The following is a 50,465-nucleotide window of genomic DNA, read 5'->3' as shown; positions in this document are numbered from 1 at the left end:
GTTCGACGGCTTCTTCCAGCAATGGCGCGGTGTGCCCTATCGCATGGGCGGCAGCAGCCGGGCCGGCCTCGACTGCTCCGCCTTCACCCAGCTCGCCTACAGCCAGGTACTGGGCTTTGACCTGCCCCGCACCACGCAATCCCAGGCCAGTCTGGGCACCTCGGTGGCGCGCAGCGAGCTGCGCCACGGGGATCTGGTGTTCTTCAAGACCGGCTGGCAGCAGTACCACGTCGGGGTCTACACCGGGGCTGGGGAGTTCATCCACGCCTCCACCAGCAAGGGGGTGATCCGCTCGCGGCTCGACAACGTCTACTGGAACAGCCGCTACTGGCAGGCCCGCAGGCTGATCCAGTAGCAGAACCCGTCACATCAAAACGAAAAGGCCCCGCGGGGCCTTTTCGTCATCCACACCTCAGTGCTTGCGGTGCCAGCGGGGGGAGGTGGCGCGCTCCCCCCAGGGGGTCACGCAGGGCAGCAAGGCCCCTTCGATGACGCCGTCATGGCTCGCCAGCGCCAGGGCTATCTTCTCGTGGAGCAGGCGCAGCAGGTTCTGCTCCTGGCCCGCCAGGGAGTGGCCCGCGGCGAAATACTCCCGCTGATGCTGCAGTGCCAGCTTCTGGGCAAACTCATAGGTGGTGAAGCTGTCCGGCATGCGTGCGATGACGTCATCCAGCCGGGCCAGCAGGCTGTGCAATTCCCTGGTCATATGCGGTTCTCCCTCCGAGTCGATGGGTCACAATTACCCCTTATTGGATACAAAACCAATCCGGATGCCCCAGAAATGGGAGCCCGAGCACAGTTCCAGGCAACACCTCTCCCCTCAAGCCTCCCTGAGCCAGCGCCTTGTTTACAAGCTGATAACGAGTCGCTAGATTTGGACCGACTAATCAGTCGGTTGTTTTTTGTGCGGAGCCCATCATGGATACCACCTTCCCCCCAGCGGACAAGTTCTCCCTGCCCGATCAGCTGATCCGCCTCAGGCAGGCTTGCCAGGCACACCCCATGCCAAGCCTGGCACAGCGCCGCAGCGGCCTCACCCAACTCAAGGGCGCCCTGCTCGGCCACAAGCAGGCCCTGTGCGATGCCCTGGCCCGGGACTATGGCCAGCGCAGCGACTACGACAGCCTGATTGCCGATATACTGCCCTGCGTCATGCAGATCAACTACACCCTGAAGCGGCTCAAGGGCTGGATGAAACCGGAGCGCCGTCATCCCGGCCTGCTGCTGGCCCCCGCCAGGGTCGAGGTGCACTACCAGCCCCTCGGCGTGGTCGGCATCATGGTGCCCTGGAACTTCCCGGTGATGCTGAGCCTCGGCCCCCTCATCGGCGCCCTCGCCGCCGGCAATCGCGCCATGATCAAGCTCTCCGAGTTCACCCCCCACACCAACGCCGTGCTGCGCACCCTGCTCGATGAGGCCCTCGGCGGTGACGAGGTGGTGGTCGTTGAGGGGGACGCCGAGCTCGCGGCCGCCTTCAGCGCCCTTCCCTTCGATCACCTGGTGTTCACCGGCTCCACCGCTGTGGGTCGGCTGGTGATGGCCGCCGCCGCCCCCCAGCTCACGCCGCTGACCCTGGAGCTCGGCGGCAAGAGCCCCTGTCTCATCGCCCCCGACATGCCCCTGGCCCTGGCGGTGGAGCGGATGATCTTCGCCAAGAGCCTCAACGCCGGCCAGATCTGCGTGGCCCCCGACTATGTGCTGCTGCCGAAGGGGCAGGAGCAGGCCTTTATCGAGGCCTATCAGGCCCATTTTCGCCGCCTCTACCCCAAAGGGCTCGAGAGCCCGGATTATGGCGCCATCATCAACGCCCCCCAGTACCAACGGCTCACCGCCTGGCTCGACGAGGCCAGAGAGGCCGGCGCCCAGATCCACCCCTGCGGCACGCCCGCCCGAAATGACGCCACCCGCAAGCTGGTGCCCCACCTGCTGACCGAGGTGCCCGGCCACTGCCAGCTGATGCAGCAGGAGATCTTCGGCCCCCTGCTGCCCCTGGTGCCCTATGACGACATAGAAGAAGCCCTGGCCTATGTGGCGGCCCGGCCGCGCCCTCTGGCGTTCTATCTGATGAGCCTGGATGAGCCCCTGCAGCGCCGCCTCATCCGGGAGACCCACGCCGGGGGCATGGCCATCAACGAGAGCCTGTTCCAGGTGGCGGCGGACGATGCCCCCTTCGGCGGCATCGGTCCCTCCGGCATGGGCCACTATCACGGCCGCGAGGGCTTTCTCGCCTTCTCCAAGGCGAAAACCGTGCTGCGCCGCGGGCGCTTCAGCACAGGCGCCCTCATTCACCCCCCCTATCGACGCTGGTACCAGCGGCTGATGATGGCCCTGTTTCTGCGCTAGGAGGCGAGATGCGAGAGACCATGACCGACAAACGCCGCCAGATCCTGGATGCCGCCCTGGCCCTGTGCGCCGAGGATGGCCTGCAAGGCGCCGCCACCGCCCGCATCGCCAAGGCGGCCGGGGTGGCCAATGGCACCCTGTTTCACCACTTTCCCAGCAAGGAGCTGCTGATCCAGAGCCTCTATCAGGAGATCAAGGCGCGCCTGGGGGCCGCCATCAGCGAGGCGGACCCCGCGATCCCCCTTGAGGTGCAGGCCCGCCACTACTGGCACCAGGCGATGGGCTGGATGCAGGCCCACCCCCGGGAGCTCAGGTTCGTGCTGGGCTTTTTCCACTCCCCCCTGCTGGCCCGCCCCCTGCGCAGCCAGATCCTGGCGGAGACCTTGCCTTTTCTGCCAAGCCTGCTCGCCCGGGGCCAAGCCAGCGGCGAGCTGATGTCGGCCCCGCCGGCCCTGATGCTGGAGGTGTGCCAGGGCCAGTTCCTGGCCTGCGCCTCCCTCTTTGTCGATCAGCCCGATCTTGGGGAAGACCCCCACTGGCAGGAGAGCGCCTTCGCCCTGTTCTGGTCCGCCATCAGCGGAGGTCCCCATGCGCCCTGACCCCCTGCTTGCCACCGGCAGGCGCCTCTGGATTGGCAGCCTGCTCTGGATCATCGGCCGCACCCTGTGCCGCGCCGCCCGGGTCGACGAGGCGGTGCGCCGCGAGCTGGCCCCCCTGCCGGACGGCCTCACCATCAGGCTGGCGGTGAATGGCCTGGCGGGCGGGCTGACGCTGCACAAGACGGCTGGACGCTGGCGCACTGGCGCGGCCCCCGAGCCGCACCCGGGGGATGCCGCTTCCCATTCGCTGCGGGTGCGCTTCAAGCACCCCGCCGTCGCCTTTCGCGCCCTCAGTTTTCGCCTCGGCATCAACCAGGCCTTTTGCGAAAACCGGCTGCTGGTGGAGGGGGATCTCGACGCGGCCATGCACCTGGTGCGGGCGCTGGAGCAGCTGCAAGCGCTGATCCTGCCCGCCTTCATCGCGCGGCCCCTGCTTCGCCACTACCCCGACCCGCATCGCAAGCTCGCGCGGGCCTGCCACATCTATCTGGGTCTGCTGACCGGTTGAACACGAGGAGAACGCGATGAGCCGTTATTACGATTTTTTCTGCCCGGTCAAGCTGATGGCGGGGGAGCAGGCACTGGAGCAGTTGCCGGATGCCTTGAGGGGATTGGGGGCTAGCCGCCCGCTGCTGCTCACCGACAAGGGGGTCAGCGGCAGCGGGCTCGCCACCCTGCTGGCCGATGTGATGGCCGAGGGGGCCTTGCCGGTCGCCGCCATCTGGGACGAGATCCCGGCCGACTCCTCCACCGCCGTGGTGGAGCGGATCGCCCGCCACTACCGGGCGCTGGGCTGTGACAGCCTGCTGGCCCTTGGCGGCGGCTCCGTCATCGACACCGCCAAGGCGGTGAACATACTGGCGACCCTGGGGGGCGAGCGGCTGCTCGACTATGCCGGGGCGGATTGCCTGACCCGTCCCCTCAACCCCCTGGCGGTGGTGCCCACCACGGCGGGGACCGGCTCCGAAGTGACCCTGGTGGCGGTGATCAAGGACGAAGGGAGCGGGCGCAAGGTGCCCTTCACCTCCCCCTTCCTGCTGCCCCGGCTGGCGGTGCTGGATCCCCGCCTCACCCTGGGGCTGCCGCTGCCCATCACCGCCGCCACCGCCATGGATGCCATGACCCACGCCATCGAGGCCTTCATCGGCAACGGCAAGAACCCGGTCAGCGACGCCCTGGCCCTGATGGCGGTGGAGAAGATCGCCGATGCCCTGCCCAGGGTGCTGCTGGCCCCCGAGGACAAGCGCCTGCGGCTGCAACTGGCGGAGGGCTCCACCCTGGCGGGCATGGCGTTTTCCAACTCCATGGTGGGGCTGGTGCACGCCCTGGGCCACAGCCTGGGGGCCCGCAGCCACCTGCCCCACGGCCTGTGTATGAACCTCTTCCTGCCCGCAGTGCTCGACTACAACCGGCCCGGCATCGACCCCGAGCTGGCCCGTCTGCTGCTGCCCCTGGTGGGGCCGGAGCGCTTTGCCGCGACCCCGGCCGAGGGGCGACCCCAGGCCGCCATCGAGGCGTTGCAGGCACTGCGCGATACCCTGTGGCAGACGGTCAAGCTGCCCCGCACCCTGCGGGAGGCGGGCCTCAGCGACAAGGCGCTGCTGCCCGGGATCCGGGATCTCGCCATCAACGACGGCGCCCTGCTCTACAACCGCAAGGATGCAGACAGGGCGCAGCTGTTGGCACTGCTGGAGCGGGTGTGGGAATAGCAGGCCGCAGGACCCGCCCGGGCGTCAGGAAGCCGGGTCGAAGACCCCGGTGGAGAGGTAGCGATCCCCGCGATCGCAGATGATGGCCACCACCACTCCCCGCTCCAGCTCGGCCGCTATACGCAAGGCACCGGCCACCGCGCCCCCCGAGCTCACGCCGCAGCAGATCCCCTCCTCCCGGGCCAGACGGCGCATGGTGCTGAGCGCCTCCTCCTGGGTCACATCCAGCACCCGATCGACCCGCGCGGGTTCGAAGATGGCGGGCAGGTAGGCGGCGGGCCAGCGGCGAATGCCGGGGATCTGGCTCCCCTCGGCCGGTTGCAGGCCAATCACCTGCACCGCCGGGTTCTGCTCCTTGAGGTAGCGGGAGACCCCCATGATGGTGCCCGTGGTGCCCATGGCCGAGACGAAGTGAGTGACCGCCCCCTCGCTCTGGCGCCAGATCTCGGGGCCCGTGCTCTGATAGTGGGCATCCGGGTTGGCGGGATTGTTGAACTGATCCAGCACCAGCCCCTCCCCCCGCGCCTGCATGGCCAGGGCAAGGTCTCGGGCCCCCTCCATGCCATCGTCGACCAGTACCAGCTCGGCCCCATAGGCCTGCATGGCGACGCGTCGCTCCTGGCTCATGTTGCTCGGCATGATGAGGCGCATCCGGTATCCCCGGCTGGCCGCCACCATGGCCAGCGCGATGCCGGTATTGCCCGAGGTGGCCTCGATGAGACGGGCCCCGGGAGCGAGGTGACCGCTCGCCTCTGCATGCCTGATGAGGTTCAGGGCCGGTCTGTCTTTGACCGAACCTGCCGGGTTGTTGCCCTCCAGCTTGACCAGCAGGGTCACGGCGGGGTTGGGATTGAGGCGCTTGAGGCGTACCAGCGGGGTGTTGCCTATCAGATCGTCTAGGGTGGCAAAGGCCATCTTGGCTTCCTGTGCAAATGCGCGGATGAGTTGGCGCGGCTAACGTGGCATCATGGCGGGAGGCCAAGGCACGGCCCTCGGCCCTGTCCCGTCACGGGATGGCCAGTGTAAGCGAGCCATGACCACAGGCAAAGGGACACAGGACCCGACGGCCCATTTTGCGAACAGGAGTTGCCATGACAGACATCATTCATGATCCCCAGCAGCAGGCTTTCCTCTGTGTGGTGGACGGCCACGAGGCGCGCCTGCGCTACCGGGTACTCGATCAGCATCAGGTCGATGCCTACAGCACCTTCGTCCCCGGAGAGCTGCGCGGCCAGGGGCTGGCGGACAAGCTGGCCCGGGCCTTCTTCGACTGGACCCAGGCCCGGGGTCTGACAATCATCCCGAGTTGCAGCTACATAGAGACCTGGTTGCGCCGCCATGCCGGTTGACCCCGCACGCGAGGCCAGATTGGCGCACGGGCCGCGGCTGCGCATCCCAGACTCGGCCATCCAGCCCTGCCACATCCTCGGAAAAACGATAAAAAGCCGCTATGGCACAATAACTTAACTAAAGTGACTGATATAAAGTGGCTTTCATAATACGAGTTTCATGATGCGCGACTTCTTCTCCCTCGAGCGCTGGCTGCCCGGTTTGGCGGCCCTGTTGCACTATCAGCGAGCCTGGCTGATGCCCGATGTGCGGGCCGGGCTGTCGGTGGCCGCGGTCGCCCTGCCGGTCGCCATCGCCTACGCCGAGCTGACCGGGGTCGGCGCCATCGTCGGTCTCTACTCCTGCATACTGCCCATGATGGTCTATGCCCTGTTTGGCACCTCGCGCCAGCTCATCGTCGGCCCGGACGCCGCCACCTGCGCCGTCATCGCCGCCGTGGTGACGCCGCTCGCCGCGGGGGATGCCACGCGCCACTGGCAGCTGGTGATGACCATGACCGCCATGACCGGTTTCTGGTGCCTCATTGCCAGCCGCTTCAAGCTGGGGGTGTTTGCCGATTTCCTCTCCCGCCCCATCCTGATGGGGCTGCTCAACGGGGTGGCCATCACCATCATGGTGGGTCAGCTCTCCAAGATCCTCGGCTTCACCTTCGACGAGCGTTACCTCATCGAGCGGGTGCTCAGCGGCAGCAACTACCTGGCCCAGACCCATCTGCCCACCCTGGCCATGAGCCTGTTCACCCTGCTGGTCCTGCTGCTGAGCCGACGCTACCGGCCGGGTTGGCCCTCCTCCATGGTGGCCATGGTGCTCACCGCCGCCCTGGTCTGGATCTTTGGCCTGGACCGGTTCGAGATAGCAACCCTGGGAGCCATCGGCTCCGGCCTGCCCGCCTTCCAGGTGCCGGAATTTCCCCCCGGGCTGCTGCGCGAACTGGTGCTGCCCGCTTTGAACCTGGCCATGGTGAGCTTCGTCTCCATGATGCTCACCGCCCGCAGCTTCGCCGCCAAGAATGGCTACGAGATCGATGCCGACAACGAGTTCCGGGCTCTGGGCATGGCCAACCTGGCCTCGGCCGTCTCCCAGGGGTTCGCCATCAGCGGCGCCGATTCGCGCACCGCGGTCAACGATGCCAATGGCGGCAAGAGCCAGCTGGTCTCCATCATCGCCGCCGTCATCATCGGCTTCATCGCCTTCTACCTGACGGCGCCGCTGCAGTTCATCCCCACCGCCGCCCTCGGGGTGGTGCTGGTGATGGCCTCCTTCTCCCTGCTCGACCTCAAGGGACTGTGGGGGTTGAAAGACTCGGATCGCGCCGCCTTCTGGCTCGCCCTCGTCACCTTCATCAGCGTGCTGGCCATGGGGGTGATCCCCGGCATCACCCTCGCCGTCTTGCTGGGCCTGTTCCAGTTCCTGCGCAACGTGATGCGCCCCACCGATCAATTGCTCGGCATGGACGGGGACGGGGTGGTGCGCACCCTGGGGGACAACGAGCAGGCCAAGGCGATCCCGGGGATCCTGGTCTATCGCTTCAACTCGCCGCTCACCTACTTCAACGCGCCCTATTTCAAGCGGCGGGTATTGGCGCTGCTGGTGCAAGATCCCCACAGTCCCAAGTGCCTGGTGGTGGACGCGGTCGCCTGCTTCACCCATCAGGACATCAGCGTGATGAGCATGGTGGGCGAGCTGCACCGGGAGCTGCGCCGACGAGGCATCCACATGGTGATGGCGGGTCGCCACGGCCAGCTCAGCCACTGGTTCCGCCAGGCGGGGATCCGGGTGGGCGACGAGGGCATCATCCTCTGCCCCGACATGTACCAGGCCCTGCGCATGACCCGCTGCTACCGGGAGCCCCTGTTCAAGGACGAGGCGCCCGAGCCGCAAGCCATGGCGCCAGGCGAGAGCGAACAGGAGGCCAGCGGCGCAATTGCGTGAAGGGGGCGCTTGGTGTTAAATGCCACTCCTGCGGCGACCCCAGGGCCGCCTCCCTCTGTCGTTGCTGGACATGTCACTCATGCACACTCAAGCCCAAGCGGGGCCAGGTTCCCTCTTCTCCCTGACCTGGCCGCTGTTTATCGATCTGGCCCTGCACTTTCTGACCGGGGCCCTCAACACCTTTATGGTGGGACACGTCTCCTATCAGGGGGTGGCGGCGCTGGCGGTGGGCAATCAGGTGTTCGATCTGGCCATCACCTTGTTCAGCTTCGTCAGCATAGGCACCAGCGTGGTGATCACCCAGTACCTGGGGGCTGGCGATAGGGAGAAGGCCCGCGTGGTCATTCACACCGCCATCGGCTTCAACCTGCTGGTGGGGCTGGTGGCCGCCGTCGGGGTCATGGCCGGGGCCGGCACCATGCTGGCGCTGATGAACCTGCCCGACCACCTGATGGGGGACGCCAGGCTCTACCTGCAGATCATCGGGCTCTGCCTGCTGCCGGAGGCGGCGGCCCTCTGCCTGGCCGCCACCCTGCGCGCCCACGGCCACACCCGTCAGGCCATGTACGTGACCCTCATCGTCAACCTCATCACCTTCGCCGGCAACCTGCTGCTGCTCTACGGCTGGTTCGGCCTGCCCCAGCTCGGGGTGGCCGGGGTCGCCATCAGCACGGTGGCGGGCCGGGTCGTCGGCGTGGTGCTGCTGGTGGGGCTGGTGGCGCGCAAGACCGGCATCCGGCTGCGCCTGCCCGAGATAGTCCGTCCCAGCAAGCCGATGCTGGGCAAGGTGCTGCACATCGGCCTGCCGGCGGCGGGGGAGAACCTCTCCTGGATGCTGCAATTCATGGTGGTGACGGCGTTTGTCGGTCTGCTCGGCGACAAGGCGCTGGCGACCCAGAGCTACTTCTTCCAGATCTGCCTGTTCATCCTGCTGTTCGGCCTCTCCATCGGCCTTGGCAACGAGATCATCATCGGCCACCTGGCCGGGGCGCGCCGTTTCGATCAGGCCTATGCCCAGCTGCTGCGCAGCCTGAAACTCGGCCTCATCGTCACCGCCCTGATCGCGGTGGCCGTGGCCATCAACGGCCGGTCGATCATCAGCCTGTTCACCACGGATGGCGACATCATCGACATGGTGGCCCAGCTGTTTCTCATCAGCCTGATCCTCGAGCCCGGCCGCACCTTCAATCTGGTGGTCATCAACGCCCTGCGCGCCACCGGGGATGCCCGTTTCCCGCTCTACATGGCGCTTCTGTCCATGTGGGGCATCGCCGTTCCCCTTTCCTATTACCTTGGTATCATGCAAGGCTATGGACTGGTCGGCATCTGGCTGGCGCTGGCCTGCGACGAGTGGGTCCGCGGCCTGGCCATGTTCTGGCGCTGGCGCAGTCGTCGCTGGCAACACAAAATTCTTGTCGAAACATAAGCGGAATCACAATGAAGAAAATCGGACTCTTGCTGGCGGCCATCCTGCTCAGCCCCCTGGCACAGGCACAAACCGCCCCGGCGGCCCCCAAGGCACAAGCCCCCCAGACCTGGTATGTGGCCCCCATCGTCATCGACGAGACCAGCGAGGCGCAGAAGGCCCTGACCAAGCAATTCATGGCCCAGATGATCAAGACCATCAAGATCAACGAGTACCAGACCGGCAAGGCCCTGGGCAAGACCCAGGATCCCAAGTGGCTGATCCGCACCAGGCTGATGCCCGCAAGCACCGAGCCCCTGGTCGGCAAGAAGCACCCCCAGGGGCTGACCTACGGCAAGGGGATCCCCACCCAGGAGATCGTCGGCGAGCTCATCATGGATGGCACGCTTGTGGCTCATGTGGGTCAGGGTTGGCGTGAGCCCATCGTCCCGGGTACTCCGGTAGCCGAGAAGCTCTCCATCACCAACTACCGCTATGCCATCGGCAACGAGGCCAAGGCGGGGGATCTGGAGGAGCTGGCTGCCCAGATTGGCTTCGAGGTGGGCAAGGTGATCGCCAGAGGCGGCAAGCCTCTGCCCGAGAAGGTCACGAAGAAGAAGTGAGCCGGGCGGCACGCCTGCCATGGGAAGGGGCCTTCGGGCCCCTTCTGCTTTTCGCTCCCCCGCCCCCGATTTGTGACGCCAGTCGCATTTAGCACCAAACGCCCCGCGCCACGAAATAAAGAGCACGCCAATTCAGCCACTTATGACGGCTTCATGACGACGTGGCGAGCGGGGGCGATAAGTGGGATCCCGATCACATCTCTCCCGCGTCCCAGGGTGTAGCTTGAGAGGTGTCGGCACACCCAAGCGCAACAAGGAGGCGACATTACATGTTCCCAGAGTACAGAGACCTCATCTCGCAACTGAAGAGCAGTGATGACCATTTCCACGAGAAGTTTGCCTTACACAACGAGCTGGACGGGACCATCAGAAAACTGGAAAAGCATCATGCCAGCGACTTCAGTCCTGAGTTGAGAGATCTGAAAAAACAGAAACTTAAACTCAAAGAGGAGATATACGACATCCTCAAACAACATCAGCCTCATTGATTGCCCAGAACATTGACTGCGTTAACGCACGGATAAGCAATTTATCCCCCAGCCCGGCTCAAAGCCGGGCTTTTCATTACCTGCTCATGACGGCGCGGCGCAGGCCACTCCCGGCCTGCGCCGAAACTCGCTCGGCGTCTGGCCGGTATGGCGACGAAAGGCGGTATTGAAGGTGGACTTGCTGTTGAATCCCGCCTGATAGCAAACGCTGGCCACCGTCTCGTCGCTCTCTTGCAGCAGGCGCTTGGCCTCCTCCACCCGATGGCGATTGAGCCAGTCATAGAAATTTCCCCCCGAACACCCATTGATGGCACTGGAGGCCTGATGGGTACTGAGGCCGCACAGCTGTGCCAGCTTGCCAAGGGAGAGGGCGGGATCCCGGAAGGCGCCCTGCGCCAGGGCGCGCTCCAGCTCGTCGAACAGCGGTTGCAGCGAATCATCCCGCATCGGCTCTACTCCCCTGTCGGCGGCTTGCCCAGACGCCTCCCCCCTGCGCCCCTGCTGCGGCAACCGGGCGTGAGCCAGCACCAGCAGCAACAGATAGGCGGTGACGGGGGCCTGCAGATAGACGGCGGAGAGGGACCAGCCAAACCCGCTCAGGGCGATACGCCCCAGCAGCAGCAGGGCAACCAGCAGTTGCAGGCCCTGCAACCGGGTGACCCAGGTTCGCAGCGCCGGTTTGCGGCTTTCAAGGCCGGTTCTGTGTTGTTGCCACCAGTAGACCAGCCCAAGCAGGGCGATACAGGCGAGATAGCGGTTGCCATAGAGGGTCACGCCGGGCCAGAGCGCCTCCCCCTGCTTGCCAAGCAGGATCCAGCGCACCTTCTCATCCCCCGGCAACAGCCAGTAAGGCATGGCCAGGGCGGCCACCAGCAGCAGGGGCAAGCCGTGCACCAGGGCCGCGCGCCAGCTGCCGAGCACCTTCTCCCCCTGCAATGCCCGGATGTAGCCGTAGAGACAAAAGGGCAGCATCACCACCAGGGGATCCGCCAGCTTGAGCAAGTGGGGCCAGGCCAGAAACCACTGCTGCTGATGATAGAGATACTCCAGCGCCTGCAAGCCGCTCAGGGCGAGCAGGGCCAGCAGATAACCGGCTGCCCCGTCCTGGCGCGAGCGTCGCAGCCAGCCGATGGTCGCCAACACCAGCATGCCGGCCAGGCCCAGGCTGAGCACGGCGGCCACATCTTCCCACTGCATACCACTTCCTCCTGCGGGTACGGCTCCATCGAGACACACCTTTTCATCCTTGTTTTTATTGCACTTTTAGTTCCATGACCGACTCCATCCAGTCGGGCGACCCCAGATGTTCGCTGGGATTGAATATCGTCTGCACCGGCCAGACGGCAACAAAACCATAACAAATCACCCTCACAGAAGGAACCAAGATGCGAACACCTCTTCCCCTTTACCTTGCCCTGTTCGGCAGCCTGGCGCTGGCGGGATGTCAGGAAAATGACAGCGAGCCGGATCCCGCCAGCCACTACGACGTCACCCTCACCTACACGGAGCAGGGGGTTCCCCACATCAAGGCGGCCGACTACGTCAGCCTGGGCTTCGGGGTAGGTTATGCCCACGGCGAGGAGAACCTCTGCACCCTGAGCGAGCAGATCATGAAGCTGCAAGGCGACAAATCCCGTTGGCTGGGTGCGGGTGAACAGCAGCGCAACCTGCTCTCCGATCTGGGATATCGTTCCCTGGATCTGCCCGGCCAGGCCGCCAGCCTCTATGACAAGCTGACGCCGGAGGCTCGCGATCTCATCGAAGGCTATGTGGCGGGCTTCAACCACTCCCTCGCCGGGCGGACCAGCCCGGCGGACTACCCCTCCCCCTGCCGCGAAGCCGAGTGGGTCGAACCCATCACCCCGGTCCAGCTGTTGGCCTATCACCTGGATCTTGCCCAGCTTGCCAGCGGCCGCAGCTTCATCAGCGCCATGGCCAGTGCCCAGCCCCCCACAGACGGGACGCTGGCCCGCGCCGCCCTGCCCGCCCCCGAGCTGGATCCCGTCTCGCTGCTCACCTCGGAGGGGATCGGCAGCAACGGCTGGGCGCTGGGGACGGATCGCAGCAGCAACGCCAACAGCCTGCTGCTCGGCAACCCCCACTTCCCCTGGGATGGGGAGCTCAGGTTTTTTGAACAGCATCTGCAGATCCCGGGCGAGCTCAACGTGACCGGCGCCACCATGATGGGCTTTCCCGCCATCCTGATCGGCTTCAACGAGCGGCTGGGCTGGACCCATACCGTCTCCCAGTCCAAGCGCTTCACCCTCTATCAGCTCACGCTGGATCCTGACAACCCCTTGCGTTACCGCTACGGCGACCAGTGGCGGGAGATGAGCCAGAAGCAGATTACCGTGCAGGTACGCCAGGCCGACGGCAGCCTGCAGCCCCATGTCCAGACCCTCTATGGCAGCCACTTCGGCCCCCTGGTCAACCTCGCCTCCCTCTCGCCGACCCTGGGCTGGACCCGCAACAGCGCCATCAGCCTGCGCGATGCCAACGCCGGCAACTACCGGATGCTGGAGCAGTGGCTGGCCATGGCCAAGGCCCAGAGCACCCCGGCCTTCTTCGATGCCCTGGCCGCACATCAGGGGGTGCCCTGGGTCAATACCCTGCTCGTCGACAAGAGTGGCCAGGCCAGCTACGTGGATGCCACCCAGGTGCCCCGCCTCGGCGCCAGGGCCGAGGCCTGGTGGCGGGCCGCCTCCCAGACCCCGCAGCTGGCCCCCATCTGGCAAGATGGCGAGGGCAGCGTGCTGCTGCCGGGCAATGACCCCGATTTCGAGTGGATGGACAGCGGCGAGACCCGCACCCCGGGCCTGGTCCCCCTGAGCCAGGCCCCCCGCCAGACCCGCAGCGACTATGTCTACAACGCCAACAGCAGCCACTGGCTCACCAACCTGGCCTCGCCGCTGGAGGGCTACTCCATCCTCTACGGCCCGGAGCAGACGGTGCGCAGCCCCCGTACCCGCTACAACGCCCAGCTCATCAGCACCCCCGATGCCATGGGGCTGACCGGGGCCGATCGCCGCTTCACCCTGCAGACATTGCAGCAGGTACTGACCCACAACGGCTCCCTGTTTGCCCGCGAGCTCAGAGAGCCCCTGCTGGCACGCTGCGAGGCCCATCCGCTGATCCAGCTGACCGGCGGCCCGCTGGACTTGACCCCGAGCTGCAACGCGCTCGCCAACTGGGATGGCGAGTATCAACTGGAGAGCCGGGGGGCCCACCTGATGCGCGAGTGGCTAACGGCGTTTCGCACAAGCGGCCACAGAGACATCAAGGATGAACTGTTCGCCATCCCCTTCAACCCGGCTCATGGCGCCACTACCCCGAACGGGCTGGCGCCCTGGCGCGGCGCACCGGATCAAGACCCGGCCCTGCTGGCACTGGCCCAGGCCCAGCAGCGCTTGCAGGCGGCCGGTATCGCGCCGGATGCCGAACTCGGCACGCTGCAGTTCGTGCAAAAGGCGGCCGGGCTGACCCCCATTTCGCTGCCGGGGGGCAACTCGTTCGAGGGGCTGTTCAACATGGTGCAGACCAACCTGCCCTCGCGCAGCACCTCGGATCTCGCCAATATCGTGACCGGCAGGGCCGTGCCAGGTACCATGCTGCGCAGCCTGGATGATGACGGGGATGGCAAGCCCGACCTGCGCTATCGCGCCAACTACGGCTCCAGCTTCGTGCTGGCCCTGCAGTTCGATGCCAACGGCCCCAGGGCGGAGCGCTTCCTGAGCTATGGCCAGTCCCACGACACAGAGAGTCCCCACTTCACCGATCAGACCGAGCTGTTCGCCCGCCAGCAGTGGCAGCCGATGCGTTTCACCGACGAGGAGATAGCGGCCCATCGGGAGCGTACCCTGCACCTCAAGGTGCCGCGCGTGGCCCGGCCCTGACCCCGGCGGCAGGGATTGGCATCATGAAGACGCGGGCCGAGAGGCCCGCGTTGTCATCTGGTCGCTGGGTGCCTTTGTGACGGGATCGGCGCTGTCCCCACCACGGCTTCGGGCTGACCCTTTCTGTTCCCCCCATCGTGAAGAGGGCAGGCATTCCCCCCATCATGGGGGGCAGGCAGACATTGCCGCCCGCGGCAGGAATCGTTATCTTCCCCTCTTCACAGGAAACGCCACAGCACAAGGACCCGGACATGCCGACCCTCGCCAGCATACATCTCTATCCCATCAAATCGACGGCGGGCATGGCGCCAACCCGCGCCAGGGTGACCCAGGAGGGGCTCGCCGGGGATCGCCGCTACATGGTGGTCAAACCCGACGGCACCTTCATCACAGCCCGCACTCACCCCCAGTTGCAGCAGGTGGTGGCCACCCCGGTGGAGGGCGGCCTGCAACTGCGTTACCCGGGCCAGGAGATGCTCACCCTGCAGCCGCAGGATTTCAGCCTGATCCCCCAGAGCACGGGCGTCTGGGGTGACAGCTTCCATGCCCTGCGCACCCATGAGCAGGCGGATCTGTGGCTGAGCCGGGTGGCGGGGGAGCCGGTTCGCCTGCTCTGGCTGGGGGAGGAGTCCAACCGCTTTCGGGAAAAGACGGGCACCCGGGTCAGCTTTGCCGACGGCTATCCTCTGCTGCTCATCAGCCAGGCCTCCCTTGCGGATCTCAACCTGAGATCCGACGCCCTGCATCAGATGAGCCAGTTTCGCACCAACCTGGTGGCAAGCGGCACCCGCCCCTTCGAGGAGGACGGCTGGAAGCGCATTCGCATCGGCGAGGTGGAATTTCTGGTGGCCAAGCCGTGCAGCCGCTGCATCATGACCACGGTGGAGCCCGGTACCAGCCGCTTCAATGCCCTCAAGGAGCCGCTCGCCACCCTGGCTCGCTACCGGCGCGGCGAGGACGGCGATGTCTACTTTGGCCAGAATCTGGTGGCCCTGAACGAAGGCTGGATCGAGGCGGGCAGCGAGATTGAGGTGCTGGAGCGGGTGCGCCCCCTCGTCTATGGCAATGGCGCCCCGAAGAAGCGGGCGCTGGTGTGCGTGGCCCGGGGATCCCTGGCCCGGGATCTGGAGACCTTCTGGTTCGAGGCCGAAGATGGCGAGCCCCTGCCCGACTATCAGCCGGGCCAGCACCTGCCCCTCTTCGTGGACATCAAGGGCGAGCGGGTACAGCGCCGCTACACCCTCTGCTCCAGCCCGGATGAAGCGGGGCGCTACGCCATCTCGGTCAAGCGTCAGGCCGATGGCCGTCTATCTTCTTGGCTGCACCGCCACCTCAAGGTGGGGGATCGGGTGCTGGCGGCCGACCCCGCCGGCGAGTTCCAGCTTGGTCGCGAGCGCCGCCTGCTACTGCTCTCGGCGGGATCCGGCGTCACCCCCATGCTCGCCATCGCCCGCACCCTGGCCCTGCGCGGCGAGCTTGGCGAGGTTCACTTCATGCACCAGTGCCGCAGCCAGGCCGACATCCCCGCCCCCGAGGAACTCCACGCCCTGACCCGGCAAGGCATGCAGCTGACCCTTATCCTGAGCCAGGCCGACGAGAGCTGGCAGGGGCTGCGCGGCCGACTCGGCAAGGATCACCTCGACCGTGTCAGCGGCCTTGGCGAGCGGGAAGTCTTCCTCTGCGGCCCCCAGGGGTTCATGGCCTCGGCCATCGCCCTGCTCGGCGCGGCCGGGGTGAGCCGGATCCGCCAGGAGAGTTTTGGCGGCGCCCCCCTCATCACCGACCGGCCCCATCAGGCCCTGGCCCTGAGCATCGCGGGCAAGCGCTTCGCCGGCAACAATCAGGGCACCATCCTCGATCAGGCCAGCAAACAGGGGATTGAGCTGCCCTGGAGCTGCCGCGCCGGGATCTGCGGCAGCTGCAAGCAGACCCTGAGCGCGGGGGAAGTGGACCAACCCGATGCCCCCGCCCTCAGCGAGGCCGAGCGGGCCCAGGGCAAGATCCTCACCTGCTGCGCCGTGCCCCTGACCGACATAGAGATAGCCTGAGCCGGGACACCCCGGGTTGACCACGAACAGAGATAAAAAAAACGGCTGCCGAGGCAGCCGTTTTCAATGGTCTCTCATCAGCCCTGACGCAGGGCCTGGATGCGCTGTTCGATGGGCGGGTGGCTCATGAACAGCTCGCTCACCGAGCGCTTGCCGTTGATGCCAAAGGCCATCATGGCCCCTTCCATCTGCGGCTCGGCACCGCGGGAGAGGCGCTGCAGCGCCGCTATCATCTTGTCGCGGCCAGCCAGCTTGGCGGCGCCCGCATCGGCGCGGAACTCGCGCTGGCGGCTGAACCACATCACGATGATGGAGGCCAGCACTCCGAAGATCATCTCCAGCACGAACACTGTGATCATGTAGGCGAAACCACCCGAGCTGCTGCTCTCCTCGTCGCTGTTTGAGCTGAAGACATTGCTGATGACCCCGGCCACGATGCGGGCGAAGAACATCACGAAGGTGTTCACCACACCCTGGATCAGGGTCAGGGTCACCATGTCGCCGTTGGCCACATGGCTCACCTCGTGGGCCAGCACGGCTTCCGCCTCGTCCCGGCTCATGCTGTAGAGCAGGCCGGACGACACGGCGACGAGGGAGTCGTCGCGACGGGCACCGGTGGCGAAGGCGTTCATATCGGAAGACTCATAGATGCCCACTTCCGGCATCTTGATCCCGGCCTCGCGGGCCTGACGGGCCACGGTACTGACCAGCCAGTGCTCGGTCTCGTTGCGGGGTTGCTCGATGACCTGGACACCATAGCTGCGCTTGGCCATCCATTTGGACATCAGCAAGGAGATAAAGGAGCCCCCAAAACCGAACACGGCGCAGAAGATCAGCAAGCCAGAGATACTGGACTTGTTGATGCCAAGCACCGAGAACAGGATATTGAGTACCACCCCCAGCACCAGCATGACGGCCAGGTTGGTCACCAGGAATAGCATGATTCGCTTCATATAGACTCCTTGTGAGAATGAAAGGGGCCCGTGCCGGTCAACCGACCCACGCCCACCTGCCACACATAGTAGCGGTTATCTATGAATGCTCCCTGAATACCTGGCCCGGCGCAACAGTGAAATATTGAGATATTCCCGTAAGTTAGCGCTGTCTGGGTCGCTCAGGGTCGGAATTTCACCCAGCAGGGGAGCGGGCAGACGCTGGCGCAGGGTCGCCAGATTCTCCTCGTAGCAACTCATGCCACAGGGCAGCCGGTTCATCACCCAGCCCGCCAGGGACAGACCCGCCTGCTCGATGGCGGCCAGGGTGAGCAGGGCATGGTTGAGACACCCCAGCTTGGCCCCCACCACCAGTACCACAGGCAGGCGCTGCTGCGCCACCCAGTCCGAAAGCAGCCTGTGCTCGTTGAGAGGCAGGTGCCAGCCCCCCGCCCCTTCCACCAGCACCCAGTCGGCACCGCTGCCCTCGATACGGCGCAGACCGGCCGTGATCCCCGCCTCATCGATGGGCTGCCCCGCCTGGGTCGCCGCTATGTGGGGCGCAATGGGGGGGGCATAGGCGAAGGGGTTGACCCACTCATAGGGCAGCGCGACGCTGGCCGCCTGTTGCAACAGCAGGGCATCCCTGTTGCACAGCCCGTCTGGGGTCGGTTCACAGCCCGCCGACACCGGCTTGTAGCCGGCGCACGCCAGCCCCTCGGCGCTCAGCCCCTGCAACAGGGCGCGGGTGACCAGCGTCTTGCCCACATCCGTGTCCGTGCCCGTAATAAAAAAAGTCGCCATCTCAGCTCCTCGTCGGATGATTGTTCGCCCTGTCAGCGCCGGGCTCAGGCCCGCTGCAGCTGCACCAGGGCCACGCGGTAGCTCGCCTCGAGCAGGCCATCGCCACGGCGAAAGCGCTCATAGGCCTGGGTGAGGCGCACCAGCCGGGCCCGGCCCCCCAGGCCCCCCTGTCCCCCTTCGTTGACCTGGCTCGCCCCTATCCCCTTGAGATCGCGCAGCAGTTCGGCCAGCTGCCCATACCCCAGGTGCCAGGGGCGCACCTCGATAATTGGGGTCTCAAAGCCTGACTTTTCAAGGGCCTCCCTGAGCCGGGTTTGTCCGAGGAAGCGATTGACGTGGGGTTTGCCATCCACCGCCTGCCAGGCCTGGGTCAGTTGCCAGAGCGAGCCATCCAGCAGGGTGGAGAAGAGGGCCCGCCCCCCCGGTCTCAGCACCCGGTGCAATTCGGCAAAGGCCTGCTGCGGGCATTCGCACCACTGCAGGGCCAGGCTGGAGAAGACCAGATCCAGGCTGGCATCGGCCAGGGGCAGGGCCTCGGCATCGCCACACAGCAGGCGGGCGCCGCTGCCCCGCCTCGCCGCCTGGGCCAGCATGCCGGGGGCGAGATCCAGCCCGTGCAGGCGCTGGCAGCGCGAGGCCAGCGCCGGCAAAAAGAAGCCTGTGCCGCACCCCAGATCCAGGGCGTCTTCCCACTGCCCCTGGGGCAGCTGGGCCAACAGCGCCTGTCCCACCTCCTGCTGGAAACGGGCGTGGGCGTCGTAGTGGCGGGCGGCGGCCCCGAAGCGGCGGGCAAGCTGCGCCTTGTCCACCGACTGGAAACGCTCATGGAGCATGGGCGCCTCCTCTCTCGTCAGTGGATGGGCGAGGCCCCAGGGCCTCGAGCAGGCGATCCACGTCAGCTTCGCCGTGGGCGGCGCACAGGGTGATGCGAAGGCGCGCCGTGCCGACCGGCACAGTGGGCGGGCGGATGGCGCTCACCCAGACGCCGCATTCGCGCAGCCGCTCGGCCAGTTGCAAGGCGGCACTGCTCTCCCCCACCAGCAGGGGCTGGATCGGGGTGTCGCTCTCCCCCAGGCACCAGCCGAGTTGGCGGGCCCCCTGGCGAAAACGGGCGACGAGCTCGGCAAGATGGGCACGGGCCTCGTCGGCGGCGCGCACCAGCTCGATACTCTTGCTCACCGCGCACGCCTGGGCGGCGGGCATATGGGTGCTGTAGACATAGGGGCGGGCGAAGTTGACCAGATACTCCACCAGCTCGCGGCTGCCCCCCACAAACGCGCCAGCCACCCCGAGCGCCTTGCCAAAGGTGCCCATCTGGATGTGTACGCTGGCAGGAGCAACCCCTTGCGCCGCTAGGGTGCCGCGCCCTTGTGGCCCCAGCACGCCGAGGCCGTGGGCATCGTCGATCATCAGCCAGTTGCCGCTCTGGGCAGCCAGTTGGCTAAGCTCGCGCCAGGGACCCTGATCCCCGTCCATGCTGAACACCCCTTCCGAGACGATCAGGCCCCGATCTGGCTCAAGCAGCCGTTCAAGGGCCGCCATGTCGTTGTGGCCGAAGCGCTTCATCCTGCAGGGGAGCTGGCTGCCCATCTCCTGCAGGGAGGCGTGGTTGAGCCTGTCCTGCCACAGCAGATGCTCCTTGCCAAGCAGGGCCTTGAGCACAGCCTGATTGGCCGAAAAACCGCAGTTGAACAGCAGCACAGCCTCCACGCCGAGCCACTCGGCAAGCGTCTCTTCCAGCTGCTGGTGAGCGCGGCTGTAGCCGGTCACCAGGGGGGAGGCGCCGGCGCCCGCGCCATGGCGGTCGATCCCCTCCTTGAAGGCGGCCTTGATGGCGGGATGCTCGGCGAGCCCCAGGTAGTCGTTGCCGGAGAGGTTGAGGTAGTCGCGTCCCCCGACCCGGATCCGCCCGCCGCTCGCCACATCCACAGGGGTGCGTCGGCGCAGCAGGGCGGCCTGCTCACGTTCGGCCAGGGCCTCCCCCAGGGCGAAGGGGGGGGTCATCGTCCGGCCTTGGGCTGGCTGGCATCATAGAAGAGATCGCCCCCCACCGGCTGGCTGGCCACCCGGGCCAAGAGCTCCTCTTCCTGCACCTGATCCGGCTTCTGGGCCCGCTGGGCGGGGCGGATGCCGAGGCGCTTGAACAGCTGCATGTCACTGTTCTCGTCCGGGTTCGGGGTGGTCAGCAGCTTGCAGCCGTAAAAAATCGAGTTGGCCCCCGCCATGAAGCACATGGCCTGCATCTGCTCGTTCATCTTCTCCCGCCCGGCGGAGAGGCGCACGTGGGAAGCCGGCATCATGATGCGCGCCACCGCTATGGTGCGGATAAACTCGAACGGGTCCAGATTCTCCTGGTTTTCCATGGGCGTCCCCTTCACCTTGACCAGCATGTTGATGGGCACGCTCTCCGGGTGGCGGGGCAGGTTGGCGAGCGCCATCAGGAGGCCCGCCCTGTCTTTTGCCTGCTCCCCCATGCCGACGATGCCGCCGGAACAGACCTTCATGCCGGCACCGCGCACGTGCTCCAGGGTATCAAGGCGGTCCTGATAGGTGCGGGTGGTGATGATGTCGCCATAGAACTCCGGCGAGGTGTCGAGGTTGTGGTTGTAGTAATCGAGCCCGGCGGCACCCAGACGCGCCGCCTGATCCGCGGTCAGCATCCCTAGCGTCATACAGGTCTCCATGCCGAGCCCGCGCACCTCCTCGACCATGCGCAGGATATAGGGCATGTCCCTCTCTTTCGGGTTGCGCCAGGCGGCCCCCATGCAGAAGCGGGACGAGCCGTTGGCCTTGGCCTCACGGGCCCGCTCCAGCACCTTTTCCACCTCCATCAGCCGCTCGGTCTCGAGCCCGGTGTGGTAACGGGCGCTCTGGGGGCAGTATTTGCAATCCTCCGGGCAGGCGCCGGTCTTGATGGAGAGCAAGGTGCTCACCTGCACCTCGTTCGGGTCGAAATGGGCGCGGTGTACCGTCTGGGCCTGGAACAGCAGATCGTTGAATGGCAGGGCAAAGAGAGCCTGAACCTCGGCGAGGGTCCAGTCGTGGCGAAGGGCGTGAGCGCCCGCGGTGAGAGCATTCATACATGGCTTCCGGTTGTGATAGGTGGGATCCTGCGCCTCGCTCATCGAGAGATGGCGGCAAGACCCGCCAGCTGGACCCTGCGACGCCAGGGCGTACGCGAAGCCAAGTGGCTGAAATGGTTGGCTAGTGTAGAGAGCGCGCGTAGACTGTCAACACCGACAAGATCAAATCAATTGACAACAGAACACAAAATGACCAACCAAGAATTCGACCTGCACCACGTCTGGCACCCCTATACCTCCCTCACCCATCCTCTGCCCTGCTATGAAGTGGCCAGCGCTAAGGGGGTGACCCTCACCCTCAGCGACGGCCGTGAACTGGTGGATGGCATGAGCTCCTGGTGGGCCTGCGTCCACGGTTATCAGGTGCCGGAGCTGGACGCGGCCGCCACCGCCCAGCTCGGCAAGATGTCCCACGTGATGTTTGGCGGCCTGACCCATGCTCCTGCGGTGGCGCTGTGCCGCAAGCTGGTGGAGATCACCCCGAAGGGGCTGGATCGGGTGTTTCTGGCGGATTCCGGCTCGGTGGCGGTGGAGGTGGCCCTCAAGATGGCCCAGCAGTACTGGCACGCCAAGGGTACGCCGCGGGCCAAATTCGTCTCCCTTAGGGGCGGCTATCACGGGGACACCTTCGGCGCCATGAGCGTGTGCGATCCCGATGGCGGCATGCACGAGCTCTACCAGGGCTTCCTGCCGGAACACCATTTCGTCACCGCCCCCAGCTGCCGCTTCCACGCCCAGTGGGACGAGAGCTGCGTGGTGGAGCTGGCGACCCTGGTGGCGGATCATCACGAGGAAATCGCCGCCATCGTGCTCGAACCCATCGTCCAGGGGGCGGGGGGAATGCGCTTCTACCACCCCCGCTACCTGCAGTGGGTGCGCGCCCTGTGCGACGAGTTCGGTCTGCTGCTGATTGCCGACGAGATCGCCACCGGCTTTGGCCGCACCGGCCAGCTGTTTGCCTGCGACTGGGCGGGGATCAGCCCCGACATCATGTGTCTGGGCAAGGCGCTCACCGGGGGCTACCTGACGCTGTCGGCCACCCTGACTACCGAGCAGGTCGCTCGCACCATCTGTGACGGCAAGGCCGGGGTCTTTATGCATGGCCCCACCTTCATGGGCAACCCGCTCGCCTGCGCCGTGGCCAACGCCTCCATCGAACTGCTGCTGGCCTCACCCTGGCAGGAACGGGTGCAGGCCATCGAGCATCAGCTGCGCACCGAACTGGTAGAGCTGACCCTGCACCCGGCGGTTGCCGACGTGCGGGTGCTCGGCGCCATCGGGGTGGTGGAGATGAAGGAGCGGGTGGACGTGGCGCGCATCCAGCGCAAGTTCGTGGAGCTGGGGGCCTGGATCCGCCCGTTTGGCAAGCTCATCTACCTGATGCCCCCCTTCGTCATCACGCCCGAAGAACTGCGGGTATTGACCGGCGCCATCCACGAGGCCATCACCAGCGGCGAATTCTGAGTCTCGATGAATAGGCCCTGCATGAGAACGCAGGGCCTTTTGGCGCTTTTTCGCCAGAATGTGAGCAAGGCACCAAAACCCGTCCGACGAGGAGAGTAGACTGCGCGGGTTTTACCCAACAGATGTACCTTTCCCATGCGCCTCTCCATTGCCGCCAAATTCAACTTCTTCCTGCTGTTCATCTTCTCCATGGTGTTGGTGTTCTCGGCGTCCTATCAGGCGGTGCGCGAGCGCGACCTCATCCTGACCCTCATCAAGGAGCAGAGCCGCGAACAGACCGAGGCCTATTTCGACGGTCTCAACATGCTGATGCTGACCAACAAGATGGCGGCCCGCGACACCCTGAGAAACAAGTTTCTCGACCACGCCCATGTGGAGGATGCCCGCATCGTGCGCGGCGAGGCGGTGAACAGCCAGTTCGGCCCAGGCTATGACAACGAGCAGCCCAGGGACGAGTTCGACAGGCTGGCGCTGGCGGGCAAGGGCAGCATGGAGGTGGTACACGACGGTCAGCACAGCCGACTGGTGGTGACCCGTCCCCTGCTGGCCCAGCGCAACTTTCGCGGCACAGACTGCACCAGCTGTCACCTGGTGCCGGAGAACAGCGTGCTGGGGGCGGTGCGCTTTGACTACTCCCTCGACTCCCTCTTTACCCGGGTCGAGCAGAACATCCTCACCTCGGCCCTGAGCCTCACCCTCATCTTCGGCCTGGGACTCCTGCTCACCCTCTGGGTCATCCGCACCTGGATTGTCAGTCCCCTCAACCGGCTGACCCGCGCCATGGAGGAGGCCACCGACCGACGCGACTTCGGCCATCGGCTGGAGGGGGATGAAGGGGACGAGATAGGCCGGGTGGCGCTGGCCTACAACCAGATGCTCGACAGCGTGGAGCGCCAGCTCGGCAAGCGCAGGGGCAAAGAGCCTGAGTCGCGTCAGCCGAAATAGCGGAGCCAGGGCTGGCTCGCAGCGGCCGACGCAGCACGGCAGCAACCCTCAGAGGCCGGACAGCCGACATAGCACAACACAAGGCTGATTCGGCGCGACAGGCACTTCAGGGGCCGGATCAGCCGAAGTAGAACAGCAGCAGGCTGGCGGTCAGGATCAGCAGCAGCAGGATCAGGGAGGCGCCATAACCATCTTCTTCCCGGCGACTGCGCCGGTATTGCAGTGCCAGTACCAGCAGGGTGAAGGCGGCGCAGCCCCACAGGCTCTGCTCCAGCCAGGGGGTGAGCGCCGGATCCCAGTGCTCGCGCACCTCGATGCCGCCGTAACGCAGGAAGCCGTAGGCTATCTCGGGCCTGGCGTAGTGATAGAGGGTGAGCAGCACCAGGACGCAGGCCCAGCAGAGGAGAGCCAGCCAGTGCAGCAGCACTATCCATCCATCCGGTCCGCGTCGTCGCTCCATCCCGCTTCGCCCCTCATGTCGATTGGCCCTTGCTCCCCCAGCGTCTGACATTTTTGCTTGTTTATCAAACCTGCGCGGGTAAGATTGACGGCTTAGTCTGCCATGGTGGGCCATCTGTGCCCGGGTCAGACCCCTAGTGTTGCAAATAGCGCTGCAAGAACAAGCTGGAGACAATATTTCGATGACGCACGCATCCGTAGTTGATGTGCTGGCCGGTAAGTATTCGGTTGGCACCACCCAGACAGTGAAAGGGTGGATCCGGACCCGCCGCGATTCCAAGGCGGGGATCTCATTTTTGGCCATATCCGATGGCTCCTGTTTCCATCCGGTGCAGGCCGTCGTTCCCAATACCCTGGCCAATTACGAGAATGAAGTGCTGCGTCTGACCACCGCCTGCTCCGTGGAGGTGACCGGTGTGGTCGCCGCCTCCCAGGGCAGCGGCCAGGCGTTCGAGCTGCAGGCCACCGAGGTCAAGGTCGTCGGCTGGGTCGAAGATCCGGACACCTACCCCATGGCCGCCAAGCGCCACAGCATCGAATACCTGCGTGAACAGGCCCACCTGCGCCCGCGCACCAACATCGTCGGCGCCGTGACCCGGGTGCGCAACTGCCTGGCCCAGGCCATCCACCGCTTCTTCCATGAAGAGGGCTATCTGTGGATTGCCGCCCCCCTCATCACCGCCTCCGACACCGAAGGGGCCGGCGAGATGTTCCGCGTCTCCACCCTGGATCTGGAAAACCTGCCGCGTACCGACGCCGGCAAGGTGGACTACGACAAGGACTTCTTCGGCAAGGAGACCTTCCTGACCGTCTCCGGCCAGCTCAACGTCGAGACCTATGCCTGCGCCCTGTCCAAGGTCTACACCTTCGGGCCCACCTTCCGCGCCGAAAACTCCAACACCAGCCGCCATCTGGCGGAGTTCTGGATGGTGGAGCCGGAAATCGCCTTCGCCAATCTGGAAGACAACGCCGCCCTGGCCGAAGCCATGCTGAAGTACGTATTCAACGCCGTGCTGGCGGAGCGCCGCGACGATCTGGAGTTCTTCGCCCAGCACGTGGACAAGGATGCCATCGGCCGTCTGGAGCGCTTCGTTGCCTCCGACTTCGCCCAGATTGACTACACGGACGCCATCGAGATCCTGAAGAACTGCGGCAAGAAGTTCGAGTTCCCTGTCTCCTGGGGTATCGACCTCTCCTCCGAGCACGAGCGTTATCTGGCCGAGGAGCACTTCAAGTCTCCCGTGGTGGTGAAGAACTACCCCAAAGACATCAAGGCCTTCTACATGCGCCTCAACGACGACGGCAAGACAGTCGCCGCCATGGACGTGCTGGCCCCGGGGATCGGCGAGATCATCGGCGGTGCCCAGCGTGAGGAGCGCCTCGAGGTGCTGGATCAGCGCATGGCCGAGATGGGGCTGAACAAGGAAGATTACTGGTGGTACCGCGACCTGCGTCGCTACGGCACAGTGCCCCACGCAGGCTTCGGCCTGGGCTTCGAGCGCCTGGTGGTCTATGTGACCGGCATGGGCAACGTGCGCGACGTCATCCCCTTCCCGCGCACCCCCCGCACCGCCGAGTTCTAAGGCGACAGCCTGCTCGCACCGTGTAAAAGCCGACCCTTGGGTCGGCTTTTTCGTTTGCCGCCTCTGCTGCGCACACTCCTCGGCCACTCCCTCGCCCGCCTCCCCCTGCCGCCCTGTCCAGAGGCACAGCCGTAGTTTTTATGCACTTAAATCGGAAAAGAGCCCGTTATTGAACCACCTCAATTTTTTACCCCTTTAGGGGTGCAAGAATACCCACTGACCCGTTAGGGGCAAATAACCACAACAGATGCTCCCGGGCCCCAGGGCCAGTGCGGACATGGATTCAATCACACGAGGTAATGGAATGATCTTGATGGAATTTTTGGTGGTGCTCGGCTGCTTGCTGCTGGGGACCCGATTTGGAGGCATGGGGCTTGGCCTCATCAGTGGCATAGGTCTGTTCCTGCTGACCTTCGTGTTCGGGCTGACCCCGGGCGAGCCCCCGGTGCAGGTGATGCTGACCATACTGGCGGTGATAGGGTGTGCCTCCGTGCTCCAGACCGCCGGCGGCCTCAACCTGATGATGCAGATAGCCGAGCGCCTGCTGCGCCGCCATCCCCAGTACATCACCATACTGGCCCCCCTCACCACCTGGACCCTCACCTTCCTGTGCGGCACCGGCCACGTGGTCTACACCATGTTCCCCATCATCAGTGACATAGCGCTGCAGAAGAACATACGTCCGGAGCGGCCCATGGCGGTGGCCTCCGTCGCCTCCCAGATGGCGATCTGCTCCTCCCCCGTCTCGGTGGCCGTGGTCTCCCTGGTCTCCATCCTGGCGGCCGGTCACGGCATAGGCGAGGCCTACGGCCTGCTCGACATCCTGATGATCTCCATCCCGGCCTCCCTGTGCGGCGTGCTGGTGGCGGCCCTGTGGAGCCTGCGCCGCGGCAAGGATCTGGACAAGGACGAGGAGTTCCAGGCCAGATTGCAGGATCCGGAGCAGCGCGCCTTCATCTATGGCGGCAACCAGACCCTGCTCGATCACGCGTTCCCGAAAGAAGCCTACTGGTCCACCTGGATCTTCTTCGCCGCCATCGCCGCCGTGGTGGTGCTGGGGGCCAACGAGGGACTGCGACCCGTGTTCGAGATCAAGGGCAAGACGGGTCCCCTCTCCATGAACCTGGTGATCCAGATGATGATGCTGATCGCCGGCGCCATCATACTGATGCGCTGCAAGGTCAAGCCGAGCGAGATCTCGAACGGCCCCGTGTTCAAGGCGGGCATGGTCGCCATCTTCTCGGTGTTCGGGGTGGCCTGGATGAGCGACACCTTCTTCATCAGCCACATGGATGCCCTCAAGGAGAGCCTCTCCCACGTGGTGCAGTCCCAGCCCTGGACCTATGCCCTGGTGCTGTTCCTCATCTCCAAGCTGGTGAACAGCCAGGCGGCGGCGCTCACCGCCATCGCCCCCATGGGACTGGCCCTGGGAGTGGAGCCCAAGCTGCTGATCGCCTTCCTGCCGGCGAGCTACGGCTACTTCGTGCTGCCGACCTACCCGAGCGATCTGGCCTGCATCGGTTTCGACCGCTCAGGCACCACCCGGATTGGCAAGTTCATCATCAACCACAGCTTCATCCTGCCCGGGCTCATCGGGGTGGGTACCGCCTGTACCCTGGGCTACCTGCTGACCAGCCTGCTGCTCTGAGACGGGCAAGCCAGACCACAAAAAAAGCGGGAGGCCATCGGCCTCCCGTGCCATCTGCCCGGGCCGCATCCGGGGTGAACCTTTCCCGCAGCCGCATCATGGGCGCGGCCATCCGGCCCGCGGTGCCAGAGGCTCATACGCCACCAAGCCTGCCTCATTGCCTGCAAACATCATGAAATCATCAAAAACCAACAGTAATCACTGAAAATTAAATAAAATTAAGTTTTTTAAACTACCGTCGACGTTCTAGAATTTCCGCCGATAGACAGGGGGAGATTAATGACCCGCTTTTTGCGTTGGATCAAGACTCGCCACGACCAAGCTGCCAAGATCGGCACCGATACCCAGCGACCATTTCGCACCGGAGAGAGCTATGACAAACCAGGCCACCGCAAGCATGACAACCTGCGACTACAAGCTGTGGGATATTCTCGTCGCGTCGGCAAAGGAACGCTCAACCATTCGTTACTCCAAGCTGGCCAAGATGGCCGGGCTGGAGACTTGCCAGGATGAGCTGCGCACCCTGCTGCAACGCATCCGCATGTACTGCACCGAGCACCAGCTGCCCGTGCTCTCCACCATAGTGGTGGACGATGTGGGCAAGTACGCCGGGCTCAGCTCCGGCCTGCCGGAAGCCCCCTGGGAGCGGGCACGGGTCTTCGATTATCAATGGCCCGTCGCTCCCTGACTCCCTTCCCGCAAGATAAAACGCGCCTCGATGGCGCGTTTCGTCTATCTGGCCCGTGACCTTGCCAAAAAAAACCCGCCATGATGGCGGGCAGACAAGCAAGCAACACTCTGGTTGGCAGAGTCAAAACGTGCTCGCGTCGTCGCCGCCCCTGGCACCACGCGAAGAGGGCGGCGGATGGCACTGGCCATGACCGGCACCGACATGGACGCGAGACGGCCAGCAGACTAGAGCAAAGACTCTTTCCAAGGAAATGTTTTGTTGCCATTGCATGATGGCCCATGATGCATGCCCTGCATTGGGGCTCTTCCCTTCAGCCACCACGGGCTCGGCCTGCCTGGCGCCAGCAAGAGATGGCCCAGGTCGTTGCCTTGCAACGGCCACAATGCCAGAATCTGGCCTTCGTTGAATTCAGGGCCCAGGCCCGCAGACAAGAGACAAGGACCCCCCATGGCCGTCACCCTCTATGGCATCAAGAACTGCGACACCATCAAGAAGGCGCGCAAGTGGCTCGCCGACGCCGGCGTCGATTACCGCTTCCACGACCACAGGGCCGATGGCCTGGATCCGGCCCAACTGGATGGCTGGCTGGCACAACTGGGCTGGGAGGCGCTGCTCAACAGCCGCGGCACCAGCTTCCGCGCCCTGCCGGAGGAGGCCAAACAAGGGCTCGACACCGCCAAAGCCCGCGCCCTGCTGCTGGAGCACCCCGCCATGATCAAGCGCCCCCTGCTGGATCTGGACGGCGAGCTGCACTTGGGTTTCAAAGCAGACCAGTATCAATCCCTCTTCCCCCGTTAACCTCTTCTTTTAAGGAATGCCGATGTCGGATGTCATCGCACTGGCCAAGGATCTGATCCGCCGCCCCTCCGTTACGCCGCAAGATGAAGGGTGCCAGACCCTGATGGCGGAGCGCCTCGCGCGCCTGGGCTTCGTCATCGAGCCCATGGTGTTTGAAGACACCACCAACCTCTGGGCGCGCCGCGGCAGCGAGGGCCCCCTGTTCTGCTTCGCCGGTCACACCGACGTGGTGCCCGCCGGGCCGCTGGACAAATGGCACACCCCGCCGTTCGAGCCGACCATCCAGGATGGCATCCTCTATGGCCGCGGCGCCGCCGACATGAAGGGGTCGCTGGCCGCCATGGTGGTGGCCACCGAACGCTTCGTGGCCGCCCACCCGGATCACTCCGGCTCCATCGCCTTCCTCATCACCTCGGACGAAGAGGGCCCCTTCATCAACGGCACCACCCGGGTGATCGACACCCTGGAGGCGCGCAACGAGAAGATCCGCTGGTGCATCGTCGGCGAGCCCTCCTCCACCACCGAAGTGGGAGACGTGGTGAAGAACGGCCGCCGCGGCTCCATCACCGGCGATCTGCTGGTGCGCGGAGTGCAGGGCCACGTGGCCTACCCCCATCTGGCGGACAACCCCATTCACAAGGCGGCGCCGGCCCTGAGCGAGCTGGCCGCAACCGTGTGGGATCAGGGCAACGCCTTCTTCCCCCCCACCAGCTTCCAGATAGCCAATATCCAGGGGGGCACTGGCGCCTCCAACGTCATCCCCGGCGAATTGCACGTCCAGTTCAACTTCCGCTTCAGCACCGAGCTCACCGATCTGGCCATCCGCGAGCGGGTCGAGGCGCTGCTGGACAGGCACTGTCTGGACTACGAGCTCAAGTGGACCCTCTCCGGCCAGCCCTTCCTGACCGATACCGGCGCCCTGCTGGAGGCCACCGTCGCCGCCGTGGCCGAGGTCAACGGCCAGCGGCCTGCCCTGCTCACCACGGGGGGCACCTCGGACGGCCGTTTCATCGCCCCCACCGGGGCCGAGGTGATCGAGCTCGGGCCCGTCAACGCCACCATCCACAAGGTGAACGAGTGCGTGAAAGCCGGCGATCTGGATCTGCTGGCGGACATGTATCAGGGTGTGCTGACCCGTTTGCTGCCATGAAGCCTGCTGCGGGAGGAGACACAGTGCTGACCCAGACACAACTGCTTGGCCAGGATGAGGGGCATCTCAGGGTGCTCGGGACCGGGCCTCACCGCCTCACCCCGGCCGCCGCCAACGCCTTTCACGCCATGCAGCTGGCCGCCGCCGCCGCGGGCCACAATCTGCAGCCCGCCTCCAGCTGGCGCAGCTTCGAGCGTCAGCTGGCCATCTGGAATGGCAAGTGGCGCGGCGAGCGGCCGCTGCAAGATGGCGACGGTCAGCCCTTGGATGCCTTGTTGCTCAGCGAGGTCGATCGGCTCCATGCCATCCTGCGCTGGAGCGCCCTGCCGGGCACCAGCCGCCACCACTGGGGCACGGATCTGGACATCTATGATCCGGACTGCCTACCCGCCGGTACCCGGCTGGCCCTGGAGCCCTGGGAGTATGCCGCGGGAGGCTGGTTTGCCGAGCTGGCGGGCTGGCTCGACGCCCATATGGGCGACTTCGGGTTTTTCCTGCCCTATGACCGGCATGATGGCCAGACCCTGGGCAGTGAGGTCGCCTTCGAACCCTGGCACCTGAGCTTTGCCCCCCAGGCACAACATCAGCGGCTCGATGCCGGGGCGCTGGCGCTTTGCCTGCAACAGGCGGATATTGAAGGTAAGCAGACGATCCTGACCCACCTCGACGAGATACTGGCCCGCTACGTCTTACCCCAGCGCACAGACCATGACAGCGTCCATGACATCAATAGGAGCACCCCATGAGTCTCTGGTTGTTAATCGGTTTGCCACTCCTGTTTCTGCTTGGTGTATTTCTCAATGCGATCAAGGACATGAAACGGATCGAGAAAGAGCTGCCCAAGTACAAGGACAAGATCCGCGAAGTCAAGGATGACGAGGACGACTACTGACAAAAAAAGCCCCGAAAGGGGCTTTTTTTCATCCGACGCCGCCGGTTTCTTTCCCCTCCTCCCCCCTGGCCATGACCCGCTGGCAGCGATGGCCGCCCGTGACGCAAGATGTCGTAAATTGCAAAATAATGCACAAATAGCCCACACAAGCAGGGGGTAAATGCATATAATGTGCCTGATTTGCGTTTTGACAGAAGGAGTTCGCCATTGGATGCAGTGACCATCAACAGTTTCTTTCTTATCGGTGCCCTGTTGGTGGGAGCCAGTGTCCTGTTAAGCGCACTCTCGTCCCGGCTCGGGATCCCCATTCTGGTGATCTTCCTCGCGGTCGGCATGCTGGCGGGGGAAGATGGCCCCGGCGGCATTCACTTCGCCGATTACTCGGTCGCCTACCTGGTGGGCAACCTGGCGCTGGCCATCATATTGCTCGATGGTGGCATGCGCACCCGGGTCTCCTCGTTTCGGGTCGCACTCTGGCCCGCCCTCTCCCTGGCCACGCTGGGGGTAGCCATCACCACGGGCCTGACCGGGTTGATGGCGGCCTGGTTGTTTGACCTCAACCTGATGCAGGGCATGTTGATCGGCGCCATCGTCGGCTCCACCGATGCCGCGGCAGTCTTCTCCCTGCTCGGCGGGCGCAGCCTCAACGAGCGGGTCGGCGCCACCCTGGAGATAGAATCGGGCAGCAATGATCCCATGGCGGTCTTCCTCACCATCACCCTGATCGAGGTGCTGGCCACCGGCCAGCAGGGGCTGGACTGGTCCTTCCTGCTCCAGCTGCTGCAACAGTTCGGCCTGGGGGCGGGCCTTGGGCTGGGGGCCGGCTGGTTGCTGTGGAAGCTCATCAACACGGCCCGTCTGGCGCCCGGACTCTACCCCCTGCTCACCGTCAGCGGCGGCCTGCTCATCTTCGCCCTCACCACGGCCCTGGGGGGCAGCGGCATCCTCGCCATCTACCTGACCGGCCTCTTGCTGGGCAACCGGGTGATCCGCAGCCGCAGCACCACCCTCTCCGTGCTGGACGGCCTCACCTGGCTGAGCCAGATAGGCATGTTCCTGGTGCTGGGCCTGCTCGCCACCCCGAGCAACCTCATGCCCATCGCCTTGCCGGGCCTGGCCCTGGCCATGTGGATGATACTGATAGCCCGCCCGCTGTCGGTCTGGATCGGGCTGCTGCCCTTCAAGAACTTCGCCCCCCGCGAGCGCTGGTTCATCTCCTGGGTGGGCTTGCGCGGCGCCGTGCCCATCATACTGGCGGTCTTCCCCATGATGGCCGGGCTGCCCAATGCCCAGCTCTATTTCAATGTCGCCTTCTTCGTGGTGCTGGTCTCCCTGATCCTGCAGGGCAGCTCGCTGCCGCTGGCCTCACGCCTGGCGCGGGTGGAGGTGCCGGCCCCCCCCTCCCCCATCAACCGCGCCGGGCTGGAGATCGATCTCGACAGCCAGTGGGAGACCTTCGTCTATCGGCTCGGCTCGGAGAAGTGGTGCATCGGCTCCCCGCTGCGGGATCTCAAGATGCCGGCGGGCACCCGGGTCTGCGCCCTGTTTCGCGGCCAGGAGCTGCTCCACCCCTCCGGCAGTACCTGCCTGCAGGCCGATGACATTCTCTGCGTCATCGGCCACGAACACGACCTCACCGCCCTCGGCCAGCTGTTCAGCCAGGCCCCGGAGCAGGATCTGGGCCCCCGCTTCTTCGGGGACTTCCTGCTCGATGCCTCGGCCCGCCTGATCGATCTCGCCCCCCTCTATGGCTTGGATCTTGGCGAGCTGGACGAGCCGGAGCAGAGCCTGGGCGACTTCCTTGCGGGGCGCTTGGGCGATAATCTGGTAGTGGGTGACCAGTACCCATGGCAGGGCATGATCTGGACCGTGGCCGAGATGGATGAAGACGAGGCGAGCAAGATAGGCGTGCGCTTCCTCGACGAAGACCCGGTCTGATCGCCCCTTGACGGAGCAATACATTATGTCTGAGCACAGCCTGATGGCGGGCATCGGCGCCCCCAACCCCCACCTCGGTCTCATCGAGGGCTTCTTTGGCAAGGGCTGGAGCTGGGACGCCCGCGCTCGCTACGCCCAGTGGCTGCCCCGCCACGGCTATGGCTTCTACCTCTACGCCCCGAAAGAGGATGGCTATCTGCGCAAGCACTGGGCCCTGCCCTGGCCCGAGGATCAGCTGAACGCCCTGCGCCAGTTTGCCGGGCAGTGCCGCGCCAATGGCCTGGATTTTGGCATCGGTCTGAGCCCCATGGGCGCCCATCACGACTACGAACGCCAGCGCCCCGCCCTGCTCGAGAAGCTGAGGGTCATCGATGCCGAGCTGGCCCCGGACATGCTGGCCGTCCTGTTCGATGACATGGTGGGCGACAGCCCCGAGCTCGCCCCCCTGCAGATCCGGATCGCCCACGACATCGCGGCCCACAGCCACGCCCGCCGCCTGCTGTTCTGCCCCAGCTACTACAGTACGGATCCCGTGCTGGAGAAGGTGTTCGGCGCCATGCCGGCCAACTACCTCCAGGATCTGGGCCAGGGACTGGATCGGCGCTTCGACATCTTCTGGACCGGCCCCAGGGTCTGCTCCACCGAATACCCGGCCGCACACCTCGAGCAGGCTGCCGACTGGCTGCAACGCAAGCCCTTCCTCTGGGACAACTACCCGGTCAACGACGGCAGCAAGGCAAGCAGCCTCCTGCACCTGCGCGCCTTCGAGAACCGGCCCGCCGAGCTTGCGGCACTCACCTCGGGCCACGGCGTCAACCCCATGAAGCAGGCGGCGCTCTCGGCCCTGCCGCTGGCCTCCCTGCCCATGAGTTATCGCCTCGGCAAACGTTACGATCCGGACAAGGCGCTGCACGACGCCCTCCATGCCACCTGCGGCCCCCAGATCGCCGCCATGATTGGAGCCGATCTGCCGCTGTTTCAGGACATTGGCCTGGCCCAGCTCACGCCGGAGCAGATCGGCACCTTGCGACGCCGTTACCTGCCGTTTCGGGATCAAGCCTGCGTCGACGAGATAGTGCGCTGGCTCGATGGCGAATACGCATTCGACCCCGACTGCCTCACCGACTGAGGGGAGCACCATGGAGACGACCCTGCTCTACCAGAACCTGGCCATCCTCGCCGCCTTCCTGCTGATCTACAGCCTGATAGCGGGTCGATTTGAATCCAAGCTCATCAATGGCCCCCTGCTGTTCCTGCTGGCGGGAGCCCTGCTCGGCCCGGGCGGGGTCGGCCTGCTCAGCCTGGAGATCAATCACGAGGGGATCCGGCTGCTGGCCGAGCTCACCCTGGTGATAGTGCTGTTCACCGATGCCGCCAACACCGACTGGCGGGTGCTGCTGGCCAACCGCAGCCTGCCGATCCGCCTGCTGCTGATCGGCCTGCCACTCACCCTGGTGCTGGGTACCCTGTTCGGTCGCTGGCTGTTTCCACAATTGCCCCTGCTCGAACTCGCCATCCTCGCCACCATTCTCGCCCCGACGGACGCCGCGCTGGGCAAGGCCGTGGTCAGCAACCCCGCCGTGCCCGCCCCCATTCGCGAGGGGCTCAACCAGGAGAGCGGGCTCAACGACGGCATCTGCGTGCCCGTGCTCTTGCTGCTGCTGGCCCTCATCGCCCCGACCGAGCAGCATCAGGGCACGGGCGCCCTGGCCCTGACCCTGATGCTCGAAGAGATTGGCATAGGGATCGCGGTGGCCCTGGCCCTGAGCCAGGTCACCCTCTGGCTCCTCAGACGCTCCTATCTCAATGGCTGGCAGCTGCCGCTCTGGCGTCAGCTCACCCTGCCCGGGCTGGCCCTGCTCTGCTTCGCCCTGGCCCAGACCCTGGGGGGCAGCGGCTTCATCGCCGCCTTCGTCGGCGGGCTCTTGATAGGCCACCGCTTCGGCGAGCACAAGCATGAGTACCTCGACAGCTGCGAGGGATATGGCGACCTGCTCTCCGTGGTCATCTGGATGGTGTTTGGCGCCACCCTGCTCCCTGTGCTGCCGGATCTGCTGCACTGGCAATACTGGCTCTATGCCCTCGCCAGCCTCACCCTGCTGCGCATGGTGCCGGTCTGGCTCTGCCTGCTCGGCTCCGGGCTCAGGCCCGAGCTCAAACTGTTCGTCGGCTGGTTCGGGCCCCGCGGCCTGGCCAGCATCGTCTTCGCCGTCATGGTACTGCAGCACAGGCCGGCCCTGCTCGGTCAGGGGCCCATCATCAAGACGGTGCTCTGCACCATACTGCTCAGCGTGATCCTGCACGGCATCAGCGCCAACCCCTGGGTCAGGCGCTTCAAATCCAGCTAATCCCGACCTGCTCCCATAAAAAATGCCACCCCCTGTGCAGGGGGTGGCATGTTTGCCCGACCCAGGCGCTCAGCCCAGGGCCAGCCAGACCCCGACAAACAGCATGAGCGAACCGGCGATGCGGTTCATCAGGGCCACGTTGCCGCTCTTGGCAAGGAAATGGCGCAGGGTGCGGCCACCGCTCGCATAGAGCAGCATGCAGGCGAACTCGATGAGCAGGATCAGGGTCACCAGGGCGCCTATCTGCGGCGTCATCGGCTTGGCAGCATTGATGAAGGGGGGCAGCAGGGAGACCATGAAGGCCCACCCCTTGGGATTGGCGATGGCGGTGACAAACCCCTGCATGGCCAGCCCCATGGCGCTGGTCTGCTGGCCGGCCGAAAGATCCGCCGGGATCGCCATCTTGCCCTTGGCCTGCCACATCTGGATGCCGAGCCAGATGAGGTAGGCGCCCCCCACGTACTTGAAGGCCGAGAACAGGGCCGGGTAGTTGAGCATGACGGCCGCCACCCCCACCACAGAGAGCACGGAGACCAGCCCCACCCCAATCAGCTCTCCCCACATCATGGAGAGGGTGCGACGCACCCCCAGACTCATGCCCAGGGTCATCGCCAGGGTCATGCACATGCCAGGGGTCACGGAGACAAAGAAAAACGTGGGAATAAACAGCGCCAAGATGGCGGGATCAATCCAGTCGGACACACTACACCTCCAGGGTTACAGGCAGACGATCTTGCCTATCACACTCTTTTAACACAAGAAAAACCATTTCCTTCAGCAAGATTTCAGCATTAAAAACCCTGTGACAAGAGTTGTCGCGCCTGTGTAAGATGCCGCCTCACTCCTCTTCCGGACCAAGATCTTTCATGTCGTTGAATAACCTCTCCATTCGTCTGCAAGTGCTCATCCCCCTCCTGCTGGCCAGCCTGCTGATGCTGCTGATGGCCGTGATCAGCAAGCAGGAGATAGACGCTGCCATCTCGGACATGAACGAATCCACCGCCAGCGTCACCCGCCACAAGGACGACATTGCCGCCCTGATCCACGCCAGCTACCGGCTGCGCACCAACGCCATCTATGGCCTCTACGATCAGGCCCGCTTCGCCGAGCTGCCCGCCACCCTCAACGGGGCCGAACAGGAGCTGGGAACCATCTTGTCCCGGCTGGCCATCCCCGGCGCCGAGCAGGACAACCGCCAGGTGGCGGCGGCCCTGCAGGCCTACTTCACCCATACCCGCGCCACCATGCTGCCGCTCTTGTCCCAGCGCTTTGCCGGCAGCGGCGATCCCGTCGCCTACGAACAGGCCAGGCTGCACTTTCGCGACCTGGGGGAGCGGTTGATCAAGCAGATCGACACCCTCTCTGCCCAAATCAACCGACTGAGCCAGCAGGAGATAGCCCAGGAGCAAGCCCACTATCGCGCCACCCTGCTGCAGACCCTGCTGCTGATGAGTGCCACCCTGGTGGCGGCCCTTTGTGGTGGCTGGTGGCTCTCCGGTCGCATCGTCCAGCCCATCGGTCAGTTGCAGGAGGTGATGCACGCCGTCGCGAAGGGCCGCTTCAACGTGCGCGCCAAGGCCGAAGGCAGCAACGAGCTGGGCCAGCTCGCCAAGGACATCAACCTGACCCTGACCCAGCTGGGCAGCACCCTCCATGCCCTGACCGGCATCAGCGGCAACGTGGCCTCCGCCGCCACCGAACTGGCCGCCGTCATGACCCAGTCCGAGGCCAACGCCCAGCAGCAGCGCAGCGAGACCGAGCAGGTTGCCTCCGCCGTCACCGAGCTGGCCAGTACCGCCGACAACGTCAACCACAACGCCGCCCTGGCCGACGAGCTGGCGCGGGACGCCCACAGCCGGGTCGAGCAGGGGCTGACCCTGTTTGCCGAGAGCATCCAGGCCAACGATCGCATGGCGGGCAGCCTGGAGAGCGCCGCCAGCGTGGTGGCGAGGCTCAAGTCCCAGTCAGAGCAGATCGGCAAGGTGATCGAGGTGATCCAGAGCATCTCGGAGCAGACCAACCTGCTGGCCCTCACGCCGCCATCGAGGCCGCCCGCGCCGGGGAAACCGGCCGCGGCTTTGCGGTGGTAGCGGACGAGGTACGCCTGCTGGCGGCGCGCACCCAGGACTCCACCAAGGAGATCCAGGTCATCATCGAGCAGCTGCAGAGCCAGAGCCAGTCCGCCAACGACGGCGTGCAGGAGACCCTGGAGATCCTCGGCCGCAACCAGCGCCTCTCCGCCGAGGTACAGGATCTGCTGGGGGGCATCACGGCGGCGGTCACCCAGATCAATGGCGCCAATGCCCAGGTGGCCACCGCCGCCGAGGAGCAATCCTGCGTCACCGCCGACATCAACCGCAACCTCACCAACATCTACGAGATAGTGCACCAGAACGCCGCCGGCATCAGCCAGAGCGCCGCCGCCAGTCACGAGCTGTCACAGCTCGCCGAGCAGCAGCGCAGGCAACTGGCCCAGTTCCAGTTGTGATCCCCGACCTCCCGGCCGGACGAGAGGCCCTGCCTGCGCGGTCTCTCGTCCGATACAGGGCGTCATTGGTCATTGTTTTAAACGACCTTTTTACAATCCGGCTTCATTGGGGGCTGTGCCTGACCGGCAAATATGGGTATGGTAGAGGCACGCCAACTCCCCCCTTATGAGAGCACCATGAATCTGAAGCTCAGGAAACCCGCCTTCATCACCCTGGGATTGATCGCCCTGCTGTCCGCCATCTGGCTCGACTACTACCTGCCCGAACACACCATCGCCACCATCACAGGGGTGGAGGTGAAGCGCACCGACAAGGATGGCCCCATCAGCAAGAACAACCCCGCCGACGGGCCCACCACCGACGTCTATTACATCTATACCGAGCGCCCCGGCGAGAAGATCCGGGTGTTTCGCAACGAAGACACCGGCTGGGGTTTCCCCTTCTACTTCAAGTTTGATGCCGCCGACGTCCAGGCCAAGGCCAAGTCCATGGAGTTCGAGAAGAAGCTGGCCATCATCACCTCCTACGGCTGGCGCGTGAACATGTTCTCCCTGTTCCCTAACGTCACCAAGATCAAGACCACGGAGGCGGATGCCTCCAGCTGGAGCTTCTTTCGCTGGTTCTGGTTCGGCATCTGGGCCCTGGTGATGGGCAAGGCCGCCATCGCCCTGTGGCGCTACTTCGAGCGTATCGAGGACGAAATATGAGCAAGGCGCAGGCGCCGGGGATCAGCAAGACCCGCACCAGCTTCTACCGCCGTCTCTATCTCGCTCACCTGATCGACAGCGGCATCAACACGGTGGCGGCCATCATGGCCGCCACCGGCATGCCAAGGCGCACCGCCCAGGACACCCTGGCCGCCCTGGCTGAACTGGATCTGGTGTGTGAATTCGAGCAGACCCCGGGGGCGCGCCACCAGCAGGGCGGCTATCGCATCAGCGACTGGGGCCCCATAGACCCGGCCTGGGTCGCCCGGCATATCAACGAGATACGAGAGACCCTCGGCTACCCCTAGGCTGCCCCTCCCCTGCTCCTGCCGCTCACTCCTCCCCCTCGTATGCCTCTGGCGTCTCCTCCTCGCTCCCGTCGTCCCGGGTACAATCGAGGATGGAGCGCTTGGGGTTGTTGGGGTCGCGCAGCAGCAGCGGCGCCTCGCCCGCCTGGTGGCGCGCCTCATCGGAGAAGTCATCGCCATAGCGCTCCAGCAACAGCTGGCGGGCGTTGGCGATGGGGGCATCGATGAAGAGGGCATGGACCTCGAAGGTCGAGGTCGGGATCAGGAAGCCGCTGATGGGCAGCTCCCCCAGCTGGGTGCGGGTACGATACCAGGCAAAGCCATTGTTCACCTTGTAGGGGGTGAAGCCGGCCAGGTCGGAGTGGCCCGGCTTGAGGGTGTCGGCATCGAGCGAGAGTCCGTCGAACTGGCACTCGGCCACCCCTGCCCACAGTCGCTCGAACGGGGTGCTGCACCCGGCAAGGGGCAGACAGAGCAGCAACAGCATTGGCATCCGGCGCATCACTGCCCTCCTTACGGGTCAAACCGCCGGGCTCATCCGGGCAGCTGTCATCCCATACCTTAGCAAGGGATGAGAAGGCTATCCCCCATATCGGTCACAGGATTGACCAGGGCGCGCTCCGCCTCCCCTGCCAGGGTCAGGATCCGACGCAAGGCAGAGCGCGGCCGGACGTGCCTGAGACGGCGCCCGGGTGTATCATGCCCACCCCATTCGACCCGAGCCCTCGCCGCCCCATGCAGCCCAGTCCAGATGAGTTCATCGCTCCCCCCTGCCAGGCATCGATCCGCATCCTCTACGAGGATGAGGCCCTGTTGCTGATCGACAAGCCCTCCGGCCTGCTCAGCCTCTCCGGCAAACATCCGCAGAACCTGGATTCGGTCCATCATCGACTGGTGCAGGATTTCCCCGGCTGCACCCTGGTCCATCGCCTCGACTTTGGCACCTCGGGGCTGATGCTGGTCGCCCGCAACAAGGCGGTCAACGCCGCCCTCTGCCGCCAGTTCAGCGAACGCAGCGTCGGCAAGGAATATCTGGCGCTGCTGCTGGGTCATCTGGCCGAAGATGAGGGGGTGATGGACTTTCCCATCGCCAAGGATCCCCCCAACTTCCCCCTGATGAAGATCTGTGACCGGGAGGGCAAGCCCGCCCGCTCCCGCTATCGGGTCCTGGCGCGGGAACAGTGGCCCCATGGCGCAGGGAGCCTGGCCGTCAGCCGGGTGTCGCTGCGGCCGGAGTCGGGACGCACCCATCAGCTGCGCATCCACAGCCAGCGGCTGGGTTACCCCATGCTGGGGTGCGATCTCTATGGCGGGCAGGCCCATGCCCTGGCCGGGCGCCTGATGCTCCACGCCCATCGCCTCGACTTCCATCATCCCCAGAGCGGCAAGCCCATGGCGGCGGTGTGCGACTGTCCCTTCTAGGGCGCGGACAAAAAGATGGGGGCCGCGCTTTCGCAACGGCCCCCACCCCCCACGCTTTGTGGTGCTATCAGATCAGCTTGCGGGCGGCGCCCAGCACTATCTTGATGGCATCAGATTCGGTTCTCGCCATGGTTTCGGCGTTCGGGATTTCCTGCTGGGTACGGTTGACGATGACACCGGCCACCATGCCGGCGCGCAGGCCCTGGCTGGAGCACATGGTCAGCAGGGTGGCGGACTCCATCTCGTAGTTCAGCACGCCCATGGCTTGCCACTCTTTCATGGAACCCTGGAAACGGCTCACCACACGGCCTGAGACGGTGTCGTAACGCTCCTGACCCGGGTAGAAGGTATCGGAAGAGGCAGTCACCCCTACGTGCAGGGTGGAGCCCAGCTCCTTGGCGGTGTTGACCAGCGCCGTGGTGCAGTCGAAGTCGGCCACGGCCGGGAATTCCATCGGCGCGAAGTGCAGGCTGGCACCGTCGAGACGCACGGAACCGGTTGTCACGATCACGTCGCCCACGTTCAGGTGCGGCTGGATGGCGCCCGTGGTGCCGATGCGCAGGAAGGTGCGGATACCCAGCTGGGCCAGCTCTTCCACCGCGATGGAGGTGGACGGGCCACCGATACCGGTGGAGCAGATGATGACGGCCTTGCCGTCCATCTCGCCACGCCAGGTAGTGAACTCACGATGGCTGGCCAGGTGCACCGGGTTGTCCAGCAGCTCTGCGATGCGCTTCACGCGCTCGGGGTCACCGGGAACGATCGCCAGGGTGGCGCCCTGCAGATCCGCTTTTTTCAAACCCAAGTGGAAAACATCAGACATAGTGGACTCCTGGTTGCGCCCCGCCGCCGGACGGCCGAGTGCAGTTAAGGTGATTCTTCAGGGTACTTTCAAGCATGGATCCCCTCATTCGGGGAGGCGCCAACTATGGTCGAAAGCGCTTTCCAATTCCTTGATGCGCCTCACACTTCCACGCATCAAGTGCGGCGAAAAAACCGCAAAACGTTTGCTAACTCGATGAATTTTCTGAAAAACGTTTTTCTCCACCTGGAGAGCTTCCCGCCCTTGTCAAGGGGAAAACCCCCTTGTTTGAGTGGTACGTGATCGAGTCCATAAAGTTGTAAAACAGATACCTTTGACCCCTTTTCCTCCCCGCCGGGAGTGCTATGTTGGCACTCTAGTACCACTTAATGGTTAATCATACGGAGTCCATCATGGCGACATTCAAGTTCTACATTCCCGCAATCAACCTGATGGGGGCCGGCTGCCTGCAAGAAGCGGCGGCCGATATCCAGGGTTATGGCTATCGCAAGGCGCTGATCGTCACCGACAAGGTATTGAACCAGATAGGCGTGGTCGCCCGCCTCAGCGCCCTCTTGGCCGAGCATGGCATCGAGAGTCTAGTGTTCGATGAAACCCGGCCCAACCCCACCATGGGCAACGTCGAAGCAGGCCTGGCGATGATCAAGGCCCACGGCTGCGACTGCGTCATTTCGCTCGGTGGCGGCTCTCCCCACGACTGCGCCAAGGGGATCGCCCTGGTGGCCGCCAACGGCGGCAGCATCCAGGATTACGAAGGCGTCGATCGTTCCGCCAGGCCGCAGCTGCCCCTCATCGCCATCAATACCACCGCCGGCACCGCCTCCGAGATGACCCGCTTTTGCATCATCACCGACGAGGCCCGCCACGTGAAGATGGCCATCATCGACAAGCATGTCACCCCGCTGATGTCGGTCAACGACCCCGAGCTGATGCTGGCCAAACCCGCCGGTCTCACCGCCGCCACCGGCATGGACGCCCTGACCCACGCCATCGAGGCTTATGTCTCCACCGCCGCCACCCCGGTGACCGATGCCAGCGCCGTGATGGCCATTCAGCTCATCGCCAGGCACCTGCGCACCGCAGTCAACCAGGGGGATGATCTGCACGCCCGCGAACAGATGGCCTACGCCCAGTTCCTGGCCGGCATGGCCTTCAACAACGCAAGCCTGGGTTACGTGCACGCCATGGCGCACCAGCTGGGGGGCTTTTATGACCTGCCCCACGGGGTCTGCAACGCCGTGCTGCTGCCCCACGTGCAGGCCTACAACGCCCGGGTGAGTGCGGGCCGTCTCAAGGACGTGGCCCGTCACATGGGGGTGGACGTGAGTGCCATGAGCGATGTGCAGGGGGCCGAGGCAGCGATTGCCGCCATCCGCCAGCTGGCGCTGGACGTGAAGATCCCGGCCGGTCTGGAGCAGCTCGGGGTCAAGGCCGATGACTTCGACGTGCTGGCCGAGAACGCCCTGAAAGATGCCTGCGGCTTCACCAATCCGGTCCAGGCGAGCCACGCCGAGATAGTCGCCATCTTCCGCGCCGCCATGTGAGGGCGCAATCTTTGTCGGGGCCGCCATGCGGCCCTTTTTATTGGCAGGAGGATCAATGGCTTTTTACTTCCGCACGGGGAGTGGGTATGATTTGCCGAGCTAAAAAAGACTGTATGGATGACTTGAACCCGATATGCGGATGAAACACCTGATTGCCGCGGCGCTGACCGCCCTCACCCTCTCTGGTTGCAGCCTGGTCTATCGCATCGATATTCCCCAGGGCAACTATGTGGAACAAAAACAGGTCGACAAGCTGCGTCAGGGCATGACCCGCGAGCAGGTCGAGTTCGTGCTGGGCTCCCCCATGATGCGCGACAGCTTCGATCCCGACACCTGGTACTATCTGTATGAGTTCCAACCGGGCCGTGGCGACAAGGAGCGCAAGGAGCTGACCGTCAAGTTTCTCGGCGACAGGCTGAGCACGGCCAGTGGCGACTTCCCGCTGCCTGCGGCCTTCACCACCCCGCTCTGATCCCCTCCACAAAACCGGCCTTGCGCCGGTTTTGTTTTATCTCCTTCAGCCACAGAGGCGCCTGGCAGATGGCCGACCCTTGTCCGATGCTGAAATGCGTCCAATGCCATGACACAGGGAGAGCCTCATGAGCAGGATCCTGATAGCCGGTGCCACCGGCCTCGTCGGCCGCCAGCTGCTGAAGCAATTGCCCGCAGAGCATGAGCTGCTCCTGCTCTGCCGCACACCGGGCCTCGAGCAGCCTACCCGGCACTGGCTGCCGGTCGATTTTGATGATCTGGCCAGCGTCACCTTGCCCCAGCCAGTCACCCTCGCTTTCTGCTGCCTCGGCACCACCCGCAGGGAGGCAGGCTCGGCTGCCGCATTTCGCCGGGTCGATCTGGATTATGTGCTCGCCTTCGCCGAGCTGGCCCGCCGCCATGGCTGCCGACGGCTGGTGGTGATCTCCAGCATGGGGGCCAATGCCGCCTCTCCCCTGCTCTACCCCCGCACCAAGGGCGAGATGGAACTGGGCCTGCAAGCCCATGACTGGCAGCGTCTGGCCATACTGCGTCCCGCCATGCTGCTCGGCCATCGCCAGTCGCCACGCCTCTCGGAGCAGTACTTTCAAGGGATCTACCCGCTGCTGCGCCCCCTGCTGCTGGGCAAGTTGCGCCGCTGGCACGCCATAGAGGCGAGCCAGGTGGCCAGCGCCATGGTGCTCCTGAGCGAGGGGGATGGGGTCGAGGTGGTGGAAAACGAGCGGCTGCTTGACCTGTGAACGGGCCCCATACGCAGAAGAGGCGCCATGGCGCCTCTTCTGGTATCGAGTCTTGATGGCTGCGCCGAGGGCGGCTGGTCGCCGCCTTCAGCTCCCCTCAGCCTCGTCGCGCTTGCGGCTGGCATTGGGACGACCCCCTGTGACCACATCGGCACGGCCCTCCTCCTTGGCCTTCTCCGCTCGCTTCTTGCGCATCTCCTTGGGATCGGCGGTAAGCGGGCGGTAGATCTCGATGCGATCCCCGTCCTGAAGCAGATCAGTCGCCTTGGCCAGGCGGCTGTAGATGCCGAACTTGTTCACCGAGAGATCGATCTCGGGATGCCTGGCCAGGATGCCGGACTGCTCGATGGCCGCCTGCACGCTGGTGCCTGCCCCGACCCTCAGCGTCAACACCGTCTGGCGATCCGGCAGGGCGTAGACCACCTCTATCGTCAAGGAATCAGGCACCGTAGACCTCCTTGGCCCGGTTGGAGAAGGCGAGCACCATGGAACCCACCAGATCCCGGAAGATCTGGCCAAAGGCCAGCTCGATCAGCTTGGAGGTAAATTCGAAGTCCAGATCGAACTCCACCTTGCAGGCGTCCACATCCAGGGGGGTAAAGGTCCACCAGCCGGCCAGCTTGCGAAACGGGCCATCGACCAGTTCCATCCTGATCTGACGGTTGGCATCGAGCTGGTTGCGGGTGGTGAAGGTCTTGGCGATGCCCGCCTTGGCCACATCCACCGACGCGGTCATGAAGTCGTCGCCACTCTCGTGGACCCGACTGCCGACACAGCCGGGCAGGAACTCGGGGTAGGCATGAACATCGTTGACCAGCCGGAACATCTGTTCCGCGCTGAACATCACCAGGGCACTGCGGGTAATACGGGGCATGGGGTTTCCTCATCCAATCCCTGGGATTTTATCACCATATCCCCGAAAATCACCGCCGAAACTGCTCACAAAGTCGCCACTCGAGCGGCTGCGCGTTTTACAGCCGCCGCCACCCACGTATAATGCGCCTTCCACGTCATCGCCGAAGGCGCCCGTCATGAGCAAAAAAAACAGTAAAAACAAAGCCGGGTCCAGCACCATTGCCCTCAACCGAGCCGCGCGCCACGAATACTTCATCGAAGAGAAGGTCGAAGCGGGCCTGGCGCTGCAAGGGTGGGAAGTCAAATCCCTGCGGGCGGGCAAGGCCAACATCAGCGAAGCCTATGTCATCTTCTTGCAGGGAGAGGCCTTCCTGTTCGGCGCCAGCTTCCTGCCGCTCAATGCCGCCTCCAGCCATGTGGTGTGCGACCCGACCCGTACCCGCAAGCTGCTGCTGAGCCGCCGCGAGATAGACAGGCTCGAGAGCCTGACCGCACGTCAGGGCTACACCATAGTGCCCCTCTCCCTCTACTGGAAACAGTGCTGGGTCAAGGTCGAAATCGGCCTGGTGAAGGGCAAGAAAGAGCATGACAAGCGGGAAGACACCAAGGCCCGCGAATGGGACCGCGAGAAGTCCCGCATCATGAAGAACAAGCGCTTGGGCTGATTGCCCTGCCCAGGTCAGCGCCTTGCTGCCACGCCGGACCTTGGGTCCGGCGTGCTGCTTTTGGCGCCGCGCCATGGGAGACGGGGGTTCCACTCCCCCCAGAGCACGACCTGGACTCGCCATAGCGAATAATAAATCGGCAAACGACCGGCCAATTTGGCTCATTGCCGGCCAACGCCTTGCCATGGCTGGTTTTTTGCGTACAATCCCTCTTAACAACTTGGGGCTGATTCTGGATTCGACAAGATTCACGAAACCCAAGGTGCATGCCGAGGTGCGGTAGGCCTCGTTAATAAACCGCAAAAAAATAGTCGCAAACGACGAAAACTACGCACTCGCAGCTTAATAACCTGCGCTGAGCCCTTCTACCCTAGCTTGCCTGTGTCCTAGGGAATCGGAAGGTCATCCTTCACAGGATCGTGTGGAAGTCCTGCTCGGGGCGGAAGCATTAAAACCAATCGAGCTAGTTGATTCGTGGCGTGTCTCTCCGCAGCGGGTTGGCGAATGTAAAGAGTGACTAAGCATGTAGTGCCGAGGATGTAGTAATTTTGGACGGGGGTTCAAATCCCCCCAGCTCCACCAAATCATGTTCCGGCCGGGAACGAAGAAGTACAGAAACCCGCATTGCCAAAGGCTTTGCGGGTTTTTTGTTGTCCTCAGTAGTCCGAGGAAGTCGCCAGAAACCAGCTCATTTAGTACCATTACTAGTACCACAAGGGCGATGGTACTAAATTCAGTGGTACTAAGAGGCGGCATGGACAAGAAGACGCGTAAGACAGGAACAAACCGGCTTTCTGACACTAAAGTGAAAACAGCCAAAGCAGACATCAAAGAGTTAACCTTGCCTGATGGGGAAGGGTTAGAGCTGAGAGTTAAGCCTAACGGAGGGAAAAGATGGGTTTTCAAGTACCAAAAACCAGCCGATAAAAAGCGCACCAACATGGGATTTGGTACTTATCCAGAAGTCTCCCTTGCCGCTGCTAGAGAGCGGCGGCGAGAAGTCCGCACCCTACTGGCCCAAGGCATTGATCCCAAGCTCCATAAAGAAGAACAGATCGCCACAGCTCAAGCCAAGCAAGAAGCTAGTGCCAACACGTTCGAACGCATGGCGTGCAAATGGCTGGAATTGAAACGCCACAATGTGACAGACGCCTATGCCACCGATTCGTGGCGCTCCCTTGAACTCTATGTGTTGCCCTTCATTGGCTCAATGCCCATAGACCAGATACGTGCGCCTAAAGTTATTGAAATTCTTCGCCCAATTGAAGCAGATGGCAAACATGAGACTGTACGTCGCCTCTGCCAGAGGATTAACGAAATTCTCGACTATAGCGTCAATCATGGCCTTCTCCAGGCTAATCCTTGCTCTGCCATTCGTAAGGTATTCAAGAAACCCACCAAAAAGCACATGCCGACCCTCAAGCCAGCCGAGTTGCCACATCTGATGGCAGACATTGCAAATGGGAGGTTAGACCTCACAACACGCTACCAAATTGAATGGAGCTTGCATACCTTGGTTCGCCCAGGCGAATCCGCAGGTACTCGCTGGGATGAGATCGATATCGATGCCAAAGTCTGGAACATCCCTGAAGATCGGATGAAGAAGGAACGCCCGCACCGAGTCCCTCTGACACCACAAGCAATATCCCTGCTGGAACGGATGAAACCGATTAGTGGCCACCGCCCCTTCGTGTTCCCTGGCTACCGTGATCCACTCGGCCACATCAACGACCAGAGCGCGAATGCCGCCCTCAAGCGACTGGGCTATGGCGGACGACTGGTGGCCCACGGTTTGCGCTCGCTGGGTAGCACCACTCTAAACGAACAGGGATTCAACCCTGATGCCATCGAGGCAGCACTGTCTCACGCAGACGAGAACGAGATCCGCCGTGCCTATAATCGTGCAGATTACTTTGAGCAACGAGTGATAATGATGATGTGGTGGAGCAACCACATTGAACAGGCTAGCCAAGGGAACCTCTCTCTGGCTAGCGGTTTTAGAGCATTGACAGTTGTGGGCGAGTAGCCCACATCTGACTAATTGCCCGGACTATATGGAATTTTGACGTAAAGAAATATTGAAGGCCCTATCCACCTACCGATATTCAGCTCACAAAAGTCAAAGATATGGAGATTTGCAGACCGACACATTGTATTGACTGTGACTGCCACCACTCTAGACGACAAAACTATTCTAGGTGAAATCTTGGTGTAGAATCGCTCATAGAAATAGGAGAGCTACGTGATAACCTATGCAGACGATGGTATGAGTCCTCACATCACCACAAGTAGATCACTTGCACATGCCCTTAACATTCCGAGCGAGCTATTGAGAGTTCACCTATGGATTGTTGCTGGCGTAGCACCAGAGACTATTCCTCAGCTCGCTAAAATGGTTATGACCGATGTTGGCACGATATGCCGCCTCACCGGCATTAGCAAGAATACTATTTCACGCAAACTCAGAACAAATACACCTCTGACTATTCAACAAGGTTCTAGGGTTTATGGTGTTATATTGGCTCTGGATGCGGCTCGCGCCCTAAATGAAAATGATAATACCAAATCCATAGCATGGCTACATCAACCAGCTAAGGGACTTGGCGGGAAAATGCCAGCTGAACTGTTGAGTACATCAGTAGGAGTTCAAGCAGTGGTAGACTTAGTAGGACGAATTGAACATGGTGTCTACTAATATAAGACAACACATCTGGCTGCCATAATTTTAGTTTTTCCTCGCGTTGCGAGAAAAGATCCAGACTTATTATAACTAAAGGGGGGGTGTCCCCCCCCTGCATTCCGTAAAAACATCTATAAAAATCATTGTTACTCATTATGAGTATACTCTTCAAAAAAAATGTCATCTTCTAGATATTGAGCATACAACTTATATGCTAACTGTTGAGCCATATTGGATATACTTGTATCCACGTCAGGGGGAGTCAATGCAGGAAGAATTTTACCTGGTAATGAGAAAGTATAACTTTCATCGCCACTGTGCATATCATAACTTGTAGTTGTATCTGTCGACGTCAGTAAATCAAACCCTAACTCTTTAGCAAGAAATATCCATACCCAACACCGGAATGAGTTTTCCTTATCATAATCACTAACCAGCTTATATATTGCGTCAACAGAACCATTGATTGCACTAACAATCCACCAATAATAAGCATTCACCACCATGCCACGAGTTTCACATTCGATTGCAATAGATTCACTACGTTTACTGCCGCCCATATAGCCAATATATAAAGAGGAATCAAGTCCATGTGATGCCAACTCGAAAACAGCATCCATATCAAATGACATTGCAGCTTTTTTCAAGTGATGATACCAATAAATGTATCGTTCTTTATCTGTGTCAACTAATGCATTAATATCAGCACCATTAAAGCCACTGGCTATTCTGTACAATTTCTGATGAAGTTCAAAATCGGTAAATGACGAGGCATTTCGGTCTGCAAATGCACTTAACTGGACCAACCCCTGGTGTACTAATGGCGAGTTAAATTCATTCTGTTTAAACATACTCATTAACTCCCCAGCATAATGGTCTGAGGAGCTAAAGCGGCTAGCAGTAGTCGAATTAGGATGAAGTTGATTACTCTGAATATAAAGCTGAGTAATGTAATCGTCGTTTAGGCGATTCCTCAAAATCTCTTTTACGCGTAGGCTTATAATACCAGCTTGCACTAACAATGTGGCCAACTTCTGAGCGACAAGCTCAGGAATACTAATACCCAGAATAACAGTTCTAGCCTCAATTGCACTTACATCCAACGCAACCTGCCATTTCGTATTACTGAGCAGAATCGCATCAGCTTGCAATGACGCGTAAGTACTGTAGCCATAGGCCGCAGCAATCATCTCGTAGATATGACTACGTTTGAGGGAGATGCCTAGTACATCTTTGAGCTCAAGTTGGGTTGTGTGGACGAACGCTTTGATGGTCATGATCCAATCTCCTAGTCCTACCCTGGGGTATACATCGCACGTTTAATCCATCCAAGGTGAGGATTTGAGGTTGAGATCATGTGGCTTGAGAGTAGTAACCATTTTGACTCGTGCGAAAGTCTGGCTGGTCAGCCGAGACAAATCATAACCTAGTAAGTGGCACTGTCCAAGAGTCCATTCTCGCCCCGAGCCTCTCCGACACCCAGTAGACCAGCCCTGTGAGTTGTGGAATGAGCCGAATGAGGGCTATTATCGGCTCATATCGCGAGCCGAATGTGGTGTCAATTCGGCTCATTTTTGGCATTGCACTGCTTGCCCGCGACACAAAATCAGCGAGATTATCGATGACCGTAGACTGGATCTGGCAACACGATGAGTGGCCCAATTTTTGCTGGCAAGACCGGCAGTTACTGCCAAAGCTACGCCAAGTGCACCGTAATCTGGGGTTGCTCCAGGGCCTTCACTTATCAGCTCACAACACAACACTGGCGCATCAGACACATGCCCTAGATACGCTGCTGGCCAATGTTATTGCTTCATCGGCCATCGAGAATCAACGACTTAATACGCAATCGGTACGTACATCACTGGCTCGTCACCTCGGCATATCGGAGCAGACACCTTACCCCACCTCAGATCGATCTGATGGATTGGCCGCCATGATTGTGGATGCAATCTATAGCACCGATGAGCAGTTGACGCTGGAACGCTTGCTGCAATGGCACCGCTGGCTTTTTCCCGCAGATGACCGGAGATTGCATCAGATACGCGTTGGCCAGCTGCGTGGTGATGAGCCGATGCAGGTGATATCCGGAGCACGTGATCGACTCATCGTGCATTTCGAAGCCCCACCACGAGAGGGGCTGGAGCAGGAATTGGCCACTTTCATCGAATGGTTCAGAACCAGTCTCGATGACCCCTGCCTAGACCCATTACTTAGGGCGGCCATCTGCCACATATGGTTTGTCACTTTGCATCCGTTTGATGACGGTAACGGACGGATTACCCGAGCCCTCACCGATCTTGCACTCTCTCAGGCCGACAACCAGAGCATCAGTCTGTATGCCATGTCGGTAGTAATATTTGAGCAGCAAGCCGATTACTATCGCACTCTGGAGCAGACCCAGAGAGGTGGTCTGGATATCACCCCTTGGCTGGTTTGGTTTTTGGACACACTCAACGTCACGCTGGAACAGACCCAACAATCATGTACCCATGCGCTTGCTCTAAACCGCTTCTGGCTGCTACACGCTAGTGACCAATTGTGCCCTGAACAGGTGATGATACTGAACCATTTGCTCGACGGTTACACACAGGACTAGATTGGCCCCTTGAAGA

The 50,465-nt window shown here is 63.1% G+C and carries 49 protein-coding genes, 1 other RNA gene and 1 pseudogene; 36 read left to right on the top strand and 15 right to left on the bottom strand.

Going from position 1 to position 50,465, the window contains the following annotated elements; translation table 11 throughout:
* On the top strand, window positions 1-355 hold a 355-nt coding region (locus BN1119_RS10825; protein ID WP_244463725.1), incomplete at its 5' end, for a C40 family peptidase.
* A 57-nt stretch (window positions 356-412) separates the two neighbouring features.
* Here the strand turns inward: BN1119_RS10825 and BN1119_RS10820 are convergent.
* Complete coding sequence (locus BN1119_RS10820; protein ID WP_041997731.1) at window positions 413-706, bottom strand: hypothetical protein; 294 nt, start codon at window positions 704-706, stop codon at window positions 413-415.
* 212 nt (window positions 707-918) lie between these two features.
* Between BN1119_RS10820 and BN1119_RS10815 the strand changes: the two genes are divergently transcribed.
* The 4 genes from BN1119_RS10815 to BN1119_RS10800 are packed head-to-tail and all read left to right on the top strand — an operon-like array spanning window position 919 to window position 4,651.
* Window positions 919-2,343, top strand: coding sequence for a coniferyl aldehyde dehydrogenase (locus tag BN1119_RS10815; protein ID WP_041997730.1), 1,425 nt, complete (start codon window positions 919-921; stop codon window positions 2,341-2,343).
* Window positions 2,344-2,351: 8 nt separating this feature from the next.
* Complete coding sequence (locus BN1119_RS10810; protein ID WP_041997729.1) at window positions 2,352-2,942, top strand: TetR/AcrR family transcriptional regulator; 591 nt, start codon at window positions 2,352-2,354, stop codon at window positions 2,940-2,942.
* Window positions 2,932-3,450, top strand: a complete 519-nt coding sequence (locus BN1119_RS10805; protein WP_041997728.1) for an SCP2 sterol-binding domain-containing protein — start codon at window positions 2,932-2,934, stop codon at window positions 3,448-3,450. Before BN1119_RS10810 ends, BN1119_RS10805 begins: the two co-directional genes overlap by 11 nt.
* Before the next feature lie 16 nt (window positions 3,451-3,466).
* The gene (locus BN1119_RS10800; RefSeq protein WP_041997727.1) at window positions 3,467-4,651 is read left to right on the top strand and encodes an iron-containing alcohol dehydrogenase; all 1,185 of its coding nucleotides are present in this window, start codon (window positions 3,467-3,469) and stop codon (window positions 4,649-4,651) included.
* Window positions 4,652-4,675: 24 nt separating this feature from the next.
* Here BN1119_RS10800 and cysM read toward each other — a convergent pair whose 3' ends face one another.
* A complete protein-coding gene (gene cysM, locus BN1119_RS10795; RefSeq protein WP_041997726.1) occupies window positions 4,676-5,566 on the bottom strand; it encodes a cysteine synthase CysM in 891 nt (296 codons plus the stop codon).
* Window positions 5,567-5,742: 176 nt separating this feature from the next.
* Between cysM and BN1119_RS10790 the strand changes: the two genes are divergently transcribed.
* The 5 genes from BN1119_RS10790 (at window position 5,743) to BN1119_RS10770 (ending at window position 10,449) form a co-directional block, all read left to right on the top strand.
* A complete protein-coding gene (locus BN1119_RS10790; RefSeq protein ID WP_041997725.1) occupies window positions 5,743-6,000 on the top strand; it encodes a GNAT family N-acetyltransferase in 258 nt (85 codons plus the stop codon).
* Between the two features lie 163 nt (window positions 6,001-6,163).
* A complete protein-coding gene (locus BN1119_RS10785; protein WP_041997764.1) occupies window positions 6,164-7,933 on the top strand; it encodes a SulP family inorganic anion transporter in 1,770 nt (589 codons plus the stop codon).
* Window positions 7,934-8,012: 79 nt separating this feature from the next.
* Window positions 8,013-9,359: an MATE family efflux transporter gene (locus tag BN1119_RS10780; RefSeq protein ID WP_041997724.1), complete on the top strand. Its 1,347-nt coding sequence runs from the start codon at window positions 8,013-8,015 to the stop codon at window positions 9,357-9,359.
* Between the two features lie 11 nt (window positions 9,360-9,370).
* A complete protein-coding gene (locus BN1119_RS10775) occupies window positions 9,371-9,961 on the top strand; it encodes a hypothetical protein (protein WP_041997723.1) in 591 nt (196 codons plus the stop codon).
* Between the two features lie 269 nt (window positions 9,962-10,230).
* Window positions 10,231-10,449, top strand: a complete 219-nt coding sequence (locus BN1119_RS10770) for an HP1242/YdcH family protein (protein ID WP_041997722.1) — start codon at window positions 10,231-10,233, stop codon at window positions 10,447-10,449.
* An 84-nt stretch (window positions 10,450-10,533) separates the two neighbouring features.
* Here BN1119_RS10770 and BN1119_RS10765 read toward each other — a convergent pair whose 3' ends face one another.
* Window positions 10,534-11,646, bottom strand: coding sequence for a helix-turn-helix domain-containing protein (locus BN1119_RS10765; RefSeq protein WP_041997721.1), 1,113 nt, complete (start codon window positions 11,644-11,646; stop codon window positions 10,534-10,536).
* Between the two features lie 188 nt (window positions 11,647-11,834).
* On the opposite strand from BN1119_RS10765, the gene BN1119_RS10760 reads away from it, so the two are divergent.
* Window positions 11,835-14,342 carry a penicillin acylase family protein gene (locus BN1119_RS10760; RefSeq protein WP_041997720.1) on the top strand — a complete coding sequence of 836 codons (2,508 nt, stop codon included), beginning with the start codon at window positions 11,835-11,837 and terminating at the stop codon, window positions 14,340-14,342.
* A gap of 251 nt (window positions 14,343-14,593) precedes the next feature.
* Window positions 14,594-16,390, top strand: coding sequence for an MOSC N-terminal beta barrel domain-containing protein (locus tag BN1119_RS10755; RefSeq protein ID WP_041997719.1), 1,797 nt, complete (start codon window positions 14,594-14,596; stop codon window positions 16,388-16,390).
* Between the two features lie 77 nt (window positions 16,391-16,467).
* On the opposite strand, the gene htpX is transcribed toward BN1119_RS10755, so the two are convergent.
* The 5 genes from htpX to bioB all read right to left on the bottom strand — a co-directional run bounded on the left by htpX (window position 16,468) and on the right by bioB (window position 21,206).
* Window positions 16,468-17,343 (bottom strand): protease HtpX, encoded by an 876-nt coding sequence (gene htpX, locus BN1119_RS10750; RefSeq protein WP_041997718.1) that lies wholly within the window; start codon window positions 17,341-17,343, stop codon window positions 16,468-16,470.
* A 75-nt stretch (window positions 17,344-17,418) separates the two neighbouring features.
* Window positions 17,419-18,126, bottom strand: coding sequence for a dethiobiotin synthase (gene bioD / locus BN1119_RS10745; protein ID WP_041997717.1), 708 nt, complete (start codon window positions 18,124-18,126; stop codon window positions 17,419-17,421).
* A 44-nt stretch (window positions 18,127-18,170) separates the two neighbouring features.
* Window positions 18,171-18,959: a malonyl-ACP O-methyltransferase BioC gene (gene bioC, locus BN1119_RS10740; RefSeq protein ID WP_041997716.1), complete on the bottom strand. Its 789-nt coding sequence runs from the start codon at window positions 18,957-18,959 to the stop codon at window positions 18,171-18,173.
* A complete protein-coding gene (gene bioF, locus BN1119_RS10735; RefSeq protein WP_041997715.1) occupies window positions 18,949-20,130 on the bottom strand; it encodes an 8-amino-7-oxononanoate synthase in 1,182 nt (393 codons plus the stop codon). Before bioF ends, bioC begins: the two co-directional genes overlap by 11 nt.
* Window positions 20,127-21,206, bottom strand: a complete 1,080-nt coding sequence (gene bioB / locus BN1119_RS10730; RefSeq protein ID WP_041997714.1) for a biotin synthase BioB — start codon at window positions 21,204-21,206, stop codon at window positions 20,127-20,129. The genes bioF and bioB overlap by 4 nt, the downstream gene beginning before the upstream one ends.
* Before the next feature lie 192 nt (window positions 21,207-21,398).
* Here bioB and bioA point away from each other — a divergent pair, with 192 nt between their 5' ends.
* Window positions 21,399-22,673: an adenosylmethionine--8-amino-7-oxononanoate transaminase gene (gene bioA, locus BN1119_RS10725; protein WP_041997713.1), complete on the top strand. Its 1,275-nt coding sequence runs from the start codon at window positions 21,399-21,401 to the stop codon at window positions 22,671-22,673.
* Between the two features lie 135 nt (window positions 22,674-22,808).
* Window positions 22,809-23,618 carry a HAMP domain-containing protein gene (locus BN1119_RS10720; protein ID WP_041997712.1) on the top strand — a complete coding sequence of 270 codons (810 nt, stop codon included), beginning with the start codon at window positions 22,809-22,811 and terminating at the stop codon, window positions 23,616-23,618.
* A gap of 118 nt (window positions 23,619-23,736) precedes the next feature.
* On the opposite strand, the gene BN1119_RS10715 is transcribed toward BN1119_RS10720, so the two are convergent.
* Window positions 23,737-24,078 carry a hypothetical protein gene (locus BN1119_RS10715; protein WP_041997711.1) on the bottom strand — a complete coding sequence of 114 codons (342 nt, stop codon included), beginning with the start codon at window positions 24,076-24,078 and terminating at the stop codon, window positions 23,737-23,739.
* A gap of 181 nt (window positions 24,079-24,259) precedes the next feature.
* Here BN1119_RS10715 and asnS point away from each other — a divergent pair, with 181 nt between their 5' ends.
* The 10 genes from asnS to BN1119_RS10670 all read left to right on the top strand — a co-directional run bounded on the left by asnS (window position 24,260) and on the right by BN1119_RS10670 (window position 35,125).
* Window positions 24,260-25,660 carry an asparagine--tRNA ligase gene (gene asnS / locus BN1119_RS10710; RefSeq protein ID WP_041997710.1) on the top strand — a complete coding sequence of 467 codons (1,401 nt, stop codon included), beginning with the start codon at window positions 24,260-24,262 and terminating at the stop codon, window positions 25,658-25,660.
* A 304-nt stretch (window positions 25,661-25,964) separates the two neighbouring features.
* Window positions 25,965-27,308, top strand: coding sequence for an anaerobic C4-dicarboxylate transporter (locus BN1119_RS10705; RefSeq protein ID WP_041997708.1), 1,344 nt, complete (start codon window positions 25,965-25,967; stop codon window positions 27,306-27,308).
* A gap of 373 nt (window positions 27,309-27,681) precedes the next feature.
* The gene (locus BN1119_RS10700) at window positions 27,682-27,996 is read left to right on the top strand and encodes a hypothetical protein (RefSeq protein WP_041997705.1); all 315 of its coding nucleotides are present in this window, start codon (window positions 27,682-27,684) and stop codon (window positions 27,994-27,996) included.
* 450 nt (window positions 27,997-28,446) lie between these two features.
* Entirely contained in the window at window positions 28,447-28,797 is a 351-nt protein-coding gene (locus tag BN1119_RS10695) for an ArsC family reductase (protein WP_041997703.1), read from the top strand.
* Between the two features lie 22 nt (window positions 28,798-28,819).
* Window positions 28,820-29,947 (top strand): succinyl-diaminopimelate desuccinylase, encoded by a 1,128-nt coding sequence (gene dapE, locus BN1119_RS10690; protein WP_084205417.1) that lies wholly within the window; start codon window positions 28,820-28,822, stop codon window positions 29,945-29,947.
* Window positions 29,948-29,973: 26 nt separating this feature from the next.
* The gene (locus BN1119_RS10685; protein ID WP_041997763.1) at window positions 29,974-30,693 is read left to right on the top strand and encodes a M15 family metallopeptidase; all 720 of its coding nucleotides are present in this window, start codon (window positions 29,974-29,976) and stop codon (window positions 30,691-30,693) included.
* Window positions 30,690-30,839, top strand: a complete 150-nt coding sequence (locus tag BN1119_RS20045) for a hypothetical protein (RefSeq protein WP_084205416.1) — start codon at window positions 30,690-30,692, stop codon at window positions 30,837-30,839. The genes BN1119_RS10685 and BN1119_RS20045 overlap by 4 nt, the downstream gene beginning before the upstream one ends.
* A 207-nt stretch (window positions 30,840-31,046) precedes the next feature.
* Window positions 31,047-32,777, top strand: a complete 1,731-nt coding sequence (locus BN1119_RS10680; RefSeq protein ID WP_041997700.1) for a potassium/proton antiporter — start codon at window positions 31,047-31,049, stop codon at window positions 32,775-32,777.
* 25 nt (window positions 32,778-32,802) lie between these two features.
* Window positions 32,803-33,906 carry a beta-N-acetylglucosaminidase domain-containing protein gene (locus BN1119_RS10675; protein ID WP_041997698.1) on the top strand — a complete coding sequence of 368 codons (1,104 nt, stop codon included), beginning with the start codon at window positions 32,803-32,805 and terminating at the stop codon, window positions 33,904-33,906.
* 10 nt (window positions 33,907-33,916) lie between these two features.
* Window positions 33,917-35,125, top strand: a complete 1,209-nt coding sequence (locus BN1119_RS10670; protein ID WP_041997696.1) for a cation:proton antiporter — start codon at window positions 33,917-33,919, stop codon at window positions 35,123-35,125.
* Between the two features lie 69 nt (window positions 35,126-35,194).
* Here BN1119_RS10670 and BN1119_RS10665 read toward each other — a convergent pair whose 3' ends face one another.
* Window positions 35,195-35,827 (bottom strand): LysE family translocator, encoded by a 633-nt coding sequence (locus tag BN1119_RS10665; protein WP_041997694.1) that lies wholly within the window; start codon window positions 35,825-35,827, stop codon window positions 35,195-35,197.
* A gap of 164 nt (window positions 35,828-35,991) precedes the next feature.
* Here BN1119_RS10665 and BN1119_RS10660 point away from each other — a divergent pair.
* The 3 genes and pseudogenes from BN1119_RS10660 (at window position 35,992) to BN1119_RS10650 (ending at window position 38,629) form a co-directional block, all read left to right on the top strand.
* Window positions 35,992-37,613 (top strand): annotated as a pseudogene (locus BN1119_RS10660) (methyl-accepting chemotaxis protein).
* Window positions 37,614-37,790: 177 nt separating this feature from the next.
* Window positions 37,791-38,321, top strand: a complete 531-nt coding sequence (locus BN1119_RS10655) for a DUF1523 family protein (protein WP_041997692.1) — start codon at window positions 37,791-37,793, stop codon at window positions 38,319-38,321.
* A complete protein-coding gene (locus tag BN1119_RS10650; RefSeq protein ID WP_041997690.1) occupies window positions 38,318-38,629 on the top strand; it encodes a winged helix-turn-helix domain-containing protein in 312 nt (103 codons plus the stop codon). Before BN1119_RS10655 ends, BN1119_RS10650 begins: the two co-directional genes overlap by 4 nt.
* 25 nt (window positions 38,630-38,654) lie before the next feature.
* Here the strand turns inward: BN1119_RS10650 and BN1119_RS10645 are convergent, their stop codons facing one another.
* A complete protein-coding gene (locus BN1119_RS10645; RefSeq protein WP_041997688.1) occupies window positions 38,655-39,131 on the bottom strand; it encodes a hypothetical protein in 477 nt (158 codons plus the stop codon).
* Window positions 39,132-39,325: 194 nt separating this feature from the next.
* On the opposite strand from BN1119_RS10645, the gene BN1119_RS10640 reads away from it, so the two are divergent.
* Window positions 39,326-40,051, top strand: coding sequence for an RluA family pseudouridine synthase (locus tag BN1119_RS10640; protein ID WP_409337748.1), 726 nt, complete (start codon window positions 39,326-39,328; stop codon window positions 40,049-40,051).
* A gap of 67 nt (window positions 40,052-40,118) precedes the next feature.
* Here the strand turns inward: BN1119_RS10640 and udp are convergent, their stop codons facing one another.
* Entirely contained in the window at window positions 40,119-40,874 is a 756-nt protein-coding gene (gene udp, locus BN1119_RS10635; protein ID WP_025326293.1) for a uridine phosphorylase, read from the bottom strand.
* A 392-nt stretch (window positions 40,875-41,266) separates the two neighbouring features.
* Between udp and yiaY the strand changes: the two genes are divergently transcribed.
* From yiaY to BN1119_RS10620, 3 genes are all read left to right on the top strand, one after another.
* A complete protein-coding gene (yiaY, locus tag BN1119_RS10630; protein WP_041997682.1) occupies window positions 41,267-42,418 on the top strand; it encodes an L-threonine dehydrogenase in 1,152 nt (383 codons plus the stop codon).
* A 133-nt stretch (window positions 42,419-42,551) separates the two neighbouring features.
* Window positions 42,552-42,890, top strand: coding sequence for an outer membrane protein assembly factor BamE (locus BN1119_RS10625; protein ID WP_041997680.1), 339 nt, complete (start codon window positions 42,552-42,554; stop codon window positions 42,888-42,890).
* 127 nt (window positions 42,891-43,017) lie between these two features.
* Complete coding sequence (locus BN1119_RS10620; RefSeq protein WP_041997678.1) at window positions 43,018-43,650, top strand: NAD(P)H-binding protein; 633 nt, start codon at window positions 43,018-43,020, stop codon at window positions 43,648-43,650.
* 87 nt (window positions 43,651-43,737) lie between these two features.
* Here the strand turns inward: BN1119_RS10620 and BN1119_RS10615 are convergent, their stop codons facing one another.
* Window positions 43,738-44,097, bottom strand: a complete 360-nt coding sequence (locus BN1119_RS10615) for an RnfH family protein (protein ID WP_041997677.1) — start codon at window positions 44,095-44,097, stop codon at window positions 43,738-43,740.
* Window positions 44,090-44,524 carry an SRPBCC family protein gene (locus tag BN1119_RS10610; protein WP_041997676.1) on the bottom strand — a complete coding sequence of 145 codons (435 nt, stop codon included), beginning with the start codon at window positions 44,522-44,524 and terminating at the stop codon, window positions 44,090-44,092. Before BN1119_RS10610 ends, BN1119_RS10615 begins: the two co-directional genes overlap by 8 nt.
* A 157-nt stretch (window positions 44,525-44,681) precedes the next feature.
* Here BN1119_RS10610 and smpB point away from each other — a divergent pair, with 157 nt between their 5' ends.
* The 4 genes from smpB to BN1119_RS20035 all read left to right on the top strand — a co-directional run bounded on the left by smpB (window position 44,682) and on the right by BN1119_RS20035 (window position 47,865).
* Entirely contained in the window at window positions 44,682-45,170 is a 489-nt protein-coding gene (gene smpB, locus BN1119_RS10605) for an SsrA-binding protein SmpB (RefSeq protein WP_041997675.1), read from the top strand.
* Between the two features lie 222 nt (window positions 45,171-45,392).
* Window positions 45,393-45,752: a transfer-messenger RNA gene (gene ssrA, locus BN1119_RS20040) on the top strand.
* Window positions 45,753-45,924: 172 nt separating this feature from the next.
* A complete protein-coding gene (locus BN1119_RS10600; RefSeq protein WP_041997673.1) occupies window positions 45,925-47,196 on the top strand; it encodes an integrase domain-containing protein in 1,272 nt (423 codons plus the stop codon).
* 216 nt (window positions 47,197-47,412) lie between these two features.
* Window positions 47,413-47,865: an antitoxin Xre/MbcA/ParS toxin-binding domain-containing protein gene (locus BN1119_RS20035; protein WP_223931102.1), complete on the top strand. Its 453-nt coding sequence runs from the start codon at window positions 47,413-47,415 to the stop codon at window positions 47,863-47,865.
* A gap of 131 nt (window positions 47,866-47,996) precedes the next feature.
* On the opposite strand, the gene BN1119_RS10595 is transcribed toward BN1119_RS20035, so the two are convergent.
* Window positions 47,997-49,127 (bottom strand): hypothetical protein, encoded by a 1,131-nt coding sequence (locus BN1119_RS10595; protein ID WP_041997672.1) that lies wholly within the window; start codon window positions 49,125-49,127, stop codon window positions 47,997-47,999.
* A gap of 239 nt (window positions 49,128-49,366) precedes the next feature.
* Here BN1119_RS10595 and BN1119_RS10590 point away from each other — a divergent pair, with 239 nt between their 5' ends.
* Complete coding sequence (locus BN1119_RS10590) at window positions 49,367-50,449, top strand: Fic family protein (RefSeq protein ID WP_244463723.1); 1,083 nt, start codon at window positions 49,367-49,369, stop codon at window positions 50,447-50,449.
* Window positions 50,450-50,465 lie beyond the last annotated feature (16 nt).

This window comes from Aeromonas bivalvium (genome assembly GCF_000819765.1).
GTDB lineage: Bacteria > Pseudomonadota > Gammaproteobacteria > Enterobacterales > Aeromonadaceae > Aeromonas > Aeromonas bivalvium.
This window is presented reverse-complemented; position numbering and strand designations above follow the sequence as displayed.

Excerpts from the sequence above, each read along its gene's own strand:
- BN1119_RS10820 (WP_041997731.1), bottom strand. The coding sequence starts at position 706 with ATGACCAGGGAATTGCACAGCCTGCTGGCCCGGCTGGATGACGTCATC.
- BN1119_RS10815 (WP_041997730.1), top strand. The coding sequence starts at position 919 with ATGGATACCACCTTCCCCCCAGCGGACAAGTTCTCCCTGCCCGATCAG.
- BN1119_RS10810 (WP_041997729.1), top strand. The coding sequence starts at position 2,352 with ATGCGAGAGACCATGACCGACAAACGCCGCCAGATCCTGGATGCCGCC.
- BN1119_RS10805 (WP_041997728.1), top strand. The coding sequence starts at position 2,932 with ATGCGCCCTGACCCCCTGCTTGCCACCGGCAGGCGCCTCTGGATTGGC.
- BN1119_RS10800 (WP_041997727.1), top strand. The coding sequence starts at position 3,467 with ATGAGCCGTTATTACGATTTTTTCTGCCCGGTCAAGCTGATGGCGGGG.
- cysM (WP_041997726.1), bottom strand. The coding sequence starts at position 5,566 with ATGGCCTTTGCCACCCTAGACGATCTGATAGGCAACACCCCGCTGGTA.
- BN1119_RS10790 (WP_041997725.1), top strand. The coding sequence starts at position 5,743 with ATGACAGACATCATTCATGATCCCCAGCAGCAGGCTTTCCTCTGTGTG.
- BN1119_RS10785 (WP_041997764.1), top strand. The coding sequence starts at position 6,164 with ATGCGCGACTTCTTCTCCCTCGAGCGCTGGCTGCCCGGTTTGGCGGCC.
- BN1119_RS10780 (WP_041997724.1), top strand. The coding sequence starts at position 8,013 with ATGCACACTCAAGCCCAAGCGGGGCCAGGTTCCCTCTTCTCCCTGACC.
- BN1119_RS10775 (WP_041997723.1), top strand. The coding sequence starts at position 9,371 with ATGAAGAAAATCGGACTCTTGCTGGCGGCCATCCTGCTCAGCCCCCTG.
- BN1119_RS10770 (WP_041997722.1), top strand. The coding sequence starts at position 10,231 with ATGTTCCCAGAGTACAGAGACCTCATCTCGCAACTGAAGAGCAGTGAT.
- BN1119_RS10765 (WP_041997721.1), bottom strand. The coding sequence starts at position 11,646 with ATGCAGTGGGAAGATGTGGCCGCCGTGCTCAGCCTGGGCCTGGCCGGC.
- BN1119_RS10760 (WP_041997720.1), top strand. The coding sequence starts at position 11,835 with ATGCGAACACCTCTTCCCCTTTACCTTGCCCTGTTCGGCAGCCTGGCG.
- BN1119_RS10755 (WP_041997719.1), top strand. The coding sequence starts at position 14,594 with ATGCCGACCCTCGCCAGCATACATCTCTATCCCATCAAATCGACGGCG.
- htpX (WP_041997718.1), bottom strand. The coding sequence starts at position 17,343 with ATGAAGCGAATCATGCTATTCCTGGTGACCAACCTGGCCGTCATGCTG.
- bioD (WP_041997717.1), bottom strand. The coding sequence starts at position 18,126 with ATGGCGACTTTTTTTATTACGGGCACGGACACGGATGTGGGCAAGACG.
- bioC (WP_041997716.1), bottom strand. The coding sequence starts at position 18,959 with ATGCTCCATGAGCGTTTCCAGTCGGTGGACAAGGCGCAGCTTGCCCGC.
- bioF (WP_041997715.1), bottom strand. The coding sequence starts at position 20,130 with ATGACCCCCCCCTTCGCCCTGGGGGAGGCCCTGGCCGAACGTGAGCAG.
- bioB (WP_041997714.1), bottom strand. The coding sequence starts at position 21,206 with ATGAATGCTCTCACCGCGGGCGCTCACGCCCTTCGCCACGACTGGACC.
- bioA (WP_041997713.1), top strand. The coding sequence starts at position 21,399 with ATGACCAACCAAGAATTCGACCTGCACCACGTCTGGCACCCCTATACC.
- BN1119_RS10720 (WP_041997712.1), top strand. The coding sequence starts at position 22,809 with ATGCGCCTCTCCATTGCCGCCAAATTCAACTTCTTCCTGCTGTTCATC.
- BN1119_RS10715 (WP_041997711.1), bottom strand. The coding sequence starts at position 24,078 with ATGGAGCGACGACGCGGACCGGATGGATGGATAGTGCTGCTGCACTGG.
- asnS (WP_041997710.1), top strand. The coding sequence starts at position 24,260 with ATGACGCACGCATCCGTAGTTGATGTGCTGGCCGGTAAGTATTCGGTT.
- BN1119_RS10705 (WP_041997708.1), top strand. The coding sequence starts at position 25,965 with ATGATCTTGATGGAATTTTTGGTGGTGCTCGGCTGCTTGCTGCTGGGG.
- BN1119_RS10700 (WP_041997705.1), top strand. The coding sequence starts at position 27,682 with ATGACAAACCAGGCCACCGCAAGCATGACAACCTGCGACTACAAGCTG.
- BN1119_RS10695 (WP_041997703.1), top strand. The coding sequence starts at position 28,447 with ATGGCCGTCACCCTCTATGGCATCAAGAACTGCGACACCATCAAGAAG.
- dapE (WP_084205417.1), top strand. The coding sequence starts at position 28,820 with ATGTCGGATGTCATCGCACTGGCCAAGGATCTGATCCGCCGCCCCTCC.
- BN1119_RS20045 (WP_084205416.1), top strand. The coding sequence starts at position 30,690 with ATGAGTCTCTGGTTGTTAATCGGTTTGCCACTCCTGTTTCTGCTTGGT.
- BN1119_RS10675 (WP_041997698.1), top strand. The coding sequence starts at position 32,803 with ATGTCTGAGCACAGCCTGATGGCGGGCATCGGCGCCCCCAACCCCCAC.
- BN1119_RS10670 (WP_041997696.1), top strand. The coding sequence starts at position 33,917 with ATGGAGACGACCCTGCTCTACCAGAACCTGGCCATCCTCGCCGCCTTC.
- BN1119_RS10655 (WP_041997692.1), top strand. The coding sequence starts at position 37,791 with ATGAATCTGAAGCTCAGGAAACCCGCCTTCATCACCCTGGGATTGATC.
- BN1119_RS10650 (WP_041997690.1), top strand. The coding sequence starts at position 38,318 with ATGAGCAAGGCGCAGGCGCCGGGGATCAGCAAGACCCGCACCAGCTTC.
- BN1119_RS10645 (WP_041997688.1), bottom strand. The coding sequence starts at position 39,131 with ATGCGCCGGATGCCAATGCTGTTGCTGCTCTGTCTGCCCCTTGCCGGG.
- udp (WP_025326293.1), bottom strand. The coding sequence starts at position 40,874 with ATGTCTGATGTTTTCCACTTGGGTTTGAAAAAAGCGGATCTGCAGGGC.
- yiaY (WP_041997682.1), top strand. The coding sequence starts at position 41,267 with ATGGCGACATTCAAGTTCTACATTCCCGCAATCAACCTGATGGGGGCC.
- BN1119_RS10625 (WP_041997680.1), top strand. The coding sequence starts at position 42,552 with ATGCGGATGAAACACCTGATTGCCGCGGCGCTGACCGCCCTCACCCTC.
- BN1119_RS10620 (WP_041997678.1), top strand. The coding sequence starts at position 43,018 with ATGAGCAGGATCCTGATAGCCGGTGCCACCGGCCTCGTCGGCCGCCAG.
- BN1119_RS10610 (WP_041997676.1), bottom strand. The coding sequence starts at position 44,524 with ATGCCCCGTATTACCCGCAGTGCCCTGGTGATGTTCAGCGCGGAACAG.
- smpB (WP_041997675.1), top strand. The coding sequence starts at position 44,682 with ATGAGCAAAAAAAACAGTAAAAACAAAGCCGGGTCCAGCACCATTGCC.
- BN1119_RS10600 (WP_041997673.1), top strand. The coding sequence starts at position 45,925 with ATGGACAAGAAGACGCGTAAGACAGGAACAAACCGGCTTTCTGACACT.
- BN1119_RS10595 (WP_041997672.1), bottom strand. The coding sequence starts at position 49,127 with ATGACCATCAAAGCGTTCGTCCACACAACCCAACTTGAGCTCAAAGAT.
- BN1119_RS10590 (WP_244463723.1), top strand. The coding sequence starts at position 49,367 with ATGAGGGCTATTATCGGCTCATATCGCGAGCCGAATGTGGTGTCAATT.